Source organism: Anaerococcus hydrogenalis DSM 7454, from assembly GCF_000173355.1.
Taxonomy (GTDB): Bacteria; Bacillota; Clostridia; order Tissierellales; family Peptoniphilaceae; genus Anaerococcus; species Anaerococcus hydrogenalis.
Genome location: NZ_ABXA01000044.1, coordinates 1 through 55,519, shown reverse-complemented (window position 1 = coordinate 55,519; position 55,519 = coordinate 1). Strand labels below are relative to the sequence as shown.

Annotated in this window: 68 protein-coding genes and 2 pseudogenes; 13 read left to right on the top strand and 57 right to left on the bottom strand. The window is 31.5% G+C overall.

All coding sequences use genetic code 11. The features are described 5' to 3' along the window. Positions 1-6: 6 nt before the first annotated feature. From rpmJ to ANHYDRO_RS07925, 26 genes and pseudogenes are all read right to left on the bottom strand, one after another. Positions 7-120 carry a 50S ribosomal protein L36 gene (gene rpmJ, locus ANHYDRO_RS08050; RefSeq protein WP_004818043.1) on the bottom strand — a complete coding sequence of 38 codons (114 nt, stop codon included), beginning with the start codon at positions 118-120 and terminating at the stop codon, positions 7-9. A 232-nt stretch (positions 121-352) separates the two neighbouring features. Continuing rightward, positions 353-571, bottom strand: a complete 219-nt coding sequence (infA, locus tag ANHYDRO_RS08045) for a translation initiation factor IF-1 (protein ID WP_004815500.1) — start codon at positions 569-571, stop codon at positions 353-355. 168 nt (positions 572-739) lie between these two features. Beyond that, on the bottom strand, positions 740-1,384 hold the full coding sequence (locus ANHYDRO_RS08040) for an adenylate kinase (protein WP_004815498.1): 645 nt from the start codon (positions 1,382-1,384) through the stop codon (positions 740-742). A gap of 4 nt (positions 1,385-1,388) precedes the next feature. Further along, the gene (gene secY / locus ANHYDRO_RS08035) at positions 1,389-2,660 is read right to left on the bottom strand and encodes a preprotein translocase subunit SecY (RefSeq protein ID WP_004815497.1); all 1,272 of its coding nucleotides are present in this window, start codon (positions 2,658-2,660) and stop codon (positions 1,389-1,391) included. Beyond that, the gene (gene rplO / locus ANHYDRO_RS08030; RefSeq protein WP_004815494.1) at positions 2,660-3,103 is read right to left on the bottom strand and encodes a 50S ribosomal protein L15; all 444 of its coding nucleotides are present in this window, start codon (positions 3,101-3,103) and stop codon (positions 2,660-2,662) included. The genes secY and rplO overlap by 1 nt, the downstream gene beginning before the upstream one ends. A 10-nt stretch (positions 3,104-3,113) precedes the next feature. Next, entirely contained in the window at positions 3,114-3,296 is a 183-nt protein-coding gene (rpmD, locus tag ANHYDRO_RS08025) for a 50S ribosomal protein L30 (protein WP_004815493.1), read from the bottom strand. An 11-nt stretch (positions 3,297-3,307) separates the two neighbouring features. Next, the gene (rpsE, locus tag ANHYDRO_RS08020) at positions 3,308-3,814 is read right to left on the bottom strand and encodes a 30S ribosomal protein S5 (RefSeq protein WP_004815490.1); all 507 of its coding nucleotides are present in this window, start codon (positions 3,812-3,814) and stop codon (positions 3,308-3,310) included. 15 nt (positions 3,815-3,829) lie between these two features. Then, complete coding sequence (gene rplR, locus ANHYDRO_RS08015; protein ID WP_004815489.1) at positions 3,830-4,195, bottom strand: 50S ribosomal protein L18; 366 nt, start codon at positions 4,193-4,195, stop codon at positions 3,830-3,832. 9 nt (positions 4,196-4,204) lie between these two features. Beyond that, positions 4,205-4,745 (bottom strand): annotated as a pseudogene (rplF, locus tag ANHYDRO_RS08010) (50S ribosomal protein L6). Positions 4,746-4,755: 10 nt separating this feature from the next. Further along, positions 4,756-5,151 (bottom strand): 30S ribosomal protein S8, encoded by a 396-nt coding sequence (rpsH, locus tag ANHYDRO_RS08005; protein WP_004815481.1) that lies wholly within the window; start codon positions 5,149-5,151, stop codon positions 4,756-4,758. Positions 5,152-5,169: 18 nt separating this feature from the next. After that, positions 5,170-5,355: a type Z 30S ribosomal protein S14 gene (locus tag ANHYDRO_RS08000; RefSeq protein ID WP_004815479.1), complete on the bottom strand. Its 186-nt coding sequence runs from the start codon at positions 5,353-5,355 to the stop codon at positions 5,170-5,172. An 11-nt stretch (positions 5,356-5,366) separates the two neighbouring features. Continuing rightward, complete coding sequence (gene rplE / locus ANHYDRO_RS07995; protein ID WP_004815477.1) at positions 5,367-5,909, bottom strand: 50S ribosomal protein L5; 543 nt, start codon at positions 5,907-5,909, stop codon at positions 5,367-5,369. A 17-nt stretch (positions 5,910-5,926) separates the two neighbouring features. Next, positions 5,927-6,235, bottom strand: a complete 309-nt coding sequence (gene rplX, locus ANHYDRO_RS07990; protein ID WP_004815475.1) for a 50S ribosomal protein L24 — start codon at positions 6,233-6,235, stop codon at positions 5,927-5,929. A 9-nt stretch (positions 6,236-6,244) separates the two neighbouring features. Continuing rightward, positions 6,245-6,613 (bottom strand): 50S ribosomal protein L14, encoded by a 369-nt coding sequence (gene rplN, locus ANHYDRO_RS07985; protein ID WP_004815474.1) that lies wholly within the window; start codon positions 6,611-6,613, stop codon positions 6,245-6,247. Between the two features lie 19 nt (positions 6,614-6,632). Further along, a complete protein-coding gene (gene rpsQ / locus ANHYDRO_RS07980) occupies positions 6,633-6,893 on the bottom strand; it encodes a 30S ribosomal protein S17 (protein WP_004815472.1) in 261 nt (86 codons plus the stop codon). Positions 6,894-6,897: 4 nt separating this feature from the next. Further along, a complete protein-coding gene (rpmC, locus tag ANHYDRO_RS07975) occupies positions 6,898-7,104 on the bottom strand; it encodes a 50S ribosomal protein L29 (protein WP_004815471.1) in 207 nt (68 codons plus the stop codon). Further along, positions 7,104-7,535 carry a 50S ribosomal protein L16 gene (rplP, locus tag ANHYDRO_RS07970; RefSeq protein ID WP_004815469.1) on the bottom strand — a complete coding sequence of 144 codons (432 nt, stop codon included), beginning with the start codon at positions 7,533-7,535 and terminating at the stop codon, positions 7,104-7,106. The genes rpmC and rplP overlap by 1 nt, the downstream gene beginning before the upstream one ends. Before the next feature lie 29 nt (positions 7,536-7,564). Beyond that, on the bottom strand, positions 7,565-8,290 hold the full coding sequence (gene rpsC, locus ANHYDRO_RS07965; protein WP_004815467.1) for a 30S ribosomal protein S3: 726 nt from the start codon (positions 8,288-8,290) through the stop codon (positions 7,565-7,567). A gap of 2 nt (positions 8,291-8,292) precedes the next feature. Beyond that, positions 8,293-8,640 (bottom strand): 50S ribosomal protein L22, encoded by a 348-nt coding sequence (gene rplV, locus ANHYDRO_RS07960; protein WP_004815465.1) that lies wholly within the window; start codon positions 8,638-8,640, stop codon positions 8,293-8,295. 10 nt (positions 8,641-8,650) lie between these two features. Continuing rightward, positions 8,651-8,938, bottom strand: a complete 288-nt coding sequence (gene rpsS, locus ANHYDRO_RS07955) for a 30S ribosomal protein S19 (protein ID WP_004815464.1) — start codon at positions 8,936-8,938, stop codon at positions 8,651-8,653. A 9-nt stretch (positions 8,939-8,947) separates the two neighbouring features. Then, positions 8,948-9,781 (bottom strand): 50S ribosomal protein L2, encoded by an 834-nt coding sequence (gene rplB, locus ANHYDRO_RS07950; RefSeq protein WP_004815463.1) that lies wholly within the window; start codon positions 9,779-9,781, stop codon positions 8,948-8,950. Between the two features lie 11 nt (positions 9,782-9,792). Continuing rightward, on the bottom strand, positions 9,793-10,086 hold the full coding sequence (rplW, locus tag ANHYDRO_RS07945) for a 50S ribosomal protein L23 (RefSeq protein WP_004815462.1): 294 nt from the start codon (positions 10,084-10,086) through the stop codon (positions 9,793-9,795). After that, positions 10,086-10,709 (bottom strand): 50S ribosomal protein L4, encoded by a 624-nt coding sequence (rplD, locus tag ANHYDRO_RS07940; RefSeq protein ID WP_004815461.1) that lies wholly within the window; start codon positions 10,707-10,709, stop codon positions 10,086-10,088. The genes rplW and rplD overlap by 1 nt, the downstream gene beginning before the upstream one ends. A gap of 13 nt (positions 10,710-10,722) precedes the next feature. Next, positions 10,723-11,352: a 50S ribosomal protein L3 gene (rplC, locus tag ANHYDRO_RS07935; RefSeq protein WP_004815459.1), complete on the bottom strand. Its 630-nt coding sequence runs from the start codon at positions 11,350-11,352 to the stop codon at positions 10,723-10,725. Between the two features lie 65 nt (positions 11,353-11,417). Then, a complete protein-coding gene (gene rpsJ, locus ANHYDRO_RS07930; RefSeq protein ID WP_004815458.1) occupies positions 11,418-11,726 on the bottom strand; it encodes a 30S ribosomal protein S10 in 309 nt (102 codons plus the stop codon). 296 nt (positions 11,727-12,022) lie between these two features. Further along, the gene (locus ANHYDRO_RS07925) at positions 12,023-12,670 is read right to left on the bottom strand and encodes a Crp/Fnr family transcriptional regulator (protein ID WP_004815456.1); all 648 of its coding nucleotides are present in this window, start codon (positions 12,668-12,670) and stop codon (positions 12,023-12,025) included. Positions 12,671-12,868: 198 nt separating this feature from the next. Here ANHYDRO_RS07925 and ANHYDRO_RS07920 point away from each other — a divergent pair, with 198 nt between their 5' ends. Beyond that, positions 12,869-14,194, top strand: a complete 1,326-nt coding sequence (locus tag ANHYDRO_RS07920; protein ID WP_004815454.1) for an alanine/glycine:cation symporter family protein — start codon at positions 12,869-12,871, stop codon at positions 14,192-14,194. Between the two features lie 62 nt (positions 14,195-14,256). Here the strand turns inward: ANHYDRO_RS07920 and hcp are convergent, their stop codons facing one another. The 3 genes from hcp to ANHYDRO_RS10885 form a co-directional block, all read right to left on the bottom strand. Continuing rightward, positions 14,257-15,873: a hydroxylamine reductase gene (gene hcp / locus ANHYDRO_RS07915; RefSeq protein ID WP_004815453.1), complete on the bottom strand. Its 1,617-nt coding sequence runs from the start codon at positions 15,871-15,873 to the stop codon at positions 14,257-14,259. 112 nt (positions 15,874-15,985) lie between these two features. After that, the gene (locus ANHYDRO_RS10890) at positions 15,986-16,915 is read right to left on the bottom strand and encodes a hypothetical protein (protein WP_004815451.1); all 930 of its coding nucleotides are present in this window, start codon (positions 16,913-16,915) and stop codon (positions 15,986-15,988) included. Next, positions 16,881-17,465 (bottom strand): hypothetical protein, encoded by a 585-nt coding sequence (locus ANHYDRO_RS10885; protein WP_004815449.1) that lies wholly within the window; start codon positions 17,463-17,465, stop codon positions 16,881-16,883. The genes ANHYDRO_RS10890 and ANHYDRO_RS10885 overlap by 35 nt, the downstream gene beginning before the upstream one ends. A gap of 137 nt (positions 17,466-17,602) precedes the next feature. On the opposite strand from ANHYDRO_RS10885, the gene ANHYDRO_RS07905 reads away from it, so the two are divergent. Next, positions 17,603-18,421 carry a Cof-type HAD-IIB family hydrolase gene (locus ANHYDRO_RS07905; RefSeq protein ID WP_004815448.1) on the top strand — a complete coding sequence of 273 codons (819 nt, stop codon included), beginning with the start codon at positions 17,603-17,605 and terminating at the stop codon, positions 18,419-18,421. A 65-nt stretch (positions 18,422-18,486) separates the two neighbouring features. Next, entirely contained in the window at positions 18,487-19,599 is a 1,113-nt protein-coding gene (gene ald, locus ANHYDRO_RS07900) for an alanine dehydrogenase (protein ID WP_004815446.1), read from the top strand. Between the two features lie 42 nt (positions 19,600-19,641). On the opposite strand, the gene ANHYDRO_RS07895 is transcribed toward ald, so the two are convergent. After that, complete coding sequence (locus ANHYDRO_RS07895; protein ID WP_004815444.1) at positions 19,642-20,589, bottom strand: 2-keto-3-deoxygluconate permease; 948 nt, start codon at positions 20,587-20,589, stop codon at positions 19,642-19,644. A gap of 236 nt (positions 20,590-20,825) precedes the next feature. Here ANHYDRO_RS07895 and ANHYDRO_RS07890 point away from each other — a divergent pair, with 236 nt between their 5' ends. The 3 genes from ANHYDRO_RS07890 to ANHYDRO_RS07880 are packed head-to-tail and all read left to right on the top strand — an operon-like array spanning position 20,826 to position 23,959. Next, positions 20,826-21,758: an NAD(P)/FAD-dependent oxidoreductase gene (locus tag ANHYDRO_RS07890; protein WP_004815443.1), complete on the top strand. Its 933-nt coding sequence runs from the start codon at positions 20,826-20,828 to the stop codon at positions 21,756-21,758. Further along, complete coding sequence (locus ANHYDRO_RS07885; protein ID WP_004815440.1) at positions 21,759-22,067, top strand: thioredoxin family protein; 309 nt, start codon at positions 21,759-21,761, stop codon at positions 22,065-22,067. Further along, a complete protein-coding gene (locus ANHYDRO_RS07880) occupies positions 22,067-23,959 on the top strand; it encodes an aryl-sulfate sulfotransferase (protein ID WP_004815437.1) in 1,893 nt (630 codons plus the stop codon). Before ANHYDRO_RS07885 ends, ANHYDRO_RS07880 begins: the two co-directional genes overlap by 1 nt. A 107-nt stretch (positions 23,960-24,066) precedes the next feature. Here the strand turns inward: ANHYDRO_RS07880 and fsa are convergent, their stop codons facing one another. After that, the gene (gene fsa, locus ANHYDRO_RS07875; RefSeq protein WP_039914440.1) at positions 24,067-24,714 is read right to left on the bottom strand and encodes a fructose-6-phosphate aldolase; all 648 of its coding nucleotides are present in this window, start codon (positions 24,712-24,714) and stop codon (positions 24,067-24,069) included. 122 nt (positions 24,715-24,836) lie between these two features. Between fsa and ANHYDRO_RS07870 the strand changes: the two genes are divergently transcribed. Further along, complete coding sequence (locus tag ANHYDRO_RS07870) at positions 24,837-25,325, top strand: dihydrofolate reductase (RefSeq protein ID WP_004815434.1); 489 nt, start codon at positions 24,837-24,839, stop codon at positions 25,323-25,325. Continuing rightward, entirely contained in the window at positions 25,322-25,561 is a 240-nt protein-coding gene (locus tag ANHYDRO_RS07865; protein WP_004815432.1) for a hypothetical protein, read from the top strand. The genes ANHYDRO_RS07870 and ANHYDRO_RS07865 overlap by 4 nt, the downstream gene beginning before the upstream one ends. A gap of 21 nt (positions 25,562-25,582) precedes the next feature. Here the strand turns inward: ANHYDRO_RS07865 and ANHYDRO_RS07860 are convergent, their stop codons facing one another. The 15 genes and pseudogenes from ANHYDRO_RS07860 to ANHYDRO_RS07795 all read right to left on the bottom strand — a co-directional run bounded on the left by ANHYDRO_RS07860 (position 25,583) and on the right by ANHYDRO_RS07795 (position 40,269). Then, positions 25,583-26,803, bottom strand: coding sequence for a diphosphate--fructose-6-phosphate 1-phosphotransferase (locus ANHYDRO_RS07860; RefSeq protein WP_004815430.1), 1,221 nt, complete (start codon positions 26,801-26,803; stop codon positions 25,583-25,585). Positions 26,804-26,905: 102 nt separating this feature from the next. Next, complete coding sequence (gene rpiB / locus ANHYDRO_RS07855) at positions 26,906-27,352, bottom strand: ribose 5-phosphate isomerase B (RefSeq protein WP_004817967.1); 447 nt, start codon at positions 27,350-27,352, stop codon at positions 26,906-26,908. 13 nt (positions 27,353-27,365) lie between these two features. Continuing rightward, a complete protein-coding gene (gene tkt / locus ANHYDRO_RS07850; protein ID WP_004815424.1) occupies positions 27,366-29,357 on the bottom strand; it encodes a transketolase in 1,992 nt (663 codons plus the stop codon). A 22-nt stretch (positions 29,358-29,379) separates the two neighbouring features. After that, positions 29,380-30,368 (bottom strand): annotated as a pseudogene (locus ANHYDRO_RS07845) (dihydroxyacetone kinase subunit DhaK). A gap of 10 nt (positions 30,369-30,378) precedes the next feature. Then, on the bottom strand, positions 30,379-31,257 hold the full coding sequence (locus ANHYDRO_RS07840; protein ID WP_004815418.1) for a DUF7973 family transport facilitator: 879 nt from the start codon (positions 31,255-31,257) through the stop codon (positions 30,379-30,381). Then, entirely contained in the window at positions 31,254-32,045 is a 792-nt protein-coding gene (locus ANHYDRO_RS07835) for a triose-phosphate isomerase (protein WP_004815417.1), read from the bottom strand. The genes ANHYDRO_RS07840 and ANHYDRO_RS07835 overlap by 4 nt, the downstream gene beginning before the upstream one ends. 8 nt (positions 32,046-32,053) lie before the next feature. Beyond that, complete coding sequence (locus ANHYDRO_RS07830; RefSeq protein ID WP_262359358.1) at positions 32,054-33,247, bottom strand: FGGY family carbohydrate kinase; 1,194 nt, start codon at positions 33,245-33,247, stop codon at positions 32,054-32,056. Between the two features lie 4 nt (positions 33,248-33,251). Next, positions 33,252-33,524, bottom strand: coding sequence for an FGGY family carbohydrate kinase (locus ANHYDRO_RS11270; RefSeq protein ID WP_262359357.1), 273 nt, complete (start codon positions 33,522-33,524; stop codon positions 33,252-33,254). Between the two features lie 2 nt (positions 33,525-33,526). Next, a complete protein-coding gene (locus ANHYDRO_RS07825; RefSeq protein WP_004815412.1) occupies positions 33,527-34,297 on the bottom strand; it encodes a PTS sugar transporter subunit IIA in 771 nt (256 codons plus the stop codon). A gap of 1 nt (position 34,298) precedes the next feature. Further along, a complete protein-coding gene (locus ANHYDRO_RS07820) occupies positions 34,299-35,840 on the bottom strand; it encodes an FGGY-family carbohydrate kinase (protein ID WP_004815410.1) in 1,542 nt (513 codons plus the stop codon). A 65-nt stretch (positions 35,841-35,905) separates the two neighbouring features. Next, entirely contained in the window at positions 35,906-36,271 is a 366-nt protein-coding gene (locus ANHYDRO_RS07815) for a DUF1667 domain-containing protein (RefSeq protein WP_004815408.1), read from the bottom strand. Further along, a complete protein-coding gene (locus ANHYDRO_RS07810; RefSeq protein ID WP_004815406.1) occupies positions 36,261-37,538 on the bottom strand; it encodes an NAD(P)/FAD-dependent oxidoreductase in 1,278 nt (425 codons plus the stop codon). The genes ANHYDRO_RS07815 and ANHYDRO_RS07810 overlap by 11 nt, the downstream gene beginning before the upstream one ends. Before the next feature lie 2 nt (positions 37,539-37,540). Continuing rightward, positions 37,541-37,738: a (2Fe-2S)-binding protein gene (locus tag ANHYDRO_RS10880; protein WP_004815404.1), complete on the bottom strand. Its 198-nt coding sequence runs from the start codon at positions 37,736-37,738 to the stop codon at positions 37,541-37,543. Positions 37,739-37,842: 104 nt separating this feature from the next. After that, positions 37,843-38,979, bottom strand: coding sequence for an NAD(P)/FAD-dependent oxidoreductase (locus ANHYDRO_RS07800; RefSeq protein ID WP_004815402.1), 1,137 nt, complete (start codon positions 38,977-38,979; stop codon positions 37,843-37,845). Between the two features lie 9 nt (positions 38,980-38,988). After that, the gene (locus tag ANHYDRO_RS07795) at positions 38,989-40,269 is read right to left on the bottom strand and encodes a RuBisCO large subunit C-terminal-like domain-containing protein (protein WP_004815400.1); all 1,281 of its coding nucleotides are present in this window, start codon (positions 40,267-40,269) and stop codon (positions 38,989-38,991) included. A 246-nt stretch (positions 40,270-40,515) separates the two neighbouring features. Between ANHYDRO_RS07795 and ANHYDRO_RS07790 the strand changes: the two genes are divergently transcribed. From ANHYDRO_RS07790 to ANHYDRO_RS07770, 5 genes are all read left to right on the top strand, one after another. Next, complete coding sequence (locus ANHYDRO_RS07790) at positions 40,516-40,737, top strand: DeoR family transcriptional regulator (protein WP_004815399.1); 222 nt, start codon at positions 40,516-40,518, stop codon at positions 40,735-40,737. Then, positions 40,713-41,276, top strand: coding sequence for a DeoR/GlpR family DNA-binding transcription regulator (locus ANHYDRO_RS07785; protein ID WP_081449353.1), 564 nt, complete (start codon positions 40,713-40,715; stop codon positions 41,274-41,276). Before ANHYDRO_RS07790 ends, ANHYDRO_RS07785 begins: the two co-directional genes overlap by 25 nt. A 209-nt stretch (positions 41,277-41,485) precedes the next feature. Beyond that, a complete protein-coding gene (locus ANHYDRO_RS07780) occupies positions 41,486-42,535 on the top strand; it encodes a glycerol-3-phosphate dehydrogenase (protein ID WP_004815395.1) in 1,050 nt (349 codons plus the stop codon). 22 nt (positions 42,536-42,557) lie between these two features. Next, positions 42,558-44,063: a xylulokinase gene (gene xylB / locus ANHYDRO_RS07775; protein WP_004815393.1), complete on the top strand. Its 1,506-nt coding sequence runs from the start codon at positions 42,558-42,560 to the stop codon at positions 44,061-44,063. 65 nt (positions 44,064-44,128) lie between these two features. After that, positions 44,129-44,935, top strand: a complete 807-nt coding sequence (locus tag ANHYDRO_RS07770) for a Cof-type HAD-IIB family hydrolase (protein WP_004815390.1) — start codon at positions 44,129-44,131, stop codon at positions 44,933-44,935. A gap of 549 nt (positions 44,936-45,484) precedes the next feature. Here ANHYDRO_RS07770 and ANHYDRO_RS07765 read toward each other — a convergent pair. The 11 genes from ANHYDRO_RS07765 to ANHYDRO_RS07720 all read right to left on the bottom strand — a co-directional run bounded on the left by ANHYDRO_RS07765 (position 45,485) and on the right by ANHYDRO_RS07720 (position 55,518). Next, positions 45,485-46,819, bottom strand: coding sequence for a sodium-dependent transporter (locus tag ANHYDRO_RS07765; protein WP_004815388.1), 1,335 nt, complete (start codon positions 46,817-46,819; stop codon positions 45,485-45,487). Between the two features lie 65 nt (positions 46,820-46,884). After that, positions 46,885-48,528: a tryptophanase gene (locus ANHYDRO_RS07760; RefSeq protein ID WP_004815386.1), complete on the bottom strand. Its 1,644-nt coding sequence runs from the start codon at positions 48,526-48,528 to the stop codon at positions 46,885-46,887. 439 nt (positions 48,529-48,967) lie between these two features. Next, positions 48,968-49,465, bottom strand: coding sequence for a phosphohydrolase (locus tag ANHYDRO_RS07755; RefSeq protein WP_244261672.1), 498 nt, complete (start codon positions 49,463-49,465; stop codon positions 48,968-48,970). Then, a complete protein-coding gene (locus ANHYDRO_RS11265) occupies positions 49,452-49,721 on the bottom strand; it encodes a hotdog family protein (RefSeq protein WP_004815382.1) in 270 nt (89 codons plus the stop codon). The genes ANHYDRO_RS07755 and ANHYDRO_RS11265 overlap by 14 nt, the downstream gene beginning before the upstream one ends. Beyond that, a complete protein-coding gene (locus tag ANHYDRO_RS11260) occupies positions 49,718-50,158 on the bottom strand; it encodes an acyl-ACP thioesterase domain-containing protein (protein ID WP_004815381.1) in 441 nt (146 codons plus the stop codon). Before ANHYDRO_RS11260 ends, ANHYDRO_RS11265 begins: the two co-directional genes overlap by 4 nt. 1 nt (position 50,159) lies before the next feature. Beyond that, positions 50,160-51,794 carry an ABC1 kinase family protein gene (locus tag ANHYDRO_RS07745; protein WP_004815379.1) on the bottom strand — a complete coding sequence of 545 codons (1,635 nt, stop codon included), beginning with the start codon at positions 51,792-51,794 and terminating at the stop codon, positions 50,160-50,162. Between the two features lie 2 nt (positions 51,795-51,796). Beyond that, positions 51,797-52,237 (bottom strand): deoxycytidylate deaminase, encoded by a 441-nt coding sequence (locus ANHYDRO_RS07740; RefSeq protein ID WP_004815378.1) that lies wholly within the window; start codon positions 52,235-52,237, stop codon positions 51,797-51,799. 117 nt (positions 52,238-52,354) lie between these two features. Continuing rightward, positions 52,355-53,608 (bottom strand): ABC transporter permease, encoded by a 1,254-nt coding sequence (locus ANHYDRO_RS07735; protein WP_004815376.1) that lies wholly within the window; start codon positions 53,606-53,608, stop codon positions 52,355-52,357. Continuing rightward, the gene (locus tag ANHYDRO_RS07730; RefSeq protein WP_004815373.1) at positions 53,608-54,471 is read right to left on the bottom strand and encodes an ATP-binding cassette domain-containing protein; all 864 of its coding nucleotides are present in this window, start codon (positions 54,469-54,471) and stop codon (positions 53,608-53,610) included. The genes ANHYDRO_RS07735 and ANHYDRO_RS07730 overlap by 1 nt, the downstream gene beginning before the upstream one ends. Further along, positions 54,443-54,835 (bottom strand): GntR family transcriptional regulator, encoded by a 393-nt coding sequence (locus ANHYDRO_RS07725; protein WP_039914431.1) that lies wholly within the window; start codon positions 54,833-54,835, stop codon positions 54,443-54,445. Before ANHYDRO_RS07725 ends, ANHYDRO_RS07730 begins: the two co-directional genes overlap by 29 nt. Positions 54,836-55,275: 440 nt before the next feature. Next, complete coding sequence (locus tag ANHYDRO_RS07720) at positions 55,276-55,518, bottom strand: LPXTG cell wall anchor domain-containing protein (RefSeq protein WP_052588934.1); 243 nt, start codon at positions 55,516-55,518, stop codon at positions 55,276-55,278. Between the last annotated feature and the right edge of the window lies 1 nt (position 55,519).

Genomic DNA, 55,519 nt, shown 5'->3' with positions numbered 1-55,519 from the left:
ACCTCCTTAACCTTGTCTTTGTTTATGTTTTGGATTTTCGCAAATTACCATAACTTTACCGTTTCTTTTGATAATCTTGCATTTATCACACATTTTTTTAACTGATGCTCTAACTTTCATTATCGTTCTCTCTTTCTTTATCTAAACTTGTTTATCAAATAGTCAGCTTAAAGCTTGCTCGCTTTGCTCGCTTAGTTTTTCGGGCTCATTTCATTCGCCTCGAAAATTAAAGATTTTTATCAAAATCTTTAACACTACCGTATCCTCTCGCTTCGCTCGCTTAGTTTTTCGGGCTCATTTCATTCGCCTCGAAAATTAAAGATTTTTATCAAAATCTTTAACACTGCCGTGACTATTTCTTTCTCCAAGTAATTCTTCCTTGAGTAAGATCATATGGAGATAATTCTACTGTAACTGTATCTCCTGGTAATATTCTAATGTAGTTCATTCTTAGTTTACCTGAAATATGTGCTTGTATTTCATGTCCATTTTCTAGTTCTACTTTAAATATTGCATTTGGTAGAGCTTCTTTAACTACTCCTGTTACTTCTATAGCATCTTTTTTTGACATCGATAAAATCTCTCCTTTTCTTTTTTATTTTGATCTATTAATGTCTGATTGATTCTTTTTTACAACAAGACATAATCAAGATATCTTTTATGAAAGACTCTATCTTTATCTCGTTTTCGATTTTGTAATTCATTGAAAAATTTAGCATATTTGTTAATATTTTTTTATTTATCTACCTAAACTTTTTTTAATTTGATCAAAAACTTCATCAGGAGTTTTTGCACCGTCAATAGTAACTAATATACCTTTTTTGTTGTAGTAATCAATCAAAACTGATGTGTGTTTGTTGTAAACATCAAGTCTTTCTTTAACTGCAGCTTCTGTGTCATCTTCTCTTTGGATTAGTTTTTCTCCTGTTTCATCATCAATCCCTTCAACTTTTGGTGGGTTGAATTTTATATGATAAACTTTTCCGGTTGACACATTTACTCTTCTTCCAGATATTCTTTCAATAATTACATCTTCAGGTACGTTGATATTTATTACCTTATCAATCTTATTATCTCTTTTTTGCATTCCTTCATCAAGTGCTTCGGCTTGAGTAATATTTCTTGGAAAACCATCAAGTAGAATTGTTTTTCCATCTTCTACCTTATCTAAGGCATCCCAAACTAAATCTATTGTTAACTCATCAGGAACTAATTGACCCTTGTTAATATATTCTTTAGCCTTAGTTCCCAAAGGTGTATTATTTTTTATATTTGTTCTAAATATATCACCTGTTGATATTTGAACTGCATCTAATTCTTTTATTAATCTTTCTGCTTGTGTTCCCTTTCCGGCTCCCGGAGGTCCTAACAATATGATATTCATAATATTACCTATTTAAAAATCCTTTATAGTTTTTCATAGTAAGCATTGCTTCTATTTGTTTCACTGTTTCAAGTATTACACCAACAACAATTATTACTGAACTTCCTCCAAATGATAAGTTTAGTCCTAAAAATCTTGATGATAGTGCTGGTACTATTGTAAGTAAGGCTAACGAAATAGCACCGATAAATGTGATTTTGTTTCCAACTTTTGCTAGGTAATCACTAGTTGGTTTTCCTGGTCTAATTCCTGGTACAAAACCACCATTTTGTTGTAGTTGCTTAGCATATTCAACTGTATTAAATTGTATCATGTTGTAGAAATATGCAAACACTAAGATTAGTGCAGCTTGGACAACAAGATATATTATAAATCCGTGTGTTGATTTGCTAAAGAATTGATTCAATCCTCCATTTGCTCTTCCCATAAATAATGAAATTGTTGATGGGATAGCTAATACTGCTGAAGCAAATATTATTGGCATTACACCACTCATATTTACTTTTACAGGAATGTGGGTTGATTGTCCACCATACATTTTTCTTCCAACTACTCTTTTTGCATATTGGACTGGTATTTTTCTTTCACCTTCTGTAATTCTTACAGTAAATACTACTATAAATATTACTACAATTGCCATAACTAAGATTGAAAGCCATGAGATTGTATTGTAGTGAAGACCAGTCTTCCATGTTTTTAATGTTTTAGGTACATTTGCAATGATACCCATGAAGATTATAATTGATACACCGTTTCCTATTCCTTTTTCTGTTATGGTTTCACCCATCCATGTTACAAGCATTGTTCCACCGATAAGTACTACATTCATAACTAGTTTTTGAAATGGTGTAGCAGATGATAAAGCTGCTCCGTATAATCCATTTGTTATCGCTATAGCTTGAAATATAGCAAGAAATATTGTCATATATCTTGTATATTTTTGTATAGTTTTTCTTCCTGCTTCGCCTTCTTTTGTTAGCTCTTCAAATCTTGGTATTACAACTGTGAGTAACTGCATTACGATTGATGCTGTAATGTAAGGTTGTACTCCAAGGGCAAATATTGATAGGGTTGAAAGACCACCACCTGTTAGCATGTTTAAGTAATCAACAAGGGTTCCTTCCATTCCTTTATAAGCCGCAGCTAACTTTTGTGCGTCAATAAATGGAATTGGGATGTTATTTCCAAGTCTATAGATTAATAACATCACAAGAGTGAAGTAGAATTTCTTTCTAATTTCTTCTTCACCCCATGCTCTCTTTAGCGTATCTAACATTAGATCACCTCAGCCTTTCCCCCTTGGGCTGTGATTTTTTCTTCTGCAGATTTTGTAAATTTGTGAGCTTTAACTGTTAATTTTTTTGTTATTTCGCCATCACCAAGAATTTTGATTCCAGCTTTTGCTTTATTTTTATTTAAAATCTTATTTTCAAATAGTAGTTCAGGTGTAACTTCTGTACCGTCTTCAAAGATATCTAAATCACATACGTTTATTATTTCGTATTGTTTTGTGTTAATATTTTTGAATCCTCTTTTTGGAAGACGTCTAAATAATGGCATTTGACCACCTTCAAATCCTGGTCTAACTCCTCCACCACTTCTTGAGTTTTGTCCGTCTTGACCACGACCTGCTCTAGTTCCGTTTCCACTTCCTGGACCTCTACCTTTTCTATTTTTTGTCTTTAGCTTTTGGTTAGGTTTTAAATCGTGAAGTTTCATTTTACACCTCCTAGCTTAATTCTTTAACTTCCAACATAAATGGAATTTTATTGATCATTCCTCTTAGTGCAGAAGAATCTTCTCTTACTACTGTTTGACCAATCTTTTTAAGACCTAGCGCCTTTGCAGTAGCGATTTGATCGTCTTTTCTGCCTATGAAGGATTTTTTTAATTTTATTTCAACTTTTGCCATAGAATTACTCCTTAATAATCGAATTCTTCTATTGATTTACCACGTAATCTTGCTACTTCTTCTACTGTTTTCATAGATGAGAAAGCTTTTAAGCAAGCATTAATGATATTTTTAGGATTTGATGAACCTAAGTTTTTAGCTCTTATATCCTTGTATCCTGCAAGTTCACAAATAGCACGAACTGGTCCACCTGCTATGATTCCGGTACCTTCTTTAGCTGGCATTAATAGTACAGATCCTGCACCTTTGTTTGCCAATGTTCTGTGAGGAACAGTTGTGTTTACTATAGGAACAGTAATCATATGTTTTTTTCCATCTTCTGTTGCTTTTCTTATAGCTTCTGGAACTTCTGTTGCTTTTCCAGTTCCAACACCAACGTGTCCATTTTGATCTCCTACTACCACTAAGGCAGCAAATCTCATGTTACGTCCACCTTTAACAGTTTTCGCAACTCTATTTATACTAACTACTCTATCTTCGAGGTTTAGTTTGTCTACATCTTGTTTTAATAAATACATCTAAATCCTCCCTCGTTAAAACTTAAGACCATTTTCTCTTGCTGCTTCAGCTAGGGCTTTTACTTTTCCGTGATAAAGATATCCGTTTCTATCAAAAACAACCTCTTCGATTCCTTTATCAAGTGCAACTTTTGCTATCATTTCGCCAACTTTTGTGGCAGCTTCAATGTTTGCACAATTTTCTAAACCTTCATTTACTTCTTTTTGTAATGTGTTTGCACTTGCAAGTGTTACTTGTGCATCATCATCTATTAATTGTGCATATATATTAGTATTTGATTTGTAGACACTAAGTCTTGGTTTTTGAGCAGTTCCACTGACTTTATTTCTAACTCTATACTTACGAGTTTTTAATTTTTGCTCTTTAGTTTTTTTAGCCATTATTGCCCCCTACTTACCTGTCTTACCAACTTTTCTTCTAATATGCTCACCTTCATAACGGATTCCTTTACCTTTGTATGGTTCAGGTTTTCTCCATCTTCTGATATTTGCTGCATATTGTCCAACAAGTTGTTTATTTGTTCCTTTTACAATGATTGTTCTGTCATTAGGAACTTCTACTTCAATACCTTCAGGATCGTCCATTTTAACTTGGTGAGAAAATCCTAGATTCATTACTAGAGTTTTACCTTGTTTTTGAGCTCTATATCCTGTTCCTTCTATTTGAAGAGTTTTTTTGATATCCTTCTGTTACTCCTAAAACCATGTTTGCAATTAATGATCTAAATAGACCATGTTCTTGATTTTCAATTTTTGTAGGATTTTCAGAAGCGATAACATTTAACTCGTTATCATTTTGTTCAAGTTTCAAGTTTTTTGATACTAATTGAGAATCTTCACCTTTTGGTCCTTTTACTGTAACCAAATTGTCTTTAACATCAATAGTTACTCCAGAAGGGATTTCAATTGGTTTTTTACCTATTCTTGACATTTATTCCTCCTTACCATACATAACACATAACTTCGCCGCCGACATTTAAATCTCTTGCAGCTTTATCTGTTAATAGTCCTTTTGATGTTGAGATTATTGCAATTCCAAGTCCATCAAGTACTTTTGGTACTTCATTAGCTTTTACATAAACTCTTAATCCTGGTTTAGAAATTCTTCTAAGTCCTGTTATAACTTTTTCGCCTTCTTCTGCGTATTTCAAGTCTATTGTAAGAATACCTTGCTTATTGTCTTCTTCTACATCAAATCCTTTGATGTAACCTTCGTCTAATAGAATTTGAGCAATAGCACGTTTCTCATTAGAAGATGGTAAGCTTACAGATGTATGATTAGCTTTATTACCATTTCTTATTCTTGTTAGCATATCCGCAATTGGATCTGTCATCATAATTATTTTCCTCCTAACTTACCAGCTTGCTTTTCTTACTCCAGGAATTTCACCTTTGTTTGCGAGCTCTCTAAAGCATACACGGCAAATACCGTATTTTCTTAATACAGAATGTGGTCTTCCACAAATCTTGCATCTTGAATATGCTCTTGTACTGTATTTTGGCTTTCTTTTTTGTTTCGCAATCATTGACTTTCTTGCCATTTTTTGCTCCTTTATTTTCTGTAAGGCATTCCCATTAATGTTAAGAATGCTTTAGCTTCTTCATCAGTTTTTGCTGTTGTTACAAATGTAATATCCATACCATGTAAGAAATCAACATCATCGTAGTTAATTTCTGGGAATATTAATTGTTCCTTGATTCCTAATGAATAATTTCCTCTTCCGTCAAATGAATTTGGATTAATTCCTCTAAAGTCTCTTACCCTTGGTAGAGAAATTGAAATTAATTTATCCATGAAATCATACATTTTTTCTCCTCTAAGAGTTACTTTTGTACCTATTGGTTGGCCTTCTCTTAGTTTGAAGTTTGATACAGATTTTTTAGCTTTTATTTCAATTGGTTGTTGACCTGTAATAAGTGCAAGTTCGTTTTTTGCCTTGTTTAAAATGTTTTTATTATCTTTTGCTTCACCAAGTCCGATATTTATAACAATTTTTTCAAGTTTTGGTACTTGCATTAAGTTTTCATAACCGAATTGATCCACAAGACCTTTAACAACTTCTGATTTATATTTTTCTTTTAATCTACTTGTCATAATTACTCCTTTTGGATCTAATCGAATTTTTCGTCAGTTTTTTTGCAAACTCTTACTTTTTTTCCATCGATTATTTCAGTTGATGTTCTTACACCTTTTTTCAAGCTTTCTGAGTATAGTAGAACTTTTGATGCTGAGATTTTTCCTTCTCTTTCAAATCTTCCACTTTCTTCACCCATTTGTCTTGCTTTTTGGTGTTTAGTTTGAATGTTTGCACCTTCAACTATTACTCTATTTTCCTTAGGAAATGCTTTAATAACTTCTCCTACATGTCCTTTATATTCACCTGATATTACTTGGACTTTATCGCCTTTTTTAATATGCATTTAATCCTCCTATAATACTTCCGGTGCAAGTGAGATAATTCTCATGAATCCTTCATGACGAAGTTCTCTTGTTACTGGCCCGAATATACGAGTTCCTACAGGTGATTTGTCGTCTTTTACTATTACAGCTGCGTTGTCATCAAATTTGATGTATGATCCATCGCTTCTTTTAACTCCTCTTGAAGTTCTAACTATAACAGCTTTTACAACTTCACCTTTTTTTACCGCTCCACCGGGTGTTGCACTTTTAACTGAACAAGTAACTATGTCCCCAATGTTTGCGTATCTTCTTCCGGCTCCTCCAAGAACTTTGATAACTGAAAGTTCTCTTGCTCCGGAGTTATCTGCTACTCTCATACGAGATTCTTGTTGTATCATAATAATCTCCTTTACCTAATTAAGCACGAACTGCAGTCTCGTTAATTTTAACTAGTCTCCATCTTTTTGTCTTAGATAATGGTCTAGTTTCCATTATTGTTACTGTATCGCCAACTCTAGCTTCATTGTTCTCATCGTGAGCTTTATATTTCTTACTTACATTTAATCTTTTTTTGTATACAGGGTGTTGGATTTTTGTTTCTACTTTTACAGTAATTGTTTTATCCATTTTGTCTGATACAACTATTCCTTGAACGGATCTTCTACTATTTCTTTCCATCAAGTTAAGCCTCCTTATTTATATTGAGCTTTCTCTCTGTTTGGATTGTTTTTACTCTAGCTATATCTTGTTTAACATTTCCAATAGCAGCTGGGTTTTCAAGTTGACCTGTAGCCAATTGGAAACGAAGATTAAATAATTCAGATTGTAAATCGAAAAGTTTTTTATTTAATTCGCTTTCACTTAATTTTCTGATTTCTACTGCTTTCATTAAGCTTCCTCCACTTCTTTGACTTCAAGCCTTTTTACAAATTTTGTTTTGATTGGAAGTTTTTGTGCTGCAAGTCTCATAGCTTCTCTTGCAACTTCTTCACTTACACCACTCATTTCAAACAAAATTCTACCTGGTTTAACTACTGCTACCCAATATTCTGGAGCACCTTTACCAGATCCCATTCTTACTTCTGCTGGCTTCTTTGATACTGGTTTGTCTGGAAATACTTTAATCCAAATATTTCCGCCTCTTTTTATATATCTTGTCATAGCACGTCTTGCAGCCTCGATTTGGTTAGCTGTTAACCATGTGCTACCTAGTGCTTGTAATCCGTATTCACCATAAGCAAGTGTATTACCTTTTTGGGCTTTACCTTTCATTCTTCCCCTATGTTGTCTACGATATTTTACTCTTTTAGGCATTAACATAATCTTGTTTCCTCCTTGAGATAATAATATTATCTATCGTTGTTTCTTCTATTTGGACGTCTTTTCTTGTTTCTTCTGTTTTGTTTTGGTTGTTTAATGTCTGGAATTCTCTTTGCTTTTTCTCCAGGAAGAACTTCTCCTCTGTTAATCCAAACTTTACATCCGATTTTACCATATTGGGTATCAGCTTCTGCAAAACCATAATCAACATCTGCTCTTAGTGTTTGAAGTGGAACTTTTCCTTCGTTGTATCCTTCGCTTCTTGCCATATCAGCACCACCAAGTCTACCAGATACTTGAGTTTTGATTCCTACAGCTCCAGCTCTCATTGTTCTTTGAACTGCTTGTTTCATAGCACGTCTAAATGTGATACGATTTTCAAGTTGTGCTGCTATATTTTCAGCTACTAATTGAGCATCAACGTCTTGATTTTTGATTTCTTCAACGTTAATTATTACTCTTTTGCCAGGAGCGATTTTTTCTACTTTTTTCTTTAATTCTTCTACTCCTGCTCCGCCTTTACCGATTACCATTCCTGGTTTTCCAGTATAAACTGAAACTTTGATGTTATTTACTGCTCTTTCAATTTCTATATCAGAAATTCCTGCATCGTAAACTTCTTTTTTAACTAATTCTCTTATCTTATGATCTTCTACTAAAAGTTCAGAAAAGTCTTTTTTATTTGCATACCATTTAGAGTCCCATTCTTTAATTACGCCAACTCTAAAACCTTTAGGATTTACTTTTTGACCCATTATTATGCCTCCTCTACTTCGTCTTCTGTAAGAACTACACCTATGTGAGATGATCTCTTAAGGATTGGATAAGCTGCACCCTTAGCCTTAGGTCTCCATCTTTTCATAGTTGGAGCGTCGTTTGCGAAGGCTTTTTTAACAATAAGATTGTCTCTAGATAATCCGTTATTGTTTTCTGCGTTTGCTATTGCACTTTTAAGTACGTCTGAAAGTAGTCTAGCACCTTTTTTATTTGTAAATCTTAAAATAGTAAGTGCTTCATCTACTTGTTTACCTCTAATTTCTCTACATATATAATTAACTTTAAGAGGAGATATTCTTACATATTTAGCTGTTGCTTTAACTTCCATTTATACTCTCCTATCTTAATTTTGATTTCAATTCAGTCGCTTTTTTAGCGTGGCCTTTGAAAGTTCTTGTTGGAACGAATTCTCCAAGTTTATGTCCAACCATATCTTCTGTTATATATATTGGAACATGCTTTCTACCATCGTGAACTGCTATAGTATGTTCTACAAATTCAGGAAATATTGTAGAACGTCTTGACCAAGTTTTAACTACCTTTTTGTCATTTTTTTCATTTAATGCTTCAATTTTTTTCATTAAATGTTCATCGACAAAAGGTCCTTTTTTTAGTGATCTAGCCATTAAATCCCCCTATTTTTCGTTTCTTCTTCTTACAATGTATTTAGAAGATTTATTTTTCTTTCTTCTTGTTTTAAGACCAAGTGCTGGTTTACCCCATGGTGTTGATGGTGCTGGTCTACCTACTGGTGTTCTTCCTTCACCACCACCGTGTGGATGGTCTACTGGGTTCATTGCTGATCCTCTTACATGTGGTCTTTGACCCATATATCTTGTTTTACCAGCTTTACCAACTCTTACTAATTCGTGTTCGATGTTTCCAACCATACCGATTGTTGCTTTACAATCATTGTGGATTAATCTTGTTTCACCACTTGGTAATTTTATTGTTGCAAATCTTCCTTCTTTAGCCATAAGTTGAGCAGAAACTCCTGCACTTCTTACAAGAATTGCTCCTCTTCCTGCCTTAAGTTCGATATTGTGAATTTGTGTACCTACTGGAATATCTTTTAATTCAAGTGCATTACCTGGTTTGATATCAGCTTCTTTTCCACTTTCAACTACATCTCCAACTTTAAGATTTCTTGGAGCAAGTATATATCTTTTTTCTCCGTCAGCATAAGCTAAAAGAGCAATATTTGCAGATCTGTTTGGATCATATTCAATAGCTTTTACTCTTGCTGGTATATTATCTTTGTTTCTTTTGAAATCAATGATTCTATATTTTCTTTTAGCTCCACCACCTCTATGGCGAACTGTTATTCTACCAGTATTATTTCTTCCACCTGATTTTTTCAAATCAGTTGTAAGAGATTTTTCTGGGGCTTTTTTTGTGATTTCACTATATGTCATAACAGACATATTTCTGTGTCCGTTTGATGTTGGTTTTAATTTTCTTATAGGCATTTAAATCCTCCCTACATTCCGTCGAAGTATTCAATTGCTTCAGAATCTTCAGTTAATGTAACGTAAGCTTTTTTCCAATCAGCTTTTTTACCATAACCATATCTAGTTCTAACTTTTTTACCTGTAAAGTTTAATGTTCTTACTTTTTTAACCTTTACTCCTTCAAAGATAGTTTCGATTGCATGTTTGATTTCTGCTTTGTTAGCATTTTTGTCTACTTCAAAAGTGTATTTATTATCTTCAATTAACTCCATACTTTTTTCAGTAATTATTGGTCTTTTTACTATTTCGTAAGGTGATTTCATTATATAAATACCTCCTCAAGTTTTGCGATTGCTTCTTTTGTTATAACAAGTTTGTTATGTCTTAAAAGATCATATACATTGATTAGGTTTGCTTTTTCTACATCACAACCTTCAATATTTCTAAATGATCTATAAACTTTGTCATCATTTTCAGCAATAACTACATATGCTTTTTTATCTGCTTTTATGTTTGTTAAGATTTCATTTGCTTCTTTAGTTTTGTATGAGTCAAGTTTTAATTCATCAAGTACAACTAATTCATTGTCATTTACTTTTGAAGTTAAAACTGAGTAAAGAGCTTTTCTTTTCATTTTCTTAGGAATCTTGTAGCTGTAGTCTCTTGGCTTTGGTGCAAATACAATTCCACCACCTGTATAGTGAGGTGCCCTTATAGATCCTTGTCTAGCTCTACCTGTTCCTTTTTGTCTGAATGGCTTTCTTCCTCCACCTCTTACTTCTGAACGAGTCTTAGCGGATTGTGTGCCTTGTCTTTTATTAGCTAGTTGGTTTTTAACTGTATCATAAACAGCTGTTTCAGCAATATCTGCTGCAAAAAGAGTTTCGTTTAACTCGATTTCACCAACATTTTCTCCTTTTATATTTAAAACTTCTACTTTAGGCATTTATTCCTCCTTATTATAGGCTCTTGATTGCTTGTTTTACTTGAACAAGTCCACCTTTTGGTCCTGGAACAGCGCCTTTAACTAAGATGTAGCTGTCTTCTGTGTTAACTTTAACAACTTTTAGGTTTTGAACTGTTACACGTTCATTACCCATTTTTCCAGAGCCTTTTCTACCTTTGAACACTCTAGCTGGATCAGAACCTGCAGCTCTTGCACCTGCTACTCTGTGTGATTTAGAACCGTGGCTTGCTGGTCCTCTTCCGTAGTTCCATCTTTTAATAGCACCTTGTGTTCCCTTACCTTTTGAAGTAGCAACTATATCTACTAATTCACCTTCTTCAAATTGGTCAACACTTAGTGTATCTCCAGGGTTTAATTCAGATTTTTCTGAAAGTCTAACTTCTTTTAAATATCTTTTGTAAGATGCGTTAGCCTTATCAAAGTGTCCTCTAATAGGTTTTTTAACATTTTTTTCTTTTTTGTCATAATATCCAACTTGGATTGAGTTGTAACCATCAACTTCTTCTGATTTAACTTGAACTATTACATTCTCATCAGCTTTTAGTACAGTTACTGGTGTAACAACACCATCTTCATCAATGACTTGAGTCATGCCTACTTTTGTTGTAAATATACTCTTCATTTGAGTACCTCCTTAATTACAGCGGATTGATCCAAAATTAATTGGAAAATCTTCAATCATTCTAATTACAGTTTTATTTCTATATCAACACCAGCTGGTAAATTTAGTTTCTTTAAAGAATCTAAAGTTTTAGCATTTGGTCCAATGATGTCGATTAATCTTTTATGTGTTCTTTGTTCAAACTGTTCTCTTGAGTCTTTGTATTTGTGAACCGCACGAAGTATTGTTATAACTTCTTTTTCTGTTGGTAATGGAATTGGTCCACTTACTTTTGCTCCTGATCTTTTTACCGCTTCAACAATTTTTTCTGCAGAGCTATCAATTATTTCATGATCATATGCTCTTAGTCTAATTCTTATTTTTTGATTAGCCATTTTTCCTCCTTTTGATGTGCCACCCTACCGGGCGTTTAATTATATTTGGAAAGCACTAGAGATTATTCTCTAGCTTGCTTGGTGGAAATTACCTTCCACATCTGGCTTAAGTGTGAAAGCAACCTCCCACTTCATAGCACTTAAACATGATACAACAATTACCAATAAAAATCAAGTAATTTTCATAGTTTTATATAATTTTTGTACCAATCTTGATTATTATATATGTTTTTTTTAAATAATGCAAATTTTTTTATTATAAAAGTTCTATCATTATTATATAGGAGTAAATATCCTTATAATATTTCCTTTAGCAAATCTAGATTTAAAATTTCGATTTCTCTTCCTTTAATTTTAATAATTTTTTCATCCGCCATATTTGATAATTCTCTTGATAAGGATGGCCTTGTTGTTGATAAAAAGTCTGCTAGTTCTTCTCTAGTTTGTTTTAAGATTACTTTTTCGTTTTCTTCTTCTATTAATAAGAAGTTTGCTATTTTTTGCCTGAGAGTAAATTGATTTGTAATTTGATTTTTTTGACTTAGGGCTAGGCATTTTTTACTTATTAAGTCTATATAGCTTATTAAAAATGATTTTGGCATGGTTTCGTTTATTAAGTTTCTAAATTCTTTAATTACTATAATTTTTGATTTTTTTTCTACCAGTGCAGAAAAATCAAATGGTTCTTTTAGGTAGGCATAAACTTCTCCAAATATTGCTTTATTATTGAAGGCTTGTATTATGGATCTTTTTCCATTTGAATCAAATTTTGCTACTAATATTGATCCTTCTTTTAGAAAATATAAATCGCCTTTTATATCTCCTTGCTTAAATATATAGGATCCTTTTTCATATATTTTTTCTTCTATTTTTATATTTTCTTTTAAGATTTGTAAGTCTTTTTCTTTTAAATTTTTAAATATGGGTATTTGTCTTAAATTCATTTTTCACCTCTATTAAATTATATCCTACCTTGTATTTTAAAAATTACATTATAACAATTATTTATAAGTAACGTTTTCTTGTTCGTTAATTAATCAATATATTAAATTTGTTTGACAATTTATTTTTAATTGTATATAATCAATTCAAAATCCAGGATTTTAAAGTAAATATGAAAAAAATAAGTTATAGGAGTAATTATGATATCGAATCTGATTAATAGTTTAAATAGTGTAATTAGAAACTGGCTACTTATTGGATCTTTGCTGGGTGTAGGAATTTTTTACACAATCTATACAGGAGCAATCCAATTTAGAAAATTTAGCACTGCTTTTAAAAATGTCTTTGGTGGAATGTTTGAGAAAAACCATGATGGTATTTCATCTTTCCAGGCCTTATCCGTTGCTATTGCAGCCCAAGTTGGTACAGGAAATGTTGCAGGAACTGCTACTGCTATTGTAGTTGGTGGTCCTGGGGCTATTTTTTGGATGTGGTTTTCAGCCTTATTAGGTATGGCTACAATCTTTGCTGAAGCATGCCTTTCCCAAAAATATAGGGAAAGTAATGATGAGGGATATGTAGGTGGGCCTGCATATTATATGAAAAATGGTTTTAAAAATAAAAAATTAGGAATGATTTTAGCAAAAACTTTTGCAATTCTTATAGTTCTTGCCTTAGGTTTTTTTGGTAATATGACCCAATCAAACTCTATAGCTACTAGTATTAACGAAGCTTTTAATTTTATACCCTTGATTGTTATTGGAATTATAGTTGCTATTGTTGCAGGCCTTGTTTTTATTGGTGGTATTAAAAGAATCGCAAATTTCGCCCAACTTGTGGTTCCTTTTATGGCTCTTATTTATATAGTTTTTTCAGTAATTATCCTTATAAAATTTAGAGCCAATATTCCATCAACTATAAAGACAATTTTTCAAGCAGCCTTTACTACAAAGGCAGCTGCTGGTGGAGCCTTAGGATTTGGTATTAAAAAAGCTCTCGTTATGGGTGTTGCTAGGGGACTTTTTTCTAATGAAGCTGGTATGGGTTCTACTCCTCACGCTCACGCAACTGCAGTCGTTGAACATCCAGTAGAACAAGGTTATACAGCTATGGTTGGAGTTTTTATAGATACTATGGTTGTTTGTACAGCAACAGCCTTAATAATTCTTTCAACAAAGTCAAATGAATTCGGTCTTGATGGAGCCCTTGTTACCCAAAAGGCCTTTGAATTAGGATTTGGAAATATTGGAAAAATTCTTCTTTCCATATCTTTAACATTTTTTGCCTTTACAACTATAGTTGGTTGGTATTATTTTGGTGAAACTAATATTAAATTTTTATTTGGTAAAAAAGGTCTCACCCCTTATAGGATTATAGTTTTATTTTTTATAATTTGGGGATCTACAAGAGAGATTGAACTAGTTTGGAATTTATCAGATTTATTTAATTCTTTGATGGTTATTCCAAATGTAATAGCACTTTTTTACCTACATAAAGATGTAAAAAAAATGATGAATGAATATTAATATAAGACAAAGACCCACAAATTTTGTGGGTCTTTTAATAAGATTTATTTTCTTTTTATTTTTTATGCTGTAAATTCTTCTAAGTCTTTTTCTACATTTGTAATTGGAGCAATATTGAAATTTTCTACCAAGAAATTTACTACAGTTTCTGATAAGAAAGCAGGTAGTGTTGGTCCTAGGTGGATATTTTGTACTCCTAGACTTAATAAAGCTAGTAAAACTATTACAGCTTTTTGTTCATACCAAGCTATATTAAATTCTAGTGGTAAGTCATTTACTGATTCAAGACCAAAGGCATCTTGTAATAGTAAAGCAGTTTTTACCAAAGAATATGAATCGTTACATTGACCAGCGTCTAATACTCTTGGAATTCCATTTATGTCTCCAAGATTTAATTTGTTATATCTGTATTTTGCACAGCCTGCTGTTAAAATTACATAATCTTCTGGTAATTTTTCTGCAAATTCTGTGTAATATGATCTTCCCTTGTGTCTTCCGTCACAACCAGCCATTACAACGAATTTTTTAATATTTCCAGCCTTAATTTCTTTTACCACATCTCCAGCAAGAGCCTCAACTTGGTTATGGGCAAAACCTCCAACAATTTTTGTATTTTCAAGATTTTCTGGAGCCTTGCAAGATTTTGCCATCTCAATTATTTGTGAGAAATCTTTGTGACCATTTTCATCAGCATTTATGTGTTTTGCACCAGGATATCCTGCATTTCCTGTTGTAAATAACCTATCAAGATAGTCATTATCTTTTTTAAGTGGAACTATGCAGTTTGTTGTCATCAAAATTGGTCCATTGAATTTTTGGAATTCATCATTTTGGCTCCACCAAGAATTACCATAATTACCATGGAAGTGGTCATATTTTTTGAATTTTGGATAGTAGTTTGCAGGTAGCATTTCTGAGTGAGTATAAACATCTACACCAGTACCCTTTGTTTGTTCAAGCAACATTTCCATATCATTTAAATCGTGACCTGAAATTAAAATTGCTGGATTTTCTCCTGCAGAAAAATCTACTTCTGTAATTTCTGGATTACCAAATTTTTCTGTATTTGCCTTATCCAATGTTTCCATTGCCATAAGACCATGTTTTCCAGTTTCCATTGTTAAATTGATTAAATCATTTATATCCTTATCATCTTTTAAGGTTTTTTCCAAAGTTTTGGCGATAAATTTATCAACTTGATCATTTCTATAACCCAAAACATTTGCGTGGTGGTTATAAGCTGCCATTCCCTTTAGACCATAAGTTATTAATTCAACCAAAGATCTTTCATCTTCATTTACTATATTTAATACACCAACTTCGATAGCTTTTCTTTTTAGCTCATCTCTATCATCTGTTGTATATTTTCCTGCATCTGATAAATCTTCAATATTATTTTCTTTTATTAATTCATCTTTTGCCTTTATAGTTTCTTCTACCTTATCTAAAATATGATCCTCATCAAAATTTGCATTTGTAATTGTTACAAACATATTATTTGAAATTAAATCATAATATTTAGAATCTGCATTTTCTAATTTATTTAAAACTTCAGCAAGTCCCTTTGTTACATATATTAACAAATCTTGGCTATTTGCAGTATTTTCATCTTTTCCACAAACACCTACTTTTGTACAGCCCTTGTTACCAGCTGTTTCTTGACATTGAAAACAAAACATAATAAAATCCTTTCTTTAATATATACTCTATTTTTATCTTCTCTTTAATCTTACAATCCTATAATACAAGAAAAAAGATTATTAATCGGTAACCTATGTTACAAATTGATAATTATTTTTTATTTTCGAGTTTTTTTAGGTGGTTTTTAGCAGCCTTTATATATTCTTCCATAACCTTTATTCTCGCATATTTTTTACAGTTTCCCTCAACAATTATCCAAGGAGCGTAGCTGGCATTGGTTCTTTCAAGCATTTCATTCATTGCCTCAATATAATCATCCCATTTGTCCCTGTTTCTCCAGTCCTCATCTGTGATTTTATATTGCTTATCAGGCTCTCTTTGCCTATCTTTAAATCTTTTTAATTGCTCATCCTTATCAATTGTTACAAAAAATTTCAAAAGCAAAGATCCGTGGTCGTAAATTTGCTTTTCCATATCAAGCATTTCTCCGTAAGCCCTGTCCCATTCATTGGTTTTGGCAAAGCCTTCAACTCTTTCGACCATAACCCTTCCATACCAAGACCTTGAAAAAATTCCTACATAACCATCCTTAGGAAGTTTTGTAAAAAATCTCCACAAATAATTTCTTGATAATTCTTCCTTTGATGGAGCAGAAATTCCGTGAACACTGTATAGTCTTGGATCAACTTTTTTAATCAACCTTTCAATAGCCCCATCTTTTCCAGCAGCATCAACCCCCTCAAAAACCAAAACTTGGCTGATACCCTTTTGGTAAAATTTGTACATTAATTTAGCAACTTCATCTTGGAGCTTATCTTTTTTTTCCTTATACTCATCATCAGAAATAGATTTGGAAAGGTCAATGTTTTGTAAAATATTAGAAGAAGAAATATAATCTCTTTTTTCATTTTCATTTTCTTCCCTTTGCCTAACAACCCTTTCTATCCCCTGACTAATTTTATCAAGGGCAAGACCCAAAACTTCCTTGCTAGCAGCTTTTCTATCATTAGAATCAATAATTTCCCATCTAGAGTAAGAAAAATCACTAGCAACCAAGGTTTTTTTTGAAATGTTTTTCATAATCCTTGTAGTTTTTAACTTGGTCTACATCCAAACCGTCAATATAGAAATCTTCCTTAATAGAATCCTCCAATTTCTCAATTCTTTTTTTCTGTTCCTTTTTATCAATATTTAAGAAAAATTTCAAAATAATGGTTTGGTCATCAAAAAGGGCCTTTTCGATAGATTTTATAGAATCAATTCTTTTTTGAATTTCTTTATCAGACAAATTTTTCTTTTCAAAAATTTTATAATAAAATGACCTATCAAAAATTTTGATTTTTCCCTTTTCAGGCACATTTACCCAAAATTTTCTTATAAAAGGGTACAAATCATCAAAAGATTCATCCTTATCAAAGACTTCAACATCAAAATTTTTAGCAGCAAATTCACGGCACAAGTCCTTAATAACATAACCACGCCCCGAAGACTCCCATCCATCAACAATAATTAAAATTGGAATATCCAAGTCATTACAAATCCTAGCAAGCCTACCAAGCCTTTCAGCAAGCTCAGAACGTTTAAAGTTTTGAAACTTCATTTTTCTATCAACACTAATTAAATTCCCCATAAAATCACCTCTTTCTGTTTTATTACCCTATTTTTTTAATTTTTTAAAATAAAAGGACTCAAAATTAAAATATTTATTTTTTGATAAAAAATATTTGACCAATATAGTATATAAAAAGAAAAGAAAAAGGAGTTAAGATGAAAAAACTTATTGCAGTTGACATAGACGGGACCTTATTAAATTCTAAAAGAGAAATTACTGAAAAAACTAAAAAGGCTCTGATCAAGGCTCAAGAGCTTGGACATATTGTTGTTATAGCATCAGGCCGTGATCCTTTTGGAGTTTATCCTTTTGCTGATATTTTGGAATTTAAAAAATTTGGAGGCCTTCTTTCAAATTTTAACGGGGGAAGAATTACAAATTATAAAACAGGTGAAGTGATAATTAATCACACCTTAGACTTAAATCTAGCTAAGGAAATCTTGCAATTTTCCGAGAAAAATCTTGATATGCACTATATAATTTATTCTGATGATGGAGTTCTTACTTCTTCTGAAGATACTTATACATTAAAAGAAATTTGCGAAAAGGCCTTTACCCACTATGAGGTAATTGATGATTTGGCTTATAGCCTAGATTTTGCTCCAAATAAAATTATGTTCTCATATTATCCAGACTTGATAGATGATCAGTCAAAGATATTAAAAGAAAAATTTTTTGATAAAACTGCCCAAGTTAAGTCTACCCCACGCTTTTATGAAATAATGCCAAAAGGAATTGATAAGGGGAAGAGTTTAAAAGAAATCGCTGGATTTTTTGGCATGACCATGGATGATGTAATTGCTTTTGGTGATGAAGAAAATGACCTAACCATGATTGAAATGGCAGGAAGTGGAGTTGTAATGGGAAATGGAACTGATTTTATGAAATCAAAGGCAGATTTTATTACAAAAACTAATGATGAAGATGGGATAGCTTATTATTTGGAAAAATTTGTTTTTAATAAAAATAATTAAAAAATTATTTTATAACAAATTGGGTATAACCATATTAGACTATCTTATTAAATAAAGGAGGAAATATGATAATAGGAGTACCAAAAGAAATCAAAGACCAAGAATCCAGAGTTGCAATAGTACCTGGTGCCGTTTCTGAGTTAGTTAAAGCTGGTCATGAAGTATTAATAGAAAAAAATGCCGGAATTGATTCTGGAATTGAAGATAAAGATTATGAAGAAGTAGGGGCAAAAATTATAGATTCTGCAAAAGAAGTTTGGGAAAGTGCAGATATAATATATAAGGTAAAAGAGCCTTTAAAAGAAGAATATAAGTATTTAAGAGAAGGATTGATTTTATATACCTACCTTCACCTTGCAAGTAACGAAGAATTAACCAAAGAATTAGTAGATAAAAAAGTTACTGCAATAGCCTATGAAACCTTAAGACTTGACAACAAATTACCTCTACTTACCCCAATGAGTGAGATTGCAGGAAGAATGGCTGTTCAAGAAGGGGCAAGATATCTTACAAAGCCTGAAGGTGGAAGAGGAATTTTACTTCAAGGAGTTCCAGGTGTAAGACCTGCTCACGTTGTAATTGTTGGTGCAGGAACTGTAGGAACAGGAGCTACAAAAATTGCCGTAGGAATGGGAGCAAGAGTTACTGTTTTGGATGTAAATATTGAAGCTTTAAGTCATTTGCAAGATATACTTCCAGATAAAATCGAAACAGTTTATTCAAACCCAATGAATATTGAAGAATCTGTTAGGGATGCTGATTTGGTTATTTCAACAGTTTTAATTCCAGGAAGACGTGCACCACAACTTATTAAGGAAGATATGGTTAAGCAAATGAAAGAAGGATCTGTAATAGTTGACGTTGCTATTGACCAAGGTGGTTCAACAGATATTACAAAAGGACATGCAACAAGCCACTCTGATCCAATTTTTGTAAAACACGGTGTAATTCACTACGCAGTTGCAAATATTCCAGGAGCTGTAGCAATAACATCTACCTATGCCCTATCAAATGCAACTACTAGATATATAAAAACAATTGCAAACATAGGCCTTAAAAAAGCTTGCGAAAAATCTCCAGAAATTATCACAGCTGTAAATACCTACGATGGCTATGTAACAAACGAGGGTGTTGCTGAAGATACTGGATTTGAATATAAAGAATTAAATATTAACTAAAAATAAGCAAAAAAATAGGAGGATTTTTTATCCCCCTATTTTTTATCTTTCTAATTTGTTTTTTTCTATTCCCATTTTTTTACAATATTTTGATAATAATATTGGTGTGAGAATTGATGTGAAAATTGTCAAAAATGCCAATTGTGATGTTAAGGCACTAGCATTTGCAGCAACTACCGGATCAATATCTTGTAATAATTGTGGTAGTGATAAGGCAATAGCCCCAACTGCTGAAAGGGCAAATGATGCTACACCATTTGTTTTTAATACTTTTCTTTCAAATAATATCATAGCTGGAAGTGAAATAAAGTATATTGGAAGAGTTAATAAAACTCCATTTAAACTTTGTTTTAAAGCATCTAATATATTTATTCCTGCACCAAAAGTAAATCCTAAAAATGGCATCAACATTCCTGTAGCTGGATGTATAAAAGATGCAAATTCTTTATCAAGATTTCCTACTATAAGTCCAACTATTAAAGGAATTAATGATGAAACTATAGTCATTACATCAAGTTCTCCCTCCGAACCTAAAGAATATAATAAAATCATTATTCCAGGATTTGCTAAAAGTCCTGCAAAAGAAAATCCAGCAATATCAAGGTCTGAACCATAATCTAAAGTTAAGGCAAGGTATAAGGCAGCTGATATACAAGTTGTTGACATAACTGCAAGAGCAGGAATTCCTAAAACTCCTTCAAATCCAAACAATTTCACATAAATTATATTTAATAAAACTCCTATAATTGCCCTAACCAACATCAATGATCCCATTTTTTTAATAACTTTTGGAACCGATTTTATATCGATGTTAGCTCCAGATATAAAACATAAAATTCCTATCATTGCCTGACTTCCCTTACCTGTAAAAGTAGCCTCGGTCATTCCACCAATATGAAGAGCATTTGGGAAAATATTTGTAAATACCATGGCAATGATCATTGGTACTATTAGCATCCCTCCAGGGATTTTTCTCATTAATTTAAGCATTTGTTCTCCTATTTTTTTATATGTATTTTAACAATCTATGAGGATTGTTAAGAATTTACCTACATTGTAGCAAATTAAATTTCACTTGTAAAATACCTTTATAAAATTAAATATTATATATTTAAATTTAATTTTATAAATATTTTTAATTCATAGCTATATTTGAAATCCTTATCATAATATCATATAATTAAAATGTATTTAAAAAGTTAATTATTAGACAAAGGAGTTATAGTATGTATGATTTAGTAATTGTGGGCGCAGGTCCCGCAGGCTTAACAGCTGCAATTTATGCTAAAAGAGCTAACTTAAATGTGCTTTTATTAGATAAGTTATCTGCTGGTGGCCAAGTTCTGAATACATTTGATATAGAAAATTATCCAGGATTTACCTCTATTAACGGAGCAGACCTTGCTATAAAAATGTTTGAGCAAGTAATGCACCTAGGTGTAGAGTTTGATTATAAAACAGTTACAGACATAAAAGATTTGGGAAAAACCAAAGAAATTTCTACACTTGAATCTGAAGATAAGATAATAACAAAATCAGTGATCATAGCTTCAGGAACAACCCCTAGAAAATTAGGTATTAAAGGTGAAGAAGAACTTTCTGGAAAATCAATTTCATGGTGTGCAATTTGTGATGGACACAAATATGATGATAAAGATGTAGTTGTTATTGGTGGTGGAAATTCTGCAGTAGATGAAAGTATTTACATGTCAGAATTTGTAAAATCTATAACAGTTATTACTGATTTCGACCTAACAAGTGATCCTTCAAGTGCAGAACATTTAAGATCACTTGATAACGTTACAGTTCATCCTTATAAAAAAGTTTTGGAATTTATTCCTAATGAAGATGGCCTACTTAAGGCTGTAAAATTTGCTAACAAAGACGACGAAAGCTTAGTTGAAACTGTTGAAGCTGACGGAGTTTTTGAATATATTGGGGCTATCCCACAAACAGACTATGCTCAAAATCTTGGCATTGATATCCAAAGAGGATATGTAAAGGTTAATGAATTTATGGAGACAGGTCTTGATGGTGTATTTGCAGTTGGTGATTGCACTATTAAACATTTAAGACAAGTTGCAACAGCTGTAAATGATGGTGCTATAGCAGGTCAAAGAGCCTTTGACTATGTTAAAAAATTAGAAACGGAGATGTAGATGGCTAAAGAAGTAAATGGAGTTGAATTAGAAGAAGAAATTAAAGAAGGTCTTGTACTTGTAGATTTCTTTTCTAGAACATGTGGACCTTGTAAGATGTTAAGTTTTATACTTGATGCTGTTGACAAGGAAATTGAACAAGTAAAAATAGTTAAAGTTTGTTTTGAAGAAAACAAAGAAACTGTTGAAAAATATGGTGTTGAAGGTTACCCAACAATCATCTTATTCAAAGATGGCGAAGAAGTTGAAAGAAAGCAAGCATTACAACAAAAACCAGTAATTGAAAAAATGATAAAGGAGTATATATAATGACAGAAAATAAGCACGTAAAATATGTTTACAATGAGCACTTAATAGAAATCCAACATAAAAACGAAGAAAAAATGTTAAAGGAACTTAGAGAAGGTTCTTATACATTTGATAATCCTTTGATTAAATATAACCCATACATAGTAAATGCTCTTTCAGCAGTTATGTTATTTAACACTGAAGAGGAAATGGCTTTTACAATTGTAATTAAGGGTAAGGAAAAAGAAGGAGATTTAATCCATACTTTCCCAAAAGCTAAAGAACACGTACTTCCTATAGTTGGTCTTTACAATGATTATGAAAATAAAATTGAAATTTGGCCATATCAAAACCCAGATAAGAAAGTTACTCATACAATAAAAGTTGCAGATGTTGATACTGATAAAAATATCATTTCAATGGATACAACAAAAGAATATTTAAAAGACCAAGTTATATTCTCATGTCCTGCAACAAGTGACCTTTCTATAGCTACTGACTACAGAGGAGATTTGAGAATTAAATTTGATAGAGCTTTGATTTGGGATATCAAACAAACAAACGATGGACATTTCTGGATGAGTTCAGACAGACTTATCAAAATGCCATATGTTTTATCAGGACTTTATGAATTTGACCTAGTTGGTAAAATTTACAGAGAATACAGAATTCCAAACGGTTACCACCACGATCAAATCTTTATGGACAATGGAGACTTGATGGTTCTTTCTGGAGATTTTGAAGATCATACAGTTGAAGATAGACTTTATGTAATTGATAGAGAAACTGGTGAAGTTAAAAAGACAATTAACTACAAAGAATTCTTAGAACCAGGCGCTAACAAATCTGGATCATGGTCTGATGAAGATTGGTTCCACAACAACTCTTTGTGGTATGACAAATACACAAATTCAATCTCACTTTCAGGAAGACATATGAACGCTATGGTAAACATAGACTATGATACACACGAACTTAACTGGATTATAGGAGATCCTGAATGCTGGCCTGAAAAATATCAAAAATATTTCTTCACACCAAAAGCAGGACAAGAAGATTTCGGATGGCAATATGAACAACACTCAGTATTCCATACACCAAATGGAGATGTTGGATGTTTTGATAACCACCATTTCGGAACAAATAATCCTGATAAATATCTAGATGCAAAAGATAACTACTCAAGAGGAGTTATTTATAGAATAGATACAGATAAGATGGAAATCGAACAAACTTACCAATATGGTAAAGAAAGAGGAGCTGAATGGTTCTCACCATATATCTGTAACATGGTTTATTACGGAGAAGATTATTATTTAATGCACTCAGGTGGAATCGCATTTGATGGTGACGGAAATCCTTCAAATTCACTTGGTGCTTTGATTCAAAATAATGATGATGGAGCAAAATTATATTCATCAACTGTTATAATGAACCACGGCAAAAAAGAATTGGAATTAAAAACAAAATCAAACTACTACAGAGCTGAAAAAATTTCTCTTTACAAGGAAGGTTCAAACAACCTAACACTTGGAAAAGGTGAAATAGTAGGTAAAAACGCAAAAACTGTAGAAAATGATGTAAAAATTCCTGCAGAAGAAGCTGAAGGCTTAATAGATCCTAAGAGAGAAGCAAGAATTGAAGATCAATTCGATATGCTAACTTTCTATGCTAAATTCGAAAAAGGTCAATTAGCTGCATTAGTTCTTGAAAATGATACAGAAGAACACCAATACTTCATTTCAACAGCATCAAACAATATCCGTGGAGCAATGTGTTCAGGTACATTCTTAACAGATGATGATAGAGACACAAGAACAGTTGTAATGAAAGAAGGACTTAAAGGCGAATATAAGGTAAAAGTTATAATCGACGATAAGAAATACGACACAGGCGTTACAATAGAAGCTTAATATAAAAAAAATTACCAGAGCTAATAGCTCTGGTTTTTTTGTATAAATCTTTACTGTGTTTAAAATATTTAAAAAAGAGTTAGGCAAAACTAACTCTTTTTTTAAATTTATTTGTTTATAAAAGCTTCCCAGTCTTTTTTGAAGTTTTCAATTCCTTGAGTGGTTAATGGATGTGTCCATAATTTTTCAAATAAACTTCCTGGTATTGTTGCTATATGGCTTCCTGCTAGTGCTGCTTCTTCTAGGTGTTTGTTTGTCCTAATTGATGCAGCAATAATTTCGCTTTCTAGGCCATAATTATCTAAGACAGTTTTTAAATTGTAAATTAATTCTCCCCCATCTTCTCCCATATCGTCAATTCTTCCAACAAATGGTGAAATATATGTTGCCCCAGCTTTTGCTGCCATAAGTCCTTGACTTACTGAAAAAATTAATGTGCAATTTGTTTTAATTCCTTTTTTTGAAAGGGTGTTTATAGCCTTTAATCCATCCTCAGTCATAGGGATTTTTACAACAATATTATCTGCCCATTTTGCAATATCTAAGGCTTCCTTAACCATAGAATCGTAATCATAAGATGTAACTTCAGCAGAAATTGGTCCATCAACTATAGATGCTATTTCTGTAACAACTTCCTTAAAGTCTCTTCCCTCTTTTTTTATAATAGATGGGTTAGTTGTAACCCCATCACATAGGCCTAAATCATTAATTCTTTTTATTTGATCAACGTTTGCAGTATCTAGAAAAAATTTCATCATTTACTCCTTTATTTTTCATACTTATATTTATATTATACTTTTATAAAAAAAGTTTTCATAGTTTTAATTTTTACTTTAAAATGATAAAATAAGATATAAGATTTAAAAAAGGAGTAATTATGAAAATAATTTTAGCAGTTGATGAGAATTTTGGAATTGGTAAAGATAATAAGCTACTTTTTCATTTTAAAAAAGACCTTGCTCATTTTAAAAAAACTACTTTGAATAATATAGTAATTATGGGAAGAAAAACTTACCAATCCATGCACGGAGCCCTTCCAAAGAGGGAAAATATAGTCCTAACTAGAAATAAAGACTTAAAACTTGATGATGCCCTAGTATTTAGTGATGTAGATGAACTTTTGAAATATATAAAGGAAAACAAAAAAGATAGGGAAGTTTTTGTAATTGGTGGAAGCCAAATAGTTGACTTGCTTTTAGATTATTGTGATGAAGCTATTATTACAAAAATTTATGCAAAAAAAGATGCTGATACCTACCTTCATAACTTTGATAAAGATAAAAATTTTGGCCTTATAGAAGAATCTGAAGAAATTATAGAAGATAATACGACCTACAAGTATCTTGTGTACAGGAGGATAAAATGATTGAAATTTTTGTAAGCTCCCTTTGCCCCGATTGTATTGAGGTAATAGAAAATTATAAAAAAGACCCCCTATATTATGGAAAGGCAGTCTTAGTTGATATAACTGAATCTATGGCAAATTTAAAAAGATTTTTATCTTATAGGGATAAAAAAATTGAATTTAAAGAAAAAATCCAAACAAATCAAGTTGGAATCCCAGTAATGATAAGCGATAAGGAAGAAATAAAATTCATATAAAAAGACCCCTATGGGGTCTTTTTATTTTGCAAAATCTTCTAACTTTATATAATCAAAAATACCATCTGAATATTCTTGGTCTATTTGGCCTTGAACTAGTGGTAGGGCATATTCTATCATTTTTTCTTCTAAAACTTTTCTATTAGCCAACCATTCTTTCGGAATTTTCTTTTCCTTGTTAGCTATATTAGCTGGATTTGTTGTAGAATAGGAAACCTTATAAGGATTGTTTTCTTCTCTTTTTAAGAAAGGAACTATATTTGTCTTATCCTTTCCTTCTTTCAAAGCTAAGTATCCAAGCTCAAAGGCCTCATCAGAGTCTGTTTTTGAAATTAAAAAGCTTGTTCTTTGAACTATATTAAGTTCTACACAACGAGTTTTTATTTCTAATTCCTTGTGGATATAGTCAGAAATTTTTTGTCCAATTCCTGCTATAATTGGATGGTTGAAGCCCTTATCAAAAGATTTTTGTTTTTCATTTTCTAAAAGGGAATCTTTATCCATAAAACCTTCTGATACTGCAACTACAAGGTTACTATCTTCTTTTAATTTTTCCTTTATTTCCTCTTTTATCTGATCTAATGATTTTTCATCTTCAGGAAGATATAAAAGATTTACTACATCCTTATCTCTTTTATAATTAGAAAGATAAGAAGTAGCAGTTAGCCAGCCTGCATTTCTTCCCATTATTTCAACAAAGGTAATTGATTTTATAGGGTAAATGTCACAATCTAGCCTAACTTGTCTTAAAACTGTATTAACAAATTTAGCAGCAGATCCAAAACCTGGAGAATGGTCCATTTCACAAAGGTCGTTATCTATAGTTTTTGGACATCCAACTACATTTATCCAATCAATTTTATTTTTTTCTATGTAAGCATTCAACTTCATTACAGTATCCATGGAGTCATTTCCTCCAATGTATACAAAAGTATCTATTTTATATGTTTTGAAATTTTCAAAAATTTTACCATATACCTCATCATCCAAATCTTCAGGAAGTTTATACCTACAAGATCCCAATATAGATGAAGGTCTTTTCTTAAGCCTATCTTTTCCAAAATTTTTTTCAAATAGATCCTTATCAACTTTTTTTATATTTTTATTTATAATTCCTTCAATGCCATTTAATGATAGAAAAATTCCATCATAATTTAAGTCAATTCCTGACTGAATAACTCCAGCCAATGAAGAATTGATTACAGCAGTAGGTCCACCTGACTGTCCAACAAGACAATTCATAAAGCCTCCTTATTTTTTTATTACCTATATACTTTACCCTATTTTTTTCACTTAAAAATTTAATGGGCATATTTCTATGCCCATCATTAAAAACATATTAAATTACTTTTCTAATGCATTTATAGCTTCAACCTTAGGTGTTGAAGAACCATCTTTAAATTCTAGGCTAATAATTTCTTTTACAATTTTTTTAGCAAGTTCTGGTCCTATTACTCTTTGGCCAAAACAAAATACATTTGCGTTATTTGATAATACAGCTCTTTCTCCTGAATATTGGTCATGGCAAACAGCTGCTCTAATTCCCTTACATTTATTAGCAGATATTGCCATTCCTATACCTGTACCACAAACAAGGATTCCTCTTTTTTCATAGTCAGATTCTTGGATTTTTTCGCAAAGAGTTTTTGCAACATTTGGATAGTAGGTTCCATCTTCAACTGTTTTTACTCCAACATCTTCAACTTTGATACCTTCATTTTCTAATAATTCTTTAATTGTATTTTTTAATTCTACTGCTGCGCAGTCACATCCAATAATGTATTCTCTCATTTTATTCTCCTTTTTATTTATCAAATTTTTTATTGTAAGCTTCAGCTATTTTTTCAGCTGTAAATCCTAATTCTTCTTGAACTTGTGATCCTTCTCCAGAAATTCCAAACCTATCTATAGATATATTTAGACCATTTCTTCCTGTAAATTCACCCCAACCAAAAGATGTACCCATTTCAATTGAAACTATATTTTTACACTCCATAGGTAAAAGTTCTTCTATATAGTCCTCTCCAGAATCTCTAAACAATTCCATTGAAGGCATAGATATAACCCTTATATCTTTTCCTTGTTTTTTAAGAATTTCTTTTGTTTCTAAAGCAAGCTCAACTTCTGATCCTGTAGCTATAAGAATTCCTTCAGGCTTCTTGTCACTATCACTTATTATATAAGCTCCCTTATCAATATTATCAAGCTTTGTAGTTTGTTCTAAATTAGAAACATTTTGTCTTGTTAGAGCTATTACTACTGGTTTTTCTTTACTTTCGAGGGCAATTTTCCATGATAGCCTAACCTCGTTTGCATCTGCTGGTCTTAGGACAATTGTATCAGGAATAGACCTTAACATAGCAAGTTGTTCTATTGGTTGGTGGGTAGGTCCGTCTTCTCCAACAGCTATTGAATCGTGAGTAAATACATAAGTTGTTGGTAATTTTGAAAGGGCTGAAACCCTAACAGCTGATTTCAAATAATCAGAAAATACTAAGAAAGTTGAAACATGGTGGAAGGATCCTCCATGAGCTAAAATACCATTTGCAATTGTTGCCATAGCAAATTCTCTAACTCCATACCAAACATTTCTTCCTTCTGGACTTTCATCTCTAAATGCCACAGTATCTTTTATATCAGTTTTATTTGAAGAAAATAAGTCGGCACTTCCTCCCCACAAGTTAGGAATTTCTCTTGCAATATCTTGAAGGATTTCGTGAGATGATGCCCTTGTTGCAATTGCCTTATCTTCTGGAGAATATTTTTTAACCTTATCTATCCAATTTTTTGGCAATTTTCTATTAAAGCCATCTTCAAGTTCTTGGGCAAGGTCAGGATAATTTTTCTTGTAAGAATCATACATCTGATCCCATTTTTGATTTTCTTCTTTTCCTCTTTTTTGGATTTGTTCAAAAGTTTTATAAATTTCATCAGAAATTACAAAGTCATCATCTACCCAATTGTATCTTTCCTTGGCTTTCTTAAAATCATCAGCTCCTATTGGTGATCCGTGAACCTTATTTGTACCTTCATTTTCTGAACCATAACCTATAGTAGTTTTTACCTCTATAAGAGTTGGTTTATCATTGTCGCTTTTAGCTTGTTCAATAGCCTTTAAAATTTCTTCAAGATTATTTCCATCTTCAACTTTTATATATGACCAATTACAAGCCTTGAAAGTTTCTTCTACATTTTCAGTAAATGATGTAGATAAGTCTCCATCCAAACAAATATCATTTGAATCATAAAGTAAAATTAATTTTGATAATTTTAAATGACCAGCTAGAGAAATCGCCTCATGAGCAACACCTTCCATCAAATCTCCATCACCACATAAGGCATATGTGTAATGGTCCATAAGCTTATAATCATCTTTATTATATAATTTCGAAAGATGCTTTTCTGCCATAGCAAGACCTACTGCATTAGCAACACCTTGACCTAGTGGTCCAGTTGTAACTTCAACTCCATCTGTATGCATTCTTTCTGGATGTCCTGGAGTTTTTGAACCGACTTGTCTAAATTCTTTTAAATCGTCAAGGCTAAGATTAAATCCTGAAAGATGTAATAAGGAATATAACAAAGCTGATCCATGTCCTGCTGATAGGACAAACCTATCCCTATTTATCCATTTAGAATTTTTAGGATTTGTATTTAAAACTTTATTCCAAAGTACATAAGCCATTGGAGCAGCCCCCATAGGAAGTCCTGGGTGGCCGCTGTTAGCTTTTTCAATTTGAGATATTGACAAGACCCTTAGGGCGTCAACAGCTTTTTGATCTTCATTATTAAACATTATTTCTTTTCTCCTTTTTTCTTTATTTTATCTTGAAATATGGTGCATCACATGGGTGATTTAACAATTTCTTTAATTCTTCATCAAGTTTTATAAGAGTAATTGATTGGCCTGGCATATTCATAGTAGATGCACATGTTCCAATAAAAGTCCTATTTACTTTTATTTTTTCTCTTCTAAAATTTCACTTAATTTTTTATTCATTACAAATAAATCCATGTAAGGAGTAGCTCCAAGACCATTAATTAGAACTCCTACTTCGTCATTTTCTTTTAAGTCTAGCTCTTTTATAAGAGGATCAGTAATCTCATCTACAACTTCGTTTAAAGTTTCGATTTTTCCTCTTCTAACTCCTGGCTCTCCATGTATACCCATTCCAATTTCCATTTGTCCTTGTTCTAGGTTAAACATTTCATGGCCTGTTCTTGGATCATCTGCAGCTCCCAAAGCTACACCCATTGAAGCTGTTAGGTCATTTGCTTTTTGGGCAAGCTCATAAACTTCATCAAATTCATATCCAAGATCTGCCGCTGCAGCTGCAATTTTCATTACAAAAATATCACCAGCAATTCCTCTTCTACCATCTTTATCTTCTGCTGAAACAACGTCATCAGTTACTTGGATAGATTTAACCTTATAACCTTCAGCTATTGCCATATCTTGAGCCATATCAAAGTTTAGAACATCTCCAGTATAGTTTCCATACATCAATAGGACTCCCTTATTAGAACCTACTTCTTTTATGGCATTATATACAGCATATGGGTCTGGTGATGTATTAATGTGACCTATTACACATGCATCTGCAAAACCTTCTCCAACATATCCTAAAAATAATGGTTCGTGTCCACTACCACCACCGATAATTATTCCTACCTTATCTTTGTCGATATTTTTTCTTGCTACTACTCTTCCACTAAGTTCAGAAACTTTTACATCATCAAAGGCTTTTGTATAACCTTCTATTAATTCTTCAACTATGTCTTCTGGATTGTTAACTAATCTTTTCATATAAATCTCCTTATGCTGTTAATGCAAATATTATGAAACTAAATAGGGCTATTGTACTTCCTTCTCTATCCAAGTGTGTGTCTACAAAGGTGTTTGTTGTTCTTCCCCAATATTCTCCAAATAAGGCAGCTATAACTCCAAATATAGCAGCCATCCATGGATTTGCAAATCCCAATCCTGCGTAAGCTGCAACTTGAGTAACGTGGTGAGTTGATGTAAATTCGTGACCAATGTGTAAGAATATCAAACTCATAGCACTTATTGCAAAACCGATTGATGCAATATTAAATTTGATTGCTACGTATCCACTTAATAGACCTATAAAAAATCCCCAGATAACTGTAAATAAAATGTATTTAGGTGTCATATCTGAATATCTTTTAAAATCTGATGGGTATTGTCCAAAAAGTCCTTTTTTACCAAATAATAACCTACAAATAACTCCTCCTGTAAATACTGTAAGAGCAACTGTATCTAGGTTTAGGTGTAAAATTTGGCTGTACAAATAGTTAATTGAATATCCAATAGAACCAAAAGCTCCTCCAACCAAAATTACTAAAGGATCTTTTGTTTTATATAAAGGCATTAATAAGTTTTGTCCTTCTATACCTGCAGGTCCTAAAGGTTTCATATTTTTTTCATCGCCTTTTGCTCTTTTACACCACCTAGCTGCAAAAGCAGTTGAAGCCACACTACCAAAAAATGCTATTGCTGGTGAAAAGAAAGGCCCAAAAGCTACTGTGTTTAAGAAATCATCATTACCTGTTACAAGGCTTATTGCAATTCCTGCAAGTGCTGTAAAACCTGTGAAAATAAATGAGTTTGTACCACCTATAAGACTTGCAAAAATTCCTCCAGCAAAAGCCAGACATAAGTTCAGAATTGTCATCTCTTCCTCCTATTTTTCTTTTTAATTTCCATTACCCTCTTTATTATTTTTAGGAAATTTTCACTTACCCAAGCAGATCTTCCTATAAATAATCCATCAACTTCGTCAATTCTGATTAATTCTTCAAAATTTTCATTATTTACGCTACCGCCGTATAAGATAGGAATTTCTTTTCCTTTTTCTCCAAATCTTTTTACTAGAATTTCTCTAATTTTCTTATGTGTTTTTTCAACATATTCTTTTGTTGGAGGAGTACCGTTTTCACCTATTGCCCAAACTGGTTCATAGGCTACCCAAAGTTTATCTATACCCTTATCTTCAACTCCTTCAAAGCCGACATTAATTTGGATATTCATTATCTTATCTGTATAGCCTTCGTTTTTTTGCTCCTCAGTTTCACCTATACATAAAAGAGCAGTAAAATCGTGTTTTAAAGATGCTAGAACTTTTTTATTTACAGTGATATCGTCTTCACCAAAGACATGTCTTCTTTCTGAATGTCCTAATTCTATTAATTTCGCTCCAACTTCTTCTAACATTAAAGGAGAGATTTCTCCAGTATAGGCACCCTTATCAGCCCAGTTCATGTTTTGGGCACCAATTTTAACTAAACTTTCATCAATAGCTTCATTACAAGGACCAACTGATGTGTAGGATGGGATTACAAACAATTCTAAATCATCCCTGCTGATATCTTTTGTTCCTTCTTCTAAATCTTTTACAAATTCTACATGTTCCTTTATGGTCTTATACATTTTTGTGTTAGTACCTAAATAAACTTTTTTCATAATGACTCCTATTTTTTCATCCAGCCTTTTGAATATTCGACAGCTCTTTTCCAATCTTCGTATGATTCTTTAACTTTTTCTTTGTTTCTATCTGGTGTAAATTCTTTTGCTGATTTCCAAAGATCTTTTATAACTTCTTTGTTTTCCCAAACGCCAGCCCCAAGTCCTGCAAGATAAGCTACACCTAGTGAAGTTGTTTCAGTATCAAGAGGTCTTTTTATTGGCAAATCTGATAAGTTTGATTGGAATTGCATTAGGTAGTCATTGTTACTTGCACCTCCATCAACTTTCATATTGCTTACTTTAATTCCAGTTTCTTTTTCTATTTGGTCTAATAAATCTTCTGTTTGATAAGCAATTGAATCTAGTCCAGCTTTTATTATATGTTTTCTTTCAACACCAGAACTTAATCCTATTATCATTCCTCTTGCATACATATCCCAATGTGGTGCGCCTAGTCCTTGGAAAGCTGGAACGAAAAATACCCCATTTGAATCTTCTAAGGATTTAACTTCTTCTGTCATCTTATCATTATCATCATAAAGTTTAATTTTATCTTTTAGCCACTTCATTACTTCTCCAGTTGTAAGAATACTTGCTCCAACTGCATAGTAAGGTTTATTATCAAATGACCAAGCAAGAGTTAACAAGCCCTTATCAGATTTTATAGTTTTTTCTCCTATATATACTAAAGGAACGTTACTTGTTCCGTAAGTATTTTTACAGTCTCCTTCTATAAAACAAGCTTGACCAAAAAGTGAAGATTGTTGGTCTCCTACTAAGGAATGGATAGGAAGTTTAGCTCCTAGTATTTTTTCATCTACAAAACCATAATCATCAATTGTATCTTTTACTTCTGGCAAAATTGATTTTGGTATATCTAGTTTTTCTAATATTTCATCATCCCATTTTAGGTCATAAATATTATATAACATAGTTCTTGATGCATTAGTAGAGTCTGTTGCGTGGACTTTTCCACCTGTTAAATTCCATAAAAGCCAAGTATCTATTGTTCCAAATAATACTTCATCTTTTTCTATATCTTCTTTTACACCTTCTACATTATCTATAATCCACCTAATTTTTGATGCTGAATAAGTAGCGTCTATTATTAAGCCTGTTCTTTCATTTATAAAATCATTTAAGCCTTGATCGATTAAAGATTGGCAATAATCAGCCCCTCTTCTACAAGCCCAAACTATTGCATTATAATATGGCTTTCCAGTTTTTTTTATTCCACATTATTGTGGTTTCTCTTTGGTTGGTAATTCCAACAGAAGCTATATTGGATGCATTTATATCAGCTTTTTTTATTGCCTCTTTCATAGCCTCTACTGTAACATCGAGTATTTCTTCTGGATCTTGTTCATGCCATCCTGATTTAGGAAAATATTGTTTAAAATCACTTCCCTTAAATGCCATCCTATTTGCAGATTTATCAAATACAGCCGCCCTAGAGCTAGTTGTTCCCTCATCAATTACTAGAACATATTTGGGTTTTTTTTACCATTTAATAAATCATATTTTTCTGCTACTGTTTTTAGTTTCTTTTCTAACTCAACCCTATCAATAACAGAATCTAGGACAGTGTAATCATCTCCTAAGTCTACCTTATCTTCAGCATCCTTAGAAACAAACCATTCATCAATCGCTTTATTTTTTGCAGTTTCATAATTATCAATATTATAGATAAATATCTCAACCTTATCTCTTACACCCCAGTATGATAAGATATTGCTGATATTTTCTTTTATCATAAAACTTGATACTATACCCTCAGCACAAACTGTAGCAAATTTTATTTTTTCATCATCTAAGTTATTTAATAATTTGTGAATATGACTTCTTGATGTCGCATCTTCAAACTCTTTTAATATAGATTCATCTGATAAATTTTTTGTTAAACTTGAAAGATATTTTAAATGCTTATCGCTTCCTGTTGTTGCAAGAGTAAATAGGTTATAGATTGGACTTCCTTTATCTTCTCCAATTGTTATTGGACAACTAAGTCTTAATAAGGATAAGGAATCTTCATTTACAAAAGATGAATCTTTAGTATGGGCAATAGCTATTCCCTTACCTACGTTTATATAAGGACCATTTTTTTCAATATTTTCTATAATATTTTCAATAAAACCTTCTTTGATAGAACCGTCATCAAGAAGTGGTTTAGCTGATAAATATAGGGCTTTTTTCCAATCAAGTTTAAGGTCTGTAAATTTTATATTATCTTTTTTTATTATTTCATTCATTTTATTTATCTATCCCTTTCTCAGTCATATATTTATTTACATCATCTAAAATTTCTCTACGCTCATTCCAAAGGTCATTATAGGCAAGTCTTAATTTTTTATATAGGGTGAAATACCTATCATAGATGTATTTTTTGTCTTTATTTGGATAAATTTTATCTAGAGCTTCACAGCATTTTGCCTTAGCTTCTGGATAATCTTTGTAATATCCCAAAGCTATTAGAACCATAATTGCTGCTCCCTTAGCCCCAAGTTCATATCCTTTTGATTTATTTACAACAAGTCCTGTTGCATCTGCTATTAATTGAGGAAGAATTGTTGATTTAGCTCCACCACCTGATATAAATATTTCTCCATTATCACTTGCCTTTAATAGACAATCTTTAACAGCAAAAATCATTCCTTCATATACAGCTTTTACTAGGCTTGCCCTATCTGTATCTTGATTTATACCAAAAAATGACGCTTTAGCATTTACGTTTGTAAAAGGTGCCCTTTCACCAGCAGCTCCTATGTATGGGTGATAAATAAGTCCACCACAACCAGGTTTTACTTCCCTAATTACTTCGTCAATGATTTTATAATCTTTATTGACAGCAATTTCTCCTACTGACCAATCAATATTTGGCATACCATTCATAGTAGGATTCATTGATATGGTAAGGTTTTCTATGGCGTGATTTTCGTATCTAGAATCACCGAATTCTGCCTTATCTTTTTCAAGTACAACTTGAACTCCACAAGTTGTTCCAAGAATTATTCCTATATCATTATTTTCTACAGCTCCCATACCAACCATGGAATTTACAAGGTCTATTCCACCCATTACTACTGGAATACCTGCATTTAATCCAACATTGTCAGCTACTTTTTGTGTTAAGTATCCACCAATATCATGTGGTTTTTTAACTTCTGGGATTAGTCTTAAATATTTTTCAAGCCCTAATTTTTTATAAATACTTTTAGCTGGTTGGTTAGTACTTAAATCAAGATGGGCAGTTCCTGCATCTGTTGTATCAGTGAAAACTTCACCTGTAAGGTTAAATCTTATCCAGTCTTTACAGAAAAACATTTTGTCGGCTTTTTCTAAAACTTCTGGTTGATTTTTGTTCATCCACATCAATAGAATTAATTGGTTTCCTGGAAATGCTGTTAGTCCTGTTGTTTTAACAATGTCTTTGTATAGATTTTCGTTTTCATCTTTTAATAAATTTTCTACTTCTTTATAGGCTCTTCCATCATTCCATAAATAAGCATTTTGAATAGGTTTTCCGTATTCATCTATTAACCAAATTCCTTCACCTTGACCTGTAACTCCCATTCCTATGACGTCATCTTTGTTGATTTTATTTCTCCTCATCAGAAGAATTAGAGAATTTAAAACGTTTTGCCAAACAACATTCATATCTTGTTCAATTTCATTATTAGGCAAATAATATGGTAAATTTGGGACACTTTCAGTATAAAGTTCATTACCTTCTAAATCAAATAAGACACTTTTAACATTAGTTGTTCCAGCATCAATTCCAATTACATACTTCATCCTATGCACTCCTCGTTTTATATATTTTTAGGCAATTAAAGACTTAGCTTTAATTGCCTTATTTATTATTTTCTTACAGCTTTAGTTGATATTAAATCTACTCCCGTATCTTTAATATTTTCAACTAAAACCTGACCTCTTTTAATAGGTGCTTTTACCTTCATTTTATTTATTTCATCCACTATTTCTTTGTATAATTTTTTTGGAATTTCTCCATCTGTTCTTATCGGAAGTCTTCTTTCAGTTTCACTTATAAGTTTTATAGTGGCTGTTATAGTTCTTTTTGGATCAACTATTTCATCTACTGCGTATTGTTCTCCCCTTGGACATTGGTTACCTTCAACAATTAATTGGTCTGGGTGTTCAATATTGCTGATAAATAACTTACAACCCCTTGGACATTTTATACAAACTAACTCTTTATTCTTCATAAATATCTTCTCCCTCAACACGAATATTTATTGTATCTTCTATTTTTTCAAATTTTGTTTTAGGAATTATTAATTTTTCCATTTCAGAAGGTTGAGTAGCCCATCTTTTCTTTCTTATTATTTCATTGCCATCTTTATCTTCTACAACAAATGAAATTCCACCAGAAGGCTTTCTTACCCTAAACTTAAGTTCAACATGCTTATTTGTATCTTCAATTACTTGAGGTACAACATAGCCTATATTTTTATCATGTTTTACCAAAATATGTGATTTTTTTTCTTTACTTTCTGCATTCAAGTAAGAAACAACGTTTTTAGCAGCTTCTTCAGCCTCATCAGAAACTAAGTCTACTACATCGTGTATATGTAAAACATTACCACAAGCAAAAACGCCAGGTATATTTGTTTCAAGTGAGTTGTTTACTATAGGTCCCTTTGTAGCCTTATCTATATCAACCCCTAAATTTCTTGATAATTCATTTTCAGGAATCAATCCTACAGAAAATAGGACTGTATCGCATTCTACTTCTTCTTCAGTTCCTTCTATGATATTATAATTTTTATCTACCTCAGCAATAACTACTGATTCAACCCTATCTTTTCCTTTTATTTCAGCAATTGTGTGGGATAATTGTAAAGGAATTCCAAAATCATCCAAACATTGGGCTACATTTCTTTGAAGTCCATTTGTATATGGTTCAATTTCAACCACTCTTTCAACCTTAGCACCTGTAAGAGTAAGTCTTCTTGCCATTATAAGTCCTATATCTCCTGAACCAAGTATTACAACTTTTTTTCCAACCTTATATCCATCAATGTTTAAATATTTTTGTGCTAGTCCTGCATTAAAAACTCCTGCCGGTCTAAATCCTGGAGTTTCTATCATCATCCTAGTTCTTTCCCTAGCACCCATTGCAAGAATTACAGTTTTTGCTTCAAGCTCTAAGTATCCATCATCCATTGATGCACATTCTACTATTTTGTTTCCATTTTCTATTTCTCTTAAATCCAAAACTATAGAGTGTAGTAAGTAGTCTATATTTTTTTCTTCTACAAAATCTATATATCTTCCTGCATATTCTGGTCCTGTCAATTCTTCATTAAACTTTAAAATTCCAAAACCATTGTGTATACATTGATTTAGTATTCCACCTAGCTCCTTATCTCTTTCGATAATAAGCATGTTTCTAACGCCCTCTTCATAAGCTTCTTTGGCTGCTGTAAGTCCTGCTGGACCTCCACCAATAATTATTAAATCATAAACCATTTTTATTCTTCTCCAATTAAAATTTCGCTACCCTTATTTTCTTTAAGTATCTCTTCAGGTTTTTTGCCCAATTCTCTACTTAAAATTTCAACAATTCTTGATTCACAGAATCCACCTTGGCACCTACCCATACCTGATCTTGTTCTTCTTTTAACTCCATCTACAGTTCTTGCACCACAAGGTCTTCTTATTGCATCCAATATTTCTGCTTCTGGAACAACTTCACATCTACAGATTACGTTTGCATATTTAGGATCCTTATCTACTAATTTCTTTCTTTCTTCAGTTGATAATTTTGAGAAGTCTACAATAGCTTTTCTTTTTTATCATAATTTGATTTTTCTTTTAAGTCTATGTCTTTTTTCATAAGATCAACCATATATTCTGCTATGGCAAATGATGATGCTATACCAGGTGATTGAATTCCTATTGCATTATAAAAGCCCTTGTTTTTTTCATCTTCTTCTATAACAAAATCGTTATTTGAATTTACTTCTACAGGTCTAAGTCCTGAGAAAACTCTTATAATATATTTCTTTTCAAGCTCTGGGATAAGTCTTGATGCGGAGTTAAATAGTAAGTCTGCTTGATCTTTTGTAAAGCTTGTATTTTCTTTATCTTTTTGTATCTCTGCAGTTGATCCTAAAATTATATTTCCACCACAAGCTGGTATTGCTGCCATTCCTTTTGTATGAGCACCAGGTACTGGGAATAGGGTTGTTTGAAGTTCAAAGCCAATGTTTCCATCTATAATCATCAAAGATCCATGTCTTTCAGTTATTTCATGTGATCCTGGATTAACAAGATTAGCAATTACATCTCCATAAACTCCAGCTGCGTTTACAATATATTTTGTCTTATACTCATTTCCTTCTTTAGTTTTAACTGTATAAAAATCTCCATCCTTTTTGATGTCACAAACAGTATTTGAAGTTTTAACTTCAGCACCATTTATTACTGCGTTTTCACAACAAGCCTCAGCTATTGTATAAGGATCTGTTATTCCTGCTGATGGAGCAAGAAGTGCATACTTAACTTCTGGATTTGCATGTGGTTCAAGTTCTAAAATTTCATCAGTTTCAATTATTCTTAGTCCTGGAACCTTATTTTGTTTTCCATTTTCATAAAGCTTATCTAAAGTTTCTTTCTCAGATTCGTTAAAAGCTAAAGTCATTGATGGCTTACTTTCATAAGGTATACCTAAATCTTTAGCATATTGCTCAAAAATTTCTGTTCCCCTTACATTTAATTTTGCCTTCAAACTACCTGCTGTAGCGTCATATCCTGAGTGTACAACTCCACCGTTTCCTTTTGTTACTCCAGCTCCTACATCTGTATTTGCTTCAAGTAACAATAAATCTAGTTCGTATTTTGACAATTCTCTAAGGATGTTTGCGCCAGTAGCGCCCCCACCTATTACAATTACATCATAATTTTTCATTTTTTACTCCTATAACCTATCATCAATTCCCCAAATTTCTAAAGCCTTATCCAATTCTTTATGATTTTTTCTAGCCTCATTTAGGTCAATTCCTTGGCATGCTGATTCAATAGATTGAATCATTGCCTTTACTCCAGATTCTGCCCCATCTGGATGACCTTGTACAGCTCCACCAGCTGCCAACATTATATCTTTTCCTAATTGTTTAATATAAGTTGGAACAATTCCAGGATTTACTCCTCCACCACAACATGGCATTGTTTTTTTATAAGATGGATGATCAAGCATTAATTCGTGAGCTGCTCTTAAGTACCTACTCTTTTTGAGTGGGTATCCACCATATGGTGTATTTATCATAACCACATCAGCCCCTGCCATCCTTGCAAATTTTCCTAAAAATAGGTTTGAGGCAATTCCTGAAAATGCACTTTCATAGTAAGGACCAGCAGATGCGTAGTGGGCTATAACTGGAACATCTATATTTTTTGTTAAATATTGTAAAACATCTATTCCAACAGATGCAAAGTTTAACATTACAAGTTTAGCACCCTTATCAACAGCCATCTTTGCATTATCTAAAATTTTATCAACATGGTCTGTTATATTTGGTACATATAAGGTTTTCTTGCCAGTTTCTTCATAAGCCCTGTTAGAAGCTTCTATGTATTTATCCAACCTATCTTCCAATGTACAATAAGAAGGATTTGCCAAAAGTTCATCATCTTTAATTAAATCAACTCCACCAAGAGCAGTTTGGTAAAAAATTTCTGCCCCAGCTTCTGCCTTAAATCCTAAACATGGCTTAATCATATTTAATAAGATAGGACGATCTTTTACTCCGCTAACTTCTCTTAAGCCCTCTATACCAAAATTAGGACCATCAAACATATCTGTAAATTTCTTTGGCATATAAATATCTATAAGCTTAGCTTGGGTTGATGTCGAAGCATCATTTCCTAAAAGAGTTGTCATAATCATTGGAAATTTTGGTCCAAAATTATCAAAAGGATATGCTATAGAAAATATGTAATCCCTATATTCTAAAATGGAATCATCTACAAGATCAGAAGCAGGAACTTCTACTATGTTTACAATTTTTCCCATATATTTTTTTCTCATTTCATCAGTTATACCTGGTACCTTAACCCAAGTACCTAATGATTGACCTATAGCAAAACTTTTTGCTTTTTCATACGGGTCAACGTTTTTCTCAAGTCTAAGATAATAACTTGCAACTATGTAGTCAGAATTATTAATATTTTCAAATAATTCATAAATAATATTACTCATTTAATCCCCCTTAATTGTGATTTCAAATCGAATCACAATCATTATGCGTCGTATTTAATCATTTGATTTATTATCTGCTTTGAATATATCATATGATTTTTTAAAAGTCAATAATTGTTAAATAAATAATAATTTTTTTTCATTTTAATCATTTTTTCATCAATTTAATATTTTTTAATATCATTTGATTTAAAAATTGCTAAAAGTGATATTTTATGATATTATTATTTTGAAAAAGGTGATTAAATGATAAAAGAAAAAAGATTAGAATTAATAAAAAAAATAGTAAATGATAAAAAAAATGTATCAGTTAAATATCTTTCTGATTCTTTAGGCCATGCCGAATCAACTATTAGAAGTGATTTAAATGATTTAAATAGGGCTGGCGATATAAAAAGAATTCATGGTGGAGCAGCTAAGATAGACGATGTTGCTGATTCCAAATTTGTTTTTTTGAAAATAGATTAAGCGAAGAGATAAATGAGAAAAAATTAATTGCATCCAAGGCTATTAAATACATAGAAGATGATCAAAGCATCGCCCTTGACGGTTCTACAACTTGTTATGAGCTTGCAAAATTAATTGCAAAAACTAAGCTTAGACTTACTGTTATAACTAATGGTTTGATGGTTGCTGAAGCTATTAATAATAACCCATTAATTACTACTATCTTGATTGGTGGCATGCTTTCTAATGAAACTTTTACTACTGAGGGAAGTTTTAATAATGAACTTTTAAATGAAGTTAATATAAGTACTTTCTTCTTCTCCTCTAGAGGAATAGATACTAGGACTTTGACTGATTTTAATATTTATGAAGTAAGGTTAAAAAATCAGATATTAAATAAAAGCAGAAGAAATATAGCCCTAATTGATAGCTCTAAGTTTGGATCAACTTCTACTTCTACAATTTGCCAAACTAATGATGTCGATATTATTATAAGTGATGACAAACTTGATGAGAAGGTTAGAGAGAAGTTTATCTCTAAAAATATAGAAATATTATAAATTATTCACACAAACTATTGAGTACTATTTTAATTATAGGGCTTTTAAATTTATTTTATTTAATCAAATGATAATAATTTTATATCAATTGATTTATTTTGATTGACACTTCTAATTTATGGTGATATATTATAAATGATTTAATATTTAATTTTTTATTAAATATTTAAGCTAAATTTATTTTGAAAACGTTTATTAAAGGAGATTATATGAGTGTTATTACTGTTATAGGTTCAGGACAAATGGGATCATCTTTGAGCATCCCTCTATTAGATAATGGTCACGAAGTTAGGTTGGTTGGTAGCCCTCTTGATGGTGAAATTATTGATGGCTTAAGAGAAAATAATCATCACAAAACTTTGATGAGAGATTTGCCAAAAACTGATAAGTTAAAATTTTATAAAATCGAAGAGCTTGACCATGCCCTACCAGGAACTGATCTTGTTGTTTGTGGTGTATCAAGTTTTGGAGTTGACTGGTTCGGAAAAGAAATTTTACCAAAAATTCCTAAAGATATTGAAATTCTTTCTGTTACCAAAGGAATGATCAATGAAGATGACGGAAATTTGACAGTTTATCCTGATTATTGGAAAAGAGAATATGATAATGACAGAGATATCTATGCTATAGGTGGTCCTTGTACTGCTAGAGGTCTTACTGATAAGGAAGAGACTTTTGTAGCTTTTTGTGGAGTTGATGTAGAAAAATTAAAATGGATTAAGTCAATTTTTGAAACTCCTTACTATATTATAAATCTTACAACTGATGTTGTTGGCCTTGAGGCTGCTGTTGCCCTTAAAAACGGCTATGCCCTAGCAACTGCTATTGGTATGGGAATGGCTGAAAAAAGAGATGATGGAATCAAATTTATAAATGGAATTTCTACCCTATTCCAACAATCTACTAAGGAGATGTTTGAATTGTTAGAATTTATGAATTGTGATTTAAAAAATATCATGTATGCAGTTGGAGATTTATATGTAACAGTTCAAGCAGGTAGAAGTAGGACTGTCGGTCTTTTATTAGGAAAGGGCCTTAGTATAGAAGAAGTTAAAAAGGAACTTAAGGGAGAAACCCTAGAGGCTATTGTTATAGCAACAAGAACTGCTGATGCCGTTAGAAAACTTAGCAAGAAAAATATTTTAGATCAAAAGGACTTCCCTTTGCTAATGCATGTAGATGAATTATTAAATAAAGATGCTAAGTTAAATGTACCTTGGAAAGATTTTGAAATAATCGATGATTATAAAAATAAATAAATTTTAAGAGAAAGAGGATATTATGAATTACTACTTCGGATTAGATCTTGGAACCGGATCTTTAAAAACAGTTTTATTTGATTCCAATGGTAAAGAAATTGCCGTTGCTGAACAAGAATACCCTCATTACCAACCTCATAATGGTTGGTCAGAACAAGAACCTGAAGACTGGTTTAAGGCTGTTAAAAGAAATATTTCTTATATTATGAACAGGGTCGATATTGATAAAAACGATGTCAAAGCTATTGGCTTGTCTGGTCAAATGATGGGATTAATTTTACTTGATAAAAATGGCGACCCTCTAAGAAGGGCTATCCTATGGAATGACGGTAGAACAAGCAAGGCCTGTGAACATGTAAGAGAAATTGTAAGTGATGAATTATTTGAAAAATATAGCCTAACCCCAGCAAGGCCTGGTCTTACTGCTGCAAAAATCCAATGGGTTAAAGATAATGAGCCTGAGATTTTTGAAAAAGCAGAAATGCTCTTACTTCCAAAAGATTATGTAAGGTACAGACTAACAGGAAATTATGCTACAGAAGTTTCTGATGCATCTGCAACCCAATTACTAGATGTTGTAAATAGAAAATGGGCTGATGAAATTTTAGATTTGATGGAAATTGATAAATCAAGACTTCCAAAAGTTTATGAATCACATGAAATTACTGGTTATGTCGAAAAAAATTTGGCTGATGAGTTGGGCCTAAGCCATGAAACAATTGTTGTTGGAGGAGCTAGTGATAACGCAGCTGCAGCTATTGGAGTTGGTGTTGTAAAACCTGGAAGAACTCTAACAACTATAGGAACTTCCGGAACTGTATTTTCATTTTCAGAAAAACCAATTTTAGATAAAAACAGGAGTGTTTACTGTTTTTGTATGACCATGCCTAATACTTGGCATTATATGGGAAGTGTAAACTCAGCAGGTGGATCTTTAAAATGGTGGAGAAATACTTATTATCCAGATGATAAAGATTATTTAGAAATCAATAAAGATTTAGAATCTACAAAACCTGGAAGTGAAAATTTAATTTTCCTACCTTACCTAAATGGAGAACAATCACCTCACTTTAACCTTGAATGTAGGGGATCTTTTGTTGGATTGTCTACATTAAATACCAAAAAAGATATGACTAGAGCTGTCTTTGAAGGAATAAGCTATGCCTTAAATGATATAAAAAATGGTATAGAAAATACTGGAACACCAATTGATATAATCCATATGTGTGGTGGTGGTTCAAAAAGTGAATTTTGGAGACAACTTTTAGCTGATGTTTATGACCTACCAGTTGCCCTTCCAGATATGAACTCAGAAAATAGTGCAGCTTTGGGAGCTGCCATGCTTGGTATGGTAGGTTACGGTCAATATAAAGACTTGGTAGAAGCATCTGACCATATTTTAAAAATGAAAGATTATGTCTATACCCCAAATAAAGAAAATGTAGAAATATATAAGAAATATTATGAAGAATTTAGGAAACTTTACCCAGCATTAAAAGAATCTTACGCTTCAATTCTTCACCTATAAAAAATAAAAAAAGCTTCTAATTAACAAATGTTTAATCAGAAGCTTTTTTATAAAAGAGGAGAAATATGAAAAAAATAATCGCTCTAGACGTTGATGGTACCCTGGTTAATTCAAAACATGTAATTACAGAAAAAACCAAAAATACCCTTTTAAAATGCCAAAAAGAAGGACACATACTTGTTATAGCCTCAGGAAGGGATGTTGAAGGGGTAAAAGATTTGGCAGAAGAGCTTCAATTTGATAAGTATAATGGACTTTTATCAAACTATAATGGATGTAGGGTTACAAACTTTGCCACAGGCCAAGTCTTATTTAACCATACCTTTAAAATTGATCAATCAAATGAAATAATAAGCTTTGTTAAAAATTTGGACGTTGAAATATTTACTTTTAAAGACGGAAAAGTATATTCTGACGATAAGAACAATAAATCTTTGATTGATACAACAAAAAGGTTAAAAATAGGTTACCTTATCGATAAAAATATGAGAAATGGCATAGATTTTTTGGCAAATAATATGATAATAGGAGCAAGTAAGGATAAAATTGACCAAGTATACCCTATTGTTCAAAAAGAATTTGAAAATAAATATACAGTAGTAAGGACAACTGAAAACTATGTGGAATTTATGCCAAGAGGATTTTCAAAAGGCTCTTCCCTACTAGAAATTGCCAAATATTATAATATAGATAAAGAAAATATAATAGCTTTTGGTGATGAAGAAAATGATTATTCTATGTTTGATATAGGAGCTTTTTCTGTTGCTATGGGAAATGCCAGTGAAAAAATAAAAGAAAAGGCTGACTTTGTAACAAAATCTAATGATGAAGATGGTATAGCTTACTATCTAGAAAACTACCTACTTAAATAAGTACACATATCATAAAAATATATCTTTGATAATTTATAAAATTTAAGCTTCTGATAAAATAATCAGAATTCAGACTGTTGACAAAGTATACAAATCCTCATGCTAAGAATATCATACGGAAAAAATTGATTTGATTTCAAATTTGAAAATTCGTAAAAAATCGCACTCTAAATTTTAAAGCTATGACTATTTATTAAATAAATTAAATTCAATTAAATTTAAATTCTTCGGTTTACTCCGAGGGATAAATATTAAAATCGTGCCACTGGCACAATTTTAAGCTATTTATCTGTTCTCTCGTTAGCGAGTTTGCGATTTTAGAATTTTAAATTTAGAAATCATCAATTTTTGGAGTTAGATATTTGTGCTTGAGGGTTTGTCTGCGCTCTGGCTTCTGATAAAATAATCAGAAGTTTTTTTTAAAATTTATTAAAAAAATGTACCAAGCCTCACTTAAATCAAAGTTTAGCTTGGTACATATATTAAATAATTTTTCTCTTACACATATTAGCACTTAGTGTTATAATTTTTAATAATTATTTTAAATTATCAGCCAATTCCACCTAATATTGCTCCAGCTATTAAGGCTAGTAAAGCTGCTCCCACATAAACATATTTTGTAAGAGGATAGAACCAATTACCTACAGGCTTATCTGATCCTTCATTAACAGCTTTTAATGCAAATTCTTTACCTGCAACCCAAATAAACATGATTGCTGCCAAAGCTGCTCCAAGTGGGCAAATGTAAATAGAAATTACATCCATCCATTCTGAAACTATAGGTTGGATTAGCATAGCAACTACACATCCAAAGACGTGGATTATTAGAGTTGATTTTTTTCTTGAAAAATTAAATTTTTCTTGTAAGTAGGCTACTGATGATTCATATAAATTTATAATTGAACTAATTCCTGCAAATAATATACAAACATAAAATATAATAGAAACTATTCTACCACCTGGCATACCATTCATTACATGCACTAAATGAATAAACATAAGTCCTGGGCCACCAGTATCAAGTGCTGCATTAGATGTCGCCATAGCCGGAATTATTACAAAAGCTGCCATTAAAGCTGCTATTGTATCAAATACAGCTACATTTTTTGCTGAATTTATCAAATTTTCTTTTTTGGATAAGTATGATCCATAAATTACTGTTCCAGATCCTGCTACTGATAAGGAGAAGAAAGCTTGTCCAAAAGCATAAATCCAAACCTTAGGATTTTTTATAAGTTCTTTATCGACTGTAAAAATATATTCATAACCTTTTGATGATCCTGGTATTGTGTAAATATATATTGCAAGTCCTATAAATAAAACAAATAAGGCTGGCATCATAATTTTGTTAGATTTTTCAATACCATTGGATACTCCAAGTATCATTATAGTAAAACTTACTACTATAGCAATGACTATCCAAAAATGAGCCCCCATGGCAGTATCGGAAAAGGTTTTTCCAATTATGTCCATATCTTGCTCCATAGCAGTTAAGCTACCTGTGAAAGCCATAAAAGTATATTTAAATATCCAAGCCATAACACAAGTATAACCAATAGCCAAAGCTAATGATCCTCCAACAGGTATTATTCCTAGACTTTCACCTATACTTTTTTTGCCATATTTAAGCTCAGTACACTTTCCAAAGGCCCTAACTGTTCCAGATTCTGTAGAACGTCCCAAGGCCATTTCTGCTATTACACCAGTTTTAGCAATTAATACTACAAAAATAAAATATGGTATCAAAAAAGTCATTCCACCATATTGAGAAACTAGAATTGGAAATCTCCAAATATTTCCCATTCCCACTGCAGATCCTATACATGCTAGTATAAATCCCCACTTAGACTTAAATCCATCTCTGTTTGATATTTGATTGTCCATAATATACCTCTTTATTAGTAAATCAACAGGACATTAAAATCCTGTTGATTTATTAATTTTAAAATTTATTTTTCGTCTTCTGATGGTTCATATGGCTCTAAGAATGCGTGGAAGTGACGCATTGGTAGATTATGACCTTTAACAATCTTAATATTTGGAATTGAAGCCCTGTCTTCGTATAAAGCTTTTACAGCTGCAATTACATAATCCATATGCTCTTTGCTTAATTGGCTTCTGTTTACTGCAAATCTTACTACGTTAGCTACTTCTTTTTGTTGTTCAGGTGTTTTTAGGTCGTATTCCATTGAATAGTTTCCAAGTTCAGCTGTTCTTATTCCGTATCTTCTTATAAGTTCAACTGAGAATCCTTGACCTGCAAATGTTTCTGGAGCTCTCTTGTTATCAAAGAATTCATCCATATTTATATAAACACCATGTCCACCAGCTGGAAGTACAACACCCTTTACTCCTGCTTTATAGAATCCTTGTGCTAGATATTCACATTGTTTTGTACGAGCATCTAAGTATTCAAATTTTGAAGCTTCATAAAGTCCTGCTGCAAGTGCCATGATATCTCTACCACTCATTCCACCGTAAGAATCATTACCGTAGCATGAGATTTGTTTAACTTTAAGTAGGATACCTACGTCAGTTTTTAATGATCCATCTTCGTTAAAGTCTGAGAATTTTTTCCAGAATAATCCCTTATCTCTGAAAGCTAAAACTCCACCCATATTTGCGTGTCCATCTTTTTTAAGTGAAGCTGTGAAACCATCGCAATATGAGAACATTTCTTTAGCAATTTCATTTATTGACTTATCTTCATAACCTTCTTCATTTACTTTAATGAAGTAAGCATTTTCTGCCCATCTAGCTGCGTCAAACATGTATGGTATATCGTATTTGTGAGCTATTCTTGAACATTCTCTCATATTTGCCATTGATACTGGTTGACCACAAACTGTATTGTTTGTAATTGTTGTATAGATTAATGGAACATTTTCAGCTCCAAGTTTTGTAATCAATTCTTCAAGTTTTTCTGTGTCCATATTTCCTTTGAATGGATTTTTTTCGTATTTACCACCCTCTGGAACTTCCCAAAGCAATTCTTTGTTATAAAGGTTTCTAGGAATTGAACCCATTTGTTTAATGTTTCCTTCAGTTGTATCAAAGTGTCCGTTTGATGGAATTGTATAAGTTTTTCCTGGTTCACGTTCATTTAAAATATTTCTAACAAGTTCAAATAATACTGATTCAGCAGCACGTCCTTGTTGAATAATGAAAGTATTTGGTCTTTCCATTTGAGCAGATCCACCATTAAATAATCCGCCTTCATATTCACAAAGATAAACTTCATCCATCATTTTTTCAACGTCTTCACAATCAGTTCTAACAAGATCAATTATTCTTTTTTGATCATTTCCTCTTTCAAAAACATCTCTAAATGTATCTAAAAGAACATAATATCCCTTATTTCTACCGTAAGATTCATCTCCCAAAAACATAGCAGACCATTGAACGTCTGTCATTGCTGTTGTTCCTGAATCTGAAAGCATGTCAATTGTAAGCATGCCTGCAGGGAATGCAAATTCATTATAATGAGTAGCTTTTAAAGCTCTTTCTCTTTGTTCTACTGTTACATTTGGAACGTTTTTTGTGACATAGGTATAAGAATGTGGTGTAGGTACATCCAATTGGTACTTTTTCATAATATTGCCTCCATATAATTAAGTTTAGTTAAAGTGTACAGAGAACCCCGGTTATTAACTTCGAAAAATTAACTAGCGGACAGTATCCAAATTGAGAACCCCGGTTATCAAAATAATTGTAGACTAGCGAACGATTAAAAAATCTCGCTTATCGAAAATAAAAGTTGATGAGCGGTCAGCACTCTGATATTCTAGAATTATCTATGAAATAGTTTACACTATTATTATTTTATTGTCAACCTATATTTGTTTAAAAATAATCAAGGTTTATATTAAGACATTACTATGGGTTTTTTTGTATTTGTAATAAGTTATTCTGTTTATGAAATCATATTCATAAAAAAACACCCGGTTAATTATCGGATGTTTCTATCTACGTAATATTTAATTGGATTTTTTAATTTTTCTTCAAAATATTTTTGGTAATCCTTTAATATTTTTATTTCTTTATTTTTTCTTCTTTTTTATCTTTGTAATAATTGTCTATCCCAACATAATTTTCTAAAATCGACTTATCTAATAATTGAATTAATTTGTCGTAGTCATTATATTGGTAGCTTTTTAAAAGATTTTCTAGTTTTTTTTGGTCTTTTTTTTCTATATTAAAATTTTCATCAAAAGTTTTTATATCTTTTATTATAAATTTACTGGTGATTGCTATTCTTGCTGGAAAAAAATATGATTCATTTCTTAAAATATTAAAGCCAGTCATTACTTGGGCTAGGTCTTTTTTATTTTCTTTTTTGCCTATTTCAAAAAGTGAACCACAAGCATAGGCTATGTCAGGATCGAGCTTTAATTCTTTTCCTATCATTTTTGCACTTTTTCCTATTAATTTTAACCTAGAAACCCAGGGACCTAAATTTTGGTTAGATTCTATCAGGTAATAATTTATCTTGTCTTTGTTTGGTATATTTCCAAATTTATCCTTGTACATCTCTTCTCCTAATTTTTCCAAAACTATATATTTTTCCATTTTCATCTACAAGCTCGTAGGAAATTTCATTGTTTTTTTCACACTTTTGACCAAATATATATTTTTTATCTCTGATTTCATTTTTATATACTATATTTATAAATTCTACATCTTGGTCTTTTACTTCGCTTATTTCTCCCAACAAATCCATATAAGAGGCATTGTTAACATGATAATTTGAATCAAGGTCTGTATTTCTTATTTGAATTTTTTTCAAAGGTCCAAAATTTTTATCGTATTGGTGAGATTTTTCTTCATAAATTGGATTTTCTTTTTGGTAGGCACTTGCAATTTCTTTTGGAATTTTTTACCGGGCGCATTTTTTTTAAGGTCAAATAATAAAAATACACAATAAGCCTTAGCTATTATTTCTCCATCTTTTTCTATAAAGAAATTTCTATAAGCGTAGAATTTATTCATATATATGGCAAATGTTGTAATTTTTATTTTATCTTTTGCTTTTATTGGTTTTTCTATTTTTATATCCCAAGAATAAACAAGCCACCTTTTATCTTTCATTATTTTTTCATCTTCTACTTCTTCTGCCTGGTCAAAAGAAACTTCAAACATCAAACTTAAGAGATATTTATTTTTTAAGTATCCCTCACTATTTGTAAGAAATCTTCCTATTTCAAATTCTTTTGTTTTTCTCATATTATTCCTTTCTATATAGGTTTTTTATGATAATAAATCCCATAAAAAGTCCCAAGCTTATACATAATATTAAAACTACCTTTAAAAGATTTTGGTCTATCTTTATATTTGATAGGCTCAGAAGAGAAAAACCTACAATTATAGAAAGACCAAGAAAAATTATGGCTTGGCTTTTTTGATTTTCTATTTTTTCGTAAGATTTTCTTTCTTCTTCACTTTTTTGGTCTATTATCCTAAAATCTCCTCTGGCAAGTTGCCTTAGGATATTTAAAGTAGTTTGGGGAAATTCTTTTATCAAGGAGTAGGTGTCGTAGAATTTTGGCCTTAGCCTATTTACTACAATATCTGGGCTAAATATTTTAAAAACCATAGATTTTGCAATAGGAAGGGCAAGTTCTAGGAAGGATTCTTTGTAAACTAATTTTTCTATCAGACCTTCTAATATTAAAACTGTTTTTGCAAAATTTGTAAGCTCTGATGGGATTTTTATGGAATAATCTACCAAAAGGGTATAAAAATCCCTAATCAAATCGGCAAGCTTCATTTGATTTAGGCTCATTACCATATACTTATCCAAAAGTTTTTGGATTCTTTTTTCAAAATCTCCAATTTTCTTGGAATCAAATTCCAAAAGGCCCATGCCAATTATGGCATCAGTGATTAATTTTACCTCTCCAAAACTTGCTCCCAAAAATACCTTCATTATTTGGTAGCGATAATTTTCAGATAAATTTCCCACAATTCCAAAATCTAGTAGGTAAATATTTAAGTTTTTATCTACAAAAATATTTCCAGGATGGGGATCTGCATGAAAATATCCATATGTAAACATCTGATTGACATAGGCCTCAATAATTTTTTGGGCCATATCTTTTCTTTTATTAGACTTTTTTTCAAAAACCGACCTAATAGATTTTCCATCAATATATTCTAGGGTCAAAACTTTCTTGCTAGAATAAGAATCATAAACGTCCGGGGATAAAAGGTCATTTTCCTTTACATTTAATTTTCTGTATTTTTTAATATTATTTTTTTCTACTTCAAAGTCTATCTCTTTGTTTAAGGATAGGGAAAATTCTTCTATTATTTCTCCAAAATTAAAAGATTCTATTCCATCAAGCTTACTTTCAAGCTTTTTATAAAGATCTTTCATTATCTTTAAATCTTCTTTTACTCTTTGGTCCAAATCTTTTCTTTGGATTTTTACAACAACTTTTCTTTCAAGAGATCCCACCTTTATACTTGCCAAATGAGTTTGGGCAATAGAACCTGAGGCTAGGGGCTTTTGGTCAAATCCATCAAAAACATCATAGATATCCTTGGAAAATTCTTCATAAAAAACTTGCCTGATATTTTCAAAATCTTCTTCTTTTACATCATCTTGTAATTTTTCAAGCTCACTTATTATATTTTCAGAAAAAATATCCCTTCTCGTTGATAATAATTGACCAAATTTTACAAAAACTGGCCCCAAATCTTCAAATAAGGTCCTCAATTTTTTCCCAAAACGACTTTCTACTTCCCTTATTTGATTAGAATTTTTATTTTTATTTTTTAAAAGTTTTCTAATATCTAAGATTAAATCAAGACTTAAAAATTCTCTTATTATCTCAAGTTTTCTTTTCCTATATCCCATTTTCAATCTCTATTTTCTATTTTTTCAAATTTAATTTTATTTTTCTCCAAAAGCTCAATTGCATATGGATCTACTCTATAATCATTTGTATAATAAATCTCCCTAACCCCAGCTTGGATCAAAGATTTTGTACAATTAAGGCATGGAAAATGTGTAACATAGCAAATTGAATTTTTTACAGAAATTCCTTCCTTGGCACAATATAAAAGCGCATTCATTTCAGCATGGATTGTTGCAATACAATGACCATCTCTCATAGTATGACCAACTTCATCACAATGAGGGTTTCCCTTTATAGATCCATTATAGCCTGTAGAAATTATCCTATTTTCATTATTTACCAAAACACAACCAACATAAGCCCTATCGCAAGTTCCCCTAAGAGCAACCATGTGGGCAAGTTTTATAAAATATTCATTCCAAGTTAACCTATCTTTTGCCATAAATTCACTCCTTAAAAATTATCTTTCTTATATTTTACCAAATTTAAATATTTAATCACTAAAAAAGGCTGAAGATTACTCCAGCCTTATACTACCATGCTTTAAATAGTAGACCTATTAAACTTTTAATTTTAAATTAAACAAGATATTAAATATTTTTGTAAATACAAAAATCAAAATAGCCAAAACTACAAAATTCATAATAGAAAATCCTTCAGAAATTGATGATTGGAAAATCATTGTTCCAATACTTGCAAAAAGTAGAATTACCAAAATTTTTGCAAGATTTTCAATTGGCTTTAATAAAATCATTTTTCCAGAATTTTCTGTTTTTGTTTTTTCTATTAATGAAAAAGATACAGAAAAAACTATTAAAGAAAATAATATTAATCCTATAACCCCATATTTTGTAGTATCAAAATTTGTAGGCGGTCTTAAAATAACTCTCAAAATTGTATTTACAGGACTTCCATTGTTTGGAATATTTTTCTCAATAAGACTTGCAAAAGTTCTATTGTTGTAAGAATATCCTAATAAAATTTCACTAATATTTCCAATTATTCCATCCAAGATATCCAAAAATCCAAAGGTCATTATAGTTAAACCAAAGTGTCCCAAAATATTTCCAGCCATAAATCCTGCTGACAAAATAGCAAGATAGATTGCTGAAAGCATTCCAAAACCTTTGATAGTTTCAGGAATTTGCCTTGTTCCAAATTTTAAAATTTCAAAATTTGAAGTTTTTAAAATCATATAATTTAAAGCTGAAGAAAGAATCACAAATCCTAAAATAATCATCACACCAAAGCCTATTTTCATAAGAAAATCTTTTTTCTTTGTCCATGGGTATACTCTTGCAAATTCATAATAAGATGTAGCATGCTCCATTGATGAAAATAAAACTCCCAAAACTATAGCTACAAGTATGCCCATAAGAGAAATATAAACAAAGTAAAAATTATTAGATTTTCCCTTGGCTTCATGAGATAAATATTTGTATTGGTTTAGGGTTGAAATATACTCCCCATACTTTAATTGAAATTCTTCATATTTATCAATTTCCTTAGGTCTTGCCTTTTCATAATTAAAATTACCATATTCATCATACTTATATTTTTTTGCCATTTTATCAAATATAATATCATTATCTTGGAAAAATTTTTTGTCTATTTTTACATCTTTACCGTATTTTTTTCCAGTTTTTGCCATTTTATTTAGAGTATTTGTTGTTTGGATTAAAGACCTATAACTTTCATCCAAGGATTTTGTTTGAAAAAGTCCAGAAAACAGAAGACCTACTGCAAGAACAAGAATTATCCAAAATCCATTTCTTCTACTTAAAATGCTAATTTCTTTTTTAAAGTCTTTCATTATTTACTCCTTCCCTTCTCCCAATAGAAATAATCTTCAATTTTTGGATCTAAAATATCAAATTGAACGACAGTCTCATTTTTCTTTATATTTTCCAATAAATTTTCCTTATTTTCAATTAAAATTGTATAGACCCTGCCAAGATTAAATCTCAAAACAGCCCTCTCTAGGATTTTTGGATCTAATTTATCCTTAACAACTACTTGCAATTTTACAAATTTTTCCTTATTTTGATAAAGATTTGTAAGCCTTCCATTTTTAGAAATATACAAGGTTTCATCAGCAATCTTTGCCAATTCCTCAAGCTCATGGCTTGAAGCAAGAACTGTTCTTCCAAAATCTTTCATATCTAAAATATAAGAAAGAATAAGCTCTTTATTTAAAACATCCATGCCGTCAAGAATTTCATCTAACAAGACAAGCTTTGCATTTGTTCCAATTACTGCCAAAAGTCCTATCAAATTTTTATATCCTTTAGAAAAAGACCTTAAATTTTTCTTAATATCAATATTGTTTTTTTCAAGCTCTTTTATGACAAATCTCTTATCAAATTTTGGATAAATATCTTGGTAGTAGCCGAGCATTTTTTCAACAGAAGAATAATCAAAATAATCAAACCTGTCAGGTAGGTAGGCAATATTTTCTATTATGTGCTTATCTTCTTTAAAAGATTTGCCATAAATATTAATTTTTCCCAAATCTTTTTGGAAAATATCAGCCATAATTTTTAAAAGGGTAGTCTTACCAGAACCATTTCTCCCAACCAAGGCATAAACTTTTCCCTCATCCAAGGAAAAATTTACATCTTCCAAGACTTTATTTTTCCCAAAAGATTTATAAAGGCTCATTACTTCCACTATCATAAAAGTCCTCCTTACTTTTTTCATAAATTTCTTTTATCTTTTCAAAGTCAATCCCATAAAACCTGCACTTCAAAAAAATATCATATAAATTTTTCTCAAGCCTTGCCTTCTTTAAATCAATTTTTTTAACATCCAAACTTACAAAAGTTCCAAGGCCCTTTTTTGTAAGCAAAATCCCATCTTCTTTCAATTTATTGTAGGCTTTTTGTACAGTTGATTGGTTGATAAGCAAAGTTTTTGATAAGTCTCTAACCGAAGGCATTGGGTCTCCATCAAGTAAAATCCCTTGGGCAATCATTAATTTTGTTTGCTCAACAATTTGTTCATTCAAGGGAATTTGAGATGAATTATTTAAATCAAACATAAAAACTCCTTTCTGTAAATTTTGTATGGTGTTCGGTGTATCTCCATACACTTCTTGATTTTATTTTATAATATTTAAAAATTTTGTCAAATCTTTTTAAAGAAAGATTTTGCCAAGCTTAAAAGTTAATAAAAAAAATATTTATTTAAAATTTTCCAGAGCGTAGACAAAGTATAAATTTAGATAATATTTTATTTTGAAATAAAATTAAGCTAAGTACCATCTCGACTAAGTGAGTGAAACGAACGCATGGAGAGATCTCATGAGATTTCTCGACTCACTACGTTCGCTCAAAATGGGTGAAAATTTAGTTTGTCAACAATCTGAAATATTTATTTAAAATATTCTACTTAATTTTAAATAAATATTTAGATTTTTTTATATAAGAAATTTTAAAGAAAAAATCCCCCAATCTCTAAGAGATTAGGGGTTAAATCTTATTAGACTTTATTTTTTCTTTTAGTAACAAAATATCCAATTATAGCAAGAAGAAGAACTCCGACAACAGCTCCAACTCCTGCAACTCCTGTTTTTACATTTACAGCAGATTTTGGTTTTTGTGTTGAATTATTTGCCTTTGAAACAAGCTTACCTGTTTTATTTGTGAAGATGATTCTGATTGATTTTTTATCTTTCTTTTTTCGCTTCAAGCCGTATTTAAAGCTACCATCTTCTTGTTCAATC

Bases quoted from the DNA above. Each gene is read 5' to 3' on its own strand.
- ANHYDRO_RS07880 (WP_004815437.1), top strand. From the start codon at position 22,067: ATGACAGAAAATAAGCACGTAAAATATGTTTACAATGAGCACTTAATA.
- rplE (WP_004815477.1), bottom strand. From the start codon at position 5,909: ATGACAAGTAGATTAAAAGAAAAATATAAATCAGAAGTTGTTAAAGGT.
- rpmC (WP_004815471.1), bottom strand. From the start codon at position 7,104: ATGAAAGCAGTAGAAATCAGAAAATTAAGTGAAAGCGAATTAAATAAA.
- rplN (WP_004815474.1), bottom strand. From the start codon at position 6,613: ATGATACAACAAGAATCTCGTATGAGAGTAGCAGATAACTCCGGAGCA.
- secY (WP_004815497.1), bottom strand. From the start codon at position 2,660: ATGTTAGATACGCTAAAGAGAGCATGGGGTGAAGAAGAAATTAGAAAG.
- rplO (WP_004815494.1), bottom strand. From the start codon at position 3,103: ATGAAACTTCACGATTTAAAACCTAACCAAAAGCTAAAGACAAAAAAT.
- ANHYDRO_RS07795 (WP_004815400.1), bottom strand. From the start codon at position 40,269: ATGAGTAATATTATTTATGAATTATTTGAAAATATTAATAATTCTGAC.
- ANHYDRO_RS07865 (WP_004815432.1), top strand. From the start codon at position 25,322: ATGATTGAAATTTTTGTAAGCTCCCTTTGCCCCGATTGTATTGAGGTA.
- ANHYDRO_RS07745 (WP_004815379.1), bottom strand. From the start codon at position 51,794: ATGGGATATAGGAAAAGAAAACTTGAGATAATAAGAGAATTTTTAAGT.
- fsa (WP_039914440.1), bottom strand. From the start codon at position 24,714: ATGAAATTTTTTCTAGATACTGCAAACGTTGATCAAATAAAAAGAATT.
- ANHYDRO_RS07760 (WP_004815386.1), bottom strand. From the start codon at position 48,528: ATGAAAAAGTACCAATTGGATGTACCTACACCACATTCTTATACCTAT.
- ANHYDRO_RS07840 (WP_004815418.1), bottom strand. From the start codon at position 31,257: ATGACAATTCTGAACTTATGTCTGGCTTTTGCTGGAGGAATTTTTGCA.
- ANHYDRO_RS07835 (WP_004815417.1), bottom strand. From the start codon at position 32,045: ATGAAAAAAGTTTATTTAGGTACTAACACAAAAATGTATAAGACCATA.
- ANHYDRO_RS11260 (WP_004815381.1), bottom strand. From the start codon at position 50,158: ATGAGAAAAACAAAAGAATTTGAAATAGGAAGATTTCTTACAAATAGT.
- ald (WP_004815446.1), top strand. From the start codon at position 18,487: ATGATAATAGGAGTACCAAAAGAAATCAAAGACCAAGAATCCAGAGTT.
- rplR (WP_004815489.1), bottom strand. From the start codon at position 4,195: ATGGCTAAAAAAACTAAAGAGCAAAAATTAAAAACTCGTAAGTATAGA.
- rplD (WP_004815461.1), bottom strand. From the start codon at position 10,709: ATGCCTAAAGTAGAAGTTTTAAATATAAAAGGAGAAAATGTTGGTGAA.
- ANHYDRO_RS07735 (WP_004815376.1), bottom strand. From the start codon at position 53,608: ATGAAAGACTTTAAAAAAGAAATTAGCATTTTAAGTAGAAGAAATGGA.
- rplV (WP_004815465.1), bottom strand. From the start codon at position 8,640: ATGGAAGTTAAAGCAACAGCTAAATATGTAAGAATATCTCCTCTTAAA.
- rpsE (WP_004815490.1), bottom strand. From the start codon at position 3,814: ATGTATTTATTAAAACAAGATGTAGACAAACTAAACCTCGAAGATAGA.
- rplX (WP_004815475.1), bottom strand. From the start codon at position 6,235: ATGCATATTAAAAAAGGCGATAAAGTCCAAGTAATATCAGGTGAATAT.
- ANHYDRO_RS07820 (WP_004815410.1), bottom strand. From the start codon at position 35,840: ATGAAGTATGTAATTGGAATTGATGCTGGAACAACTAATGTTAAAAGT.
- rpiB (WP_004817967.1), bottom strand. From the start codon at position 27,352: ATGAGAGAATACATTATTGGATGTGACTGCGCAGCAGTAGAATTAAAA.
- xylB (WP_004815393.1), top strand. From the start codon at position 42,558: ATGAATTACTACTTCGGATTAGATCTTGGAACCGGATCTTTAAAAACA.
- ANHYDRO_RS07770 (WP_004815390.1), top strand. From the start codon at position 44,129: ATGAAAAAAATAATCGCTCTAGACGTTGATGGTACCCTGGTTAATTCA.
- ANHYDRO_RS07920 (WP_004815454.1), top strand. From the start codon at position 12,869: ATGATATCGAATCTGATTAATAGTTTAAATAGTGTAATTAGAAACTGG.
- ANHYDRO_RS07790 (WP_004815399.1), top strand. From the start codon at position 40,516: ATGATAAAAGAAAAAAGATTAGAATTAATAAAAAAAATAGTAAATGAT.
- ANHYDRO_RS07825 (WP_004815412.1), bottom strand. From the start codon at position 34,297: ATGAATGAAATAATAAAAAAAGATAATATAAAATTTACAGACCTTAAA.
- ANHYDRO_RS07905 (WP_004815448.1), top strand. From the start codon at position 17,603: ATGAAAAAACTTATTGCAGTTGACATAGACGGGACCTTATTAAATTCT.
- ANHYDRO_RS07725 (WP_039914431.1), bottom strand. From the start codon at position 54,835: ATGTTTGATTTAAATAATTCATCTCAAATTCCCTTGAATGAACAAATT.
- ANHYDRO_RS07870 (WP_004815434.1), top strand. From the start codon at position 24,837: ATGAAAATAATTTTAGCAGTTGATGAGAATTTTGGAATTGGTAAAGAT.
- rplW (WP_004815462.1), bottom strand. From the start codon at position 10,086: ATGAAATCACCTTACGAAATAGTAAAAAGACCAATAATTACTGAAAAA.
- rpmD (WP_004815493.1), bottom strand. From the start codon at position 3,296: ATGGCAAAAGTTGAAATAAAATTAAAAAAATCCTTCATAGGCAGAAAA.
- rpsC (WP_004815467.1), bottom strand. From the start codon at position 8,290: ATGGGTCAAAAAGTAAATCCTAAAGGTTTTAGAGTTGGCGTAATTAAA.
- hcp (WP_004815453.1), bottom strand. From the start codon at position 15,873: ATGTTTTGTTTTCAATGTCAAGAAACAGCTGGTAACAAGGGCTGTACA.
- ANHYDRO_RS07925 (WP_004815456.1), bottom strand. From the start codon at position 12,670: ATGAATTTAAGACAAATACCCATATTTAAAAATTTAAAAGAAAAAGAC.
- ANHYDRO_RS07895 (WP_004815444.1), bottom strand. From the start codon at position 20,589: ATGCTTAAATTAATGAGAAAAATCCCTGGAGGGATGCTAATAGTACCA.
- rpsS (WP_004815464.1), bottom strand. From the start codon at position 8,938: ATGGCTAGATCACTAAAAAAAGGACCTTTTGTCGATGAACATTTAATG.
- ANHYDRO_RS07740 (WP_004815378.1), bottom strand. From the start codon at position 52,237: ATGGCAAAAGATAGGTTAACTTGGAATGAATATTTTATAAAACTTGCC.
- ANHYDRO_RS07800 (WP_004815402.1), bottom strand. From the start codon at position 38,979: ATGAAAAATTATGATGTAATTGTAATAGGTGGGGGCGCTACTGGCGCA.
- rpmJ (WP_004818043.1), bottom strand. From the start codon at position 120: ATGAAAGTTAGAGCATCAGTTAAAAAAATGTGTGATAAATGCAAGATT.
- ANHYDRO_RS07815 (WP_004815408.1), bottom strand. From the start codon at position 36,271: ATGAAGAATAAAGAGTTAGTTTGTATAAAATGTCCAAGGGGTTGTAAG.
- ANHYDRO_RS07765 (WP_004815388.1), bottom strand. From the start codon at position 46,819: ATGGACAATCAAATATCAAACAGAGATGGATTTAAGTCTAAGTGGGGA.
- rplB (WP_004815463.1), bottom strand. From the start codon at position 9,781: ATGCCTATAAGAAAATTAAAACCAACATCAAACGGACACAGAAATATG.
- rpsJ (WP_004815458.1), bottom strand. From the start codon at position 11,726: ATGGCTAATCAAAAAATAAGAATTAGACTAAGAGCATATGATCATGAA.
- ANHYDRO_RS10885 (WP_004815449.1), bottom strand. From the start codon at position 17,465: ATGGGGAATTTAATTAGTGTTGATAGAAAAATGAAGTTTCAAAACTTT.
- rplP (WP_004815469.1), bottom strand. From the start codon at position 7,535: ATGTTAATGCCTAAAAGAGTAAAATATCGTAGACAACATAGGGGAAGA.
- rpsQ (WP_004815472.1), bottom strand. From the start codon at position 6,893: ATGGAAAGAAATAGTAGAAGATCCGTTCAAGGAATAGTTGTATCAGAC.
- ANHYDRO_RS07890 (WP_004815443.1), top strand. From the start codon at position 20,826: ATGTATGATTTAGTAATTGTGGGCGCAGGTCCCGCAGGCTTAACAGCT.
- ANHYDRO_RS07780 (WP_004815395.1), top strand. From the start codon at position 41,486: ATGAGTGTTATTACTGTTATAGGTTCAGGACAAATGGGATCATCTTTG.
- infA (WP_004815500.1), bottom strand. From the start codon at position 571: ATGTCAAAAAAAGATGCTATAGAAGTAACAGGAGTAGTTAAAGAAGCT.
- ANHYDRO_RS07755 (WP_244261672.1), bottom strand. From the start codon at position 49,465: ATGTACAAGGATAAATTTGGAAATATACCAAACAAAGACAAGATAAAT.
- ANHYDRO_RS07730 (WP_004815373.1), bottom strand. From the start codon at position 54,471: ATGATAGTGGAAGTAATGAGCCTTTATAAATCTTTTGGGAAAAATAAA.
- ANHYDRO_RS08000 (WP_004815479.1), bottom strand. From the start codon at position 5,355: ATGGCAAGAAAGTCAATGATTGCGAAACAAAAAAGAAAGCCAAAATAC.
- ANHYDRO_RS07860 (WP_004815430.1), bottom strand. From the start codon at position 26,803: ATGAATTGTCTTGTTGGACAGTCAGGTGGACCTACTGCTGTAATCAAT.
- ANHYDRO_RS10890 (WP_004815451.1), bottom strand. From the start codon at position 16,915: ATGAAAAACATTTCAAAAAAAACCTTGGTTGCTAGTGATTTTTCTTAC.
- rplC (WP_004815459.1), bottom strand. From the start codon at position 11,352: ATGAAGAGTATATTTACAACAAAAGTAGGCATGACTCAAGTCATTGAT.
- tkt (WP_004815424.1), bottom strand. From the start codon at position 29,357: ATGTTTAATAATGAAGATCAAAAAGCTGTTGACGCCCTAAGGGTCTTG.
- ANHYDRO_RS07810 (WP_004815406.1), bottom strand. From the start codon at position 37,538: ATGGTTTATGATTTAATAATTATTGGTGGAGGTCCAGCAGGACTTACA.
- ANHYDRO_RS07885 (WP_004815440.1), top strand. From the start codon at position 21,759: ATGGCTAAAGAAGTAAATGGAGTTGAATTAGAAGAAGAAATTAAAGAA.
- rpsH (WP_004815481.1), bottom strand. From the start codon at position 5,151: ATGATGACAGATCCAATTGCGGATATGCTAACAAGAATAAGAAATGGT.
- ANHYDRO_RS08040 (WP_004815498.1), bottom strand. From the start codon at position 1,384: ATGAATATCATATTGTTAGGACCTCCGGGAGCCGGAAAGGGAACACAA.